This window comes from Pseudomonas sp. GW821-FHT02C04 (genome assembly GCF_059421845.1).
This window is the reverse complement of record NZ_JBWKVT010000003.1, coordinates 450,725-506,018: the sequence shown is the minus strand read 5'-3', so window position 1 is coordinate 506,018 and position 55,294 is coordinate 450,725. Positions and strand designations below refer to the sequence as shown.

The following is a 55,294-nucleotide window of genomic DNA, read 5'->3' as shown; positions in this document are numbered from 1 at the left end:
GCTCTATTGACAGGTTGATTTCGATTGAGAAAATAAATTCAGAGGAAGTTTCCTACCGCTGGAAAAGAAGCTTCATACCACTGGTGCTATATACAGGTGTCGGTGAGATACTGCCGATCCGGCTTGCCACGTTTCCTTTTCTGCCATGACTCAGCGAAAAATCATCCACGTCGACTGTGACTGTTTCTACGCCGCCATCGAGATGCGGGACGATCCGCGTCTGGCCGGCAAACCGTTGGCGGTCGGTGGTTTGGCGGATCGACGCGGGGTGATCGCCACCTGTAACTATGAGGCGAGGGCTTACGGCGTGCGTTCGGCGATGTCTTCCGGGCATGCCTTGAAACTGTGCCCGGACCTGACCATCGTCAAGCCGCGAATGGATGCTTACCGTGAGGCGTCGAAGGAAATTCACACGATCTTTCGCGACTACACCGACTTGATCGAGCCGCTGTCGCTGGACGAGGCCTACCTGGATGTCTCGGACAGCGCGCATTTCGGTGGCAGCGCCACCCGAATCGCCCAGGACATTCGGCGCCGGGTTTCCAATCAATTGCACATCACGGTCTCGGCCGGCGTCGCGCCGAACAAGTTTCTGGCCAAGATCGCCAGCGACTGGAAAAAACCCAACGGCCTGTTTGTCATCACCCCGGACCAGGTCGAAGACTTCGTCAGCGGTCTGCCGGTGAGCAAGTTGCACGGTGTCGGCAAGGTCACCGCCGACAAGCTGGGCAAGCTCGGTATCAACGACTGCCTGCAACTGCGCGAGTGGGACAAGCTGGCGCTGGTGCGCGAATTCGGCAGCTTTGGCGAGCGGATGTGGAGCCTGGCGCGTGGGATAGATGAGCGGCTGGTGCATAACGACAGTCGTCGTCAGTCAATCAGCGTGGAAAACACCTACGACGTGGACCTGCCGGATCTGCGCAGTTGCCTGGACAAGCTCCCTGAACTGCTGGAAACCCTGAAAACCCGTATGGCGCGGATCGACAGCAGCTACCGGCCGGGCAAGCCGTTCGTCAAAGTGAAATTTCACGATTTCACCCAGACCACACTGGAACAGGCCGGGGCAGGGCGGGATCTGGGCAGTTACCAGTTGATGCTGACGCAGGCGTTCAATCGGGGTGGCAAACCGGTGCGGCTGCTGGGGGTGGGCGTGCGGCTGGAGGATTTGCGCGGCGGCTTTGAACAGATGGAGCTGTTTGAGCGGTAGCGCGCATAAAAAAGCCCGAAACAGGTTCGGGCTCCTTTAAAGCGGCTTTCAGTTCGGACCTGGATCCGCCACCAATCGCCCGGCATCCTTGGTCAGAGACTTGAGAAACTCAGCCTGCAACTCGGGATCGTTGCGCGTCAGCTCGATCAGGCTTTGCTCCAGCTCACTGGCTTCTTCTTCCAGACCCAGTTCCGACAGGCGCTTGACCCGGTGAACCCACTGGCTCACTTCGTCGTCTTCCAGATCGTCGTAAATCAGCCCGTGTGCTTCCAGCAATTTGCCGCGCAGGTGACTGCTGATCGTCAGGGACGAGTCGGAATGCACGTCATCCTTGGCATCTTCGACGCTGATCTGCAGTTTGCCCACATGATTCAGATCGTTTTCGGCGAACGGACTGTCCAGCAGGTTCAGGCGCAGCACGCCGTTACGGTCGGTGGTCATGTCGAAGGTCTGCTTGCCGGCCTTGACCTGCACCGGACGCTCGCTCCATGGCAGGCTCGAATACTCCATGCGCTTGTCGCGCTGGACTTCATCGATACCCGCCAGGTTCTGCTGTGCACGACCATGGGACTGCACGTTCATGAACGGATTGAGCCCGGCGAATCCGTAGCTCAACCAGTCCTTGGTCACGCTGTCCGGCAGGGTGCCGAGGGCGAACACATTGACCACATTCGCGCCGACACCGGCCACCACCGCCACTGCACCCAGCGGAATCTCGTAGATTTCTCGCCAGGGTTGGTAAGGCGTGTAGCGGTCATAACGACGGGTGACTTCGAACTCGGTGACTTCGAAGGTTTTCTGCTCATTGATCTTCACGCGTCGCTGCGGCAGCTCAAGCACCTTAGGCTCACCGACATCGATCTGCAGGCTGTGATCGAGCAGCTTTCGCTCGACCCGCTCTTCGTGCTCGCTGCGCTGTGACATGTGATTGGCACAGCCGCTGACCAGCAGGGCGCCACACAAGGTGGCGCCTCCGAGGCCTAAGGTGTTTCGCTTGAACATGAGGTCTCTATCTGGTTTCAGCGGCGGATACGGGCCTGAAGGAAGGACAGCACGTCGGCAACCGGCAGCGCTTGTGCCTGGCCTTCGGTACGGCTCTTGTATTCCAGGTTGCCTTCGGCGAGGCCGCGGTCGCTGACCACGATCCGGTGCGGAATGCCGATCAGCTCCATGTCCGCGAACTTGATGCCCGGGCTGGTTTTCTTGTCGCGATCATCCAGCAGCACTTCGAAGCCGGCCGCGGTCAGTTCCGCGTACAGCTTGTCGGTGGCTTCGCGCACCTGCTCGGTTTCATAGCGCAGCGGTACCAGGGCGATCTGGAACGGCGCCAGGGTGTCGCTCCAGATGATGCCGTTTTCGTCGTTGTTCTGCTCGATGGCCGCTGCCACCACGCGGGACACGCCAATGCCGTAGCAACCCATTTCCAGGGTCACAGGCTTGCCGTTATCGCCCAGCACTTCGCACTTCATCGCCTGGCTGTACTTGTTGCCCAGCTGGAAGATGTGCCCGACTTCGATGCCGCGCGCGATGTCCAGAGTGCCCTTGCCGTCCGGGCTCGGGTCGCCGGCCACGACGTTACGCAGGTCGGCCACGGTCGGAACCGGCAGATCACGCTCCCAGTTCACGCCGAAGTAGTGCTTGTCGTCGATGTTGGCACCGATGCCGAAGTCGCTCATCAGCTCGACCGAACGGTCGATGATGATCGGCAGCGGCAGGTTCAGCGGGCCGAGGGAGCCAGCGCCGGCGCCGATGGCGTCACGCAGCTCTGCATCGGATGCCATGACCAGCGGGCTGGCGACGCCTGGTTGCTGGGCAGCCTTGATTTCGTTGAGTTCGTGGTCGCCACGGATCACCAGAGCGATCAGCTTGCCTTCTTCTTCGGCGTGCACGATCAGGGTCTTGATGGTCTTTTCAATCGGCAGATTGAATTTCTCCACCAGGGCCGCGATGGTCTTGGTGTCCGGGGTATCGACCAGACGCAGTTCTTCGGCCGGCGCAGCGCGGGAAGTTTCGCGCGGTACGGCTTCGGCCTTCTCGATGTTCGCGGCGTAGTCGGAACCGTTACTGAAGACGATATCGTCTTCACCGGATTCGGCCAGCACATGGAACTCGTGGGAACCGGCGCCACCGATGGAGCCGTTGTCGGCTTCAACCGGACGGAATTTCAGGCCAAGACGTGTGAACACGTTGCAGTACGCCTCGTGCATGCGGTCATAGGTGACCTGCAGCGACGCCTGGTCGGCGTGGAACGAGTACGCGTCCTTCATGATGAATTCACGGCCGCGCATCAAACCGAAGCGTGGGCGGATTTCGTCACGGAATTTGGTCTGGATCTGGTACAGGTTGATTGGCAGCTGTTTGTAGCTGCTCAACTCGTTGCGCATCAGATCGGTGATCACTTCTTCGTGGGTCGGGCCCGCGCAGAAATCGCGACCGTGACGGTCTTTGAAACGCAGCAACTCAGGACCGTATTCTTCCCAGCGACCCGATTCCTGCCACAGCTCGGCCGGTTGGGTGCTCGGCATCAACACTTCCAGAGAGCCGGCGGCGTTCATCTCTTCGCGAACGATGGCTTCTACCTTGCGCATAACCCGCAAGCCCATCGGCAGCCAGGTGTACAGGCCCGAGGCGAGTTTGCGGATCATGCCGGCGCGCAGCATCAGCTGATGGCTGATCACGACCGCGTCGGAAGGCGTTTCTTTCTGTGTGGCGAGCAAAAATTGACTGGTGCGCATGGTTGGCCGTTGTCGGTTGCTATGACTGGAAATGACGGAGCAGTGTACCGGCGAGAGCTGCCGACGTACAGAAGTGCAGGCCCGGCGGGAACCCTCCCGCCGGGTGCGAGATGTCTTACGATTCTTCGGCGACCGGCGTCGGCACGGGTTCCGGTGTCGGCGTCGGGCCTTCGCGGCGGCTCTCCTGGAACCAGTGCAAGGCGATCAGCACCAGGGTCGGTACACCGAGCAGCGCGGTGATCATGAAGAAGTTGTGATAGCCGAACTTCTCCACCATCACCCCGGAGTAGCCGCCGATGAGGCGAGGCAGCAGCAGCATGATCGAGCTGAGCAGGGCGTACTGGGTGGCGGAGAATTTCAGGTTGGTCAGGCTGGACAGGTAAGCGACGAACGCCGAAGTGGCCATGCCCGAGCTGAAGTTGTCGAGGGAGATGGTCACGATCAACATCTTCAGGTTCGGGCCCATGTCTGCCAGCATCACGAACAACAGGTTGGTGCCTGCCGACGCCGCGCCGCCAATGAACAGAATCGGCAGGATGCCGAAGCGCACGATCAACAGGCCGCCCATGCCGGCGCCAACCAGGGTCATGATCAGGCCGAAGATCTTGCTGACGCTGGCGATCTGGTCCTTGGTGAAACCCTGATCGATGTAGAACACGTTGGCCATGACGCCCATGACCGTATCCGACATCCGATAGGTGGCGATCAAGCCCAGCAACAGCAGGGCCTGCCAGCGGTAGCGCAGGATGAAGTCGTTGACCGGCGTCAGCACAGGCGCCAGGCCACGGCGACCCATGGTCGACAGGCACAGGCCGGTCAGCAGGGTATAGAGGATGGCGCGCAGGAAGGCCCGGTCTTCCAGCAGCAGGTCCAGCGGGCTCATGGTGCCGAACAGCACGCTGGCGAAATCGGTGTTGTAGAGCTGAGTGAACATGGCCGGTACGGAGACCAGCAGGACGATCAGCACGAACACCGACATCAGTTGATGCATGAAGGTATAGCGCCCGGCCTGCAACTGGGTGCGCAACGGCACGGGCGGCTCGCGCATCAGCAGTGTGGTGAGCAGGGCAGGCACCATCAACGCGCCGAACAGCACGTAGGTGCCGGTCCAGGCGGAGTGCTGATAGTTGAACCCGGTGGAGCCGAAGCCTTCGGCGAAGAACAGGGCGCCTGCGGTCGCGAGCAGGGCGGCGACCCGATAGCCAGACATATAACTGGCGGCCAGCGCGGCCTGGCGGTTGTCTTCGGCGATTTCCAGGCGATACGCGTCGACAGCGATGTCCTGGGTGGCGGAGGCGAAGGCAACAATCACGGCAATGGCGATCAGCCAGGACAGGTGTTTCTGCGGGTCGCAGAAGCCCATGCCGATCAAACCGAGGATCACCAGCGATTGTGAAAGCACCAGCCACGAACGGCGTCGACCCAGCTTGCCGAGCAACGGCAGGCGCCATTGATCGAGCAGCGGTGACCAGACCCATTTGAAGGCATAAGCCAGACCGATCAGACTGGCATAGCCGATCGTCTCACGGGCTACACCGGCTTCACGCAGCCAGACCGAAAGTGTCGAGAACACCAGCATGTACGGCAGGCCGGCGGCGAAACCCAGCAACAACAGCACGAGCGTCGAAGGACTGGCATAGGCGGCGAGCGCGGCGCGCCAGGTTTTACGGGGCATGGGCTGAAGTCTGCCTCAAGATTGCGAAAACAAAGCGCGCACTCTAACCGCTGTGCTCTACCGGACGCCAGCCATGACGCCGAATATCCACACGATTGTTCAGGATGGTAACGCCTTCCATACGCAATCGTGCCCGCTGCTCATCTCCGGAAGGGCTGCCCACCGGCAGGCTGATCCGACCGCCGGCACCGAGTACCCGGTGCCAGGGCAGCTTTGTGTCGCCGGGTAATTGGCTCAGGGTACGGCCGACCCAGCGGGCGGCGCGCCCCAACCCGGCGAGTTCAGCCAACTGACCATAGCTGACGACCTTGCCCTCAGGTACTTGGGCAAGGGTGGAGTAGAGTGCCGTGCGTCGGATTTGCGGATCGTTTTCACAGGCTTGTATCGGGTCTGTCACGTGCGCCGTTCCTGAACAGGGTCGATTCATGGGTTAAAGGTTAATCCGTGATCGGGCAATTGAGAAATGAACTCAACAGAAATAGCCGAGTCATTCCTTGTCAGGGGATTATTCCTACGGATAATGCCGACCCTTTTTTCGCAAACTTGAGCTCCCGATTCGCTTATGTTGTCCAGAACCCTGCTGTGCCTTGCTGTCTTCAGTGCGTCCACGCCCTTGCTTGCCGATACCGTCTGGTTGAAGAACGGTGACAAGCTGAGCGGCAAAATCACCCTGTTCGACGGCGGCAAGTTGCTGGTCCAGACCCAATACGCCGGCGCGGTCACCATCGACTGGAAGCAGGTGAAGACTCTGGAAAGTGATCAGGAGCTGCTGGTCAAACAGGACGCCTACAGCGGCGAAAAAGCCAAGTCGCTGACCGCCGCCGAAGACGGCAAGGTCACCCTGGCCAACGGTGAGGCGCCGAAAACCGTCGAGCTGGCGAGCATCCAGCAGATTCTCAAGCCCAAGCCCGTGGTTGAGGATCTGGTCTGGAAGGGCAATGTCGACCTGGCCCTGGATTATCAGCGTGCCGAAAAGGACACCGACGACTACGACATCGGCTTCAAGACCTCTGCGCGTCACGGGCGCTGGCGACACACCGCCGAGGGCGAGTACAACCGCGAAGTTCAGGATGATGCGGTGACCACCAATAACTGGCGCGCCGAGTACGCGCTGGACCGCTTCCTCACCGACAAGTGGTTCTGGCAGGGGCGTTTGAACTACAAGCGTGATTACGTCGAAGAGCTGTCGCGCCAGCGGGTGGTCGGTACCGGTCCGGGCTACCAGTTCTGGGATGACGAGCTGGGGGCGTTCTCGCTCGGCTCGCTGCTCAACCGCACCGACTACGAGTACAGCGATGGCGGCAAGGACAACTTCTATTCCGTCGCGATGAAGTGGGACTACAACCGCTACCTGATCGGCAAGAAGGTGCAGTTCTTCACCACCGGCGAGATTGGCAAGCCACTGTCGGACGTCGCCAACTATGCCCTGGATTCGGAAGTGGGCCTGCGCTACAAGGTGACGGACTGGGCCTCGCTCAATCTCAAGGCTGAACGCGACATCATCAGTGGTACCAAGGACGCGGACCTGAACAAGACCCGCTACACCGCCGGGTTCGGCGTGGCCTGGTAAGGTCATCCAGAAAAAAGAATCGCAACCCTCATCCGGTTGCGATTTTTTTGTCGGTACAAAACAGACGCCCACAAAAAAGCCCCGCTTTTAAGGGCGGGGCTTTTTACTAAAGAAGCTACAAGTTAGATAACTTGTACTTCTTCAGCTTGCATGCCTTTCTGACCGCGGGTAGCGATGAAAGAAACCTGTTGGCCTTCTTTCAGGCTTTTGAAGCCGTCGGATTGGATAGCTTTGAAGTGAACGAACAGGTCGTCACCGGATTGTGGAGTGATGAAGCCGAAGCCTTTTTCATCGTTGAACCACTTAACGGTACCGGTTTGGCGATTAGACATGGTGTAACTCCTTGAACAAAGATAACTGCGACTCAGGAAGAACCCTGGCCGAGACTGAGTGCAAAGAGCAGGAAAAATTCTTGTAGATGGTTGGATCGAAATTCAACATATCGTGTAGAGATTCTCAGTGACACAAGCAGCACAGTGGCGCCACCTTAACCCTTTTTCCGGAACGTGCCAATGCTTCTTGCGAAGGTTTCTCCGTTTTAAGGATCGGCGGTGTGACGGTTCGTCGCCAGGCCGCGTAATTCCTGCATGTTCGGCGAGAATTGCAGCCCGGACTTTGAACCCGGCGGCGCGCCCGGTAAGATGCCGGACAGATTTTTTCCACCTCGCTATTCAGGACACCCCGCCATGAGCATCAAATCGGACAAGTGGATTCGCCGCATGGCGCAGGAACACGGCATGATCGAGCCGTTCGTCGAGCGCCAGGTACGCGGCAGCGACGACAGCCGTGTGATCTCCTACGGTGTGTCGAGCTACGGCTACGATGTGCGTTGCACCAGTCATTTCAAGGTGTTCACCAACATCAATTCGGCCATCGTCGATCCGAAAAACTTCGACGCCGGCAGCTTCGTCGATGTTCACAGTGACGTCTGCATCATTCCGCCGAACTCCTTCGCCCTGGCCACGACCGTTGAATACTTCCGTATTCCACGCAATGTCCTGACCATCTGCCTGGGCAAAAGCACCTACGCCCGTTGCGGCATCATCGTCAACGTCACCCCGCTCGAGCCTGAGTGGGAAGGTCAGGTGACCCTGGAGTTCTCGAACACCACCAACCTGCCGGCGAAGATCTACGCCAACGAAGGTGTGGCGCAGATGCTGTTCCTCGAATCCGACGAGGAATGCGAAGTCTCCTACAAGGACCGTGCCGGCAAGTACCAGGGCCAGCGTGGCGTGACCCTGCCGCGCACCTGAGCCGTCCATCCGGCAGTTACCGGGAATTCTTCGGCGGGTAGACACTCTATGGGGTGTACTACCCGTTTCGCGAACAGCGCAGCGGGCCTTCGCCGAGGAGTGCTCCATGAAGATCGATCCGCAAATCACTGCCGAACTGGCAAGGCTCGAGCCCAATCAGGTTGGCGTATTGGCCTGGTCCTTGTTGGCACACCCGCCTATCACCACGGCCGGCGGAATCCCTCACCAGCCCGATCCCGATACCCCCAACGAAGAACCGACCGAGCCCGGCGAGCCGACATTGCCGGACAAACCGCCGCCTGCGCCTGTGGCTTGATTGAATGTATGGCCCGTCGACTGAATCCTGAACAGGACTTCAGCCGACGGGCCATATTTCGTTGTCGCCAATGACAAAGATCCGACAGCGGTCTTCTTTCTCCACCGGATAACCACCGGTGAACGCACCGAAGGCCGGCAGCAAGCTGATGCCTTCTCCCAGCCTGAAACACGCCAGCCGCAGACGCTGACGTCCCTTGCCATTCAATCGATAAACCGGGTGTACGTGGCCTGCAAGCACGTGCCGTTCAGGGTGTGGATCGGGTTCGTGCTGCAACGCGAACGGCCCGAGCAGTAAAGGCTCCGGCACCACCCGAATGTTCAACGACTGCGGCGGATCACCGGCACGTTTATCGTGATTACCGCGAATCAGCGTAATCGGCAGATCGGCATGACGCGCCCGCCACTGCGCCAGCGCATTCAATGTGTCGGGGGCGTGGGAGCCGGGCCCATGCAAAAAATCCCCAAGGAAGATCAGTTGCCGACACGGCAGTTTCGCCAGCAACTGTTCAATCATGGCGATATTGCTCGCCGTGGTGCCCTGCGGCACCGGCTGCCCCAGACGACGGTAAGCGGCCGCCTTGCCAAAATGCACGTCGGCAATCAGCAGCGCCTGTTGTGCCGGCCAGTACAGCGCTTTCTCCGGTAACAGCCAGAGCTCTTCACCTGCCAGACGCACCGGGTAGGGCGCGCTCATCAGGATTGGCCCTTGTCAGCGGTTTTCTCCAGCTCGCCGACCATGCGCCGGATGCGGTCGGCGAGCTTTTCCGAACTCAGGCTTTCGCGCATGCGCTCCACCAGCAACGGAAAGCCAAGTGGTGTAGGACGTTTGATCAGATGCATGTCCAGTTTCATCCGGTTGATCCGCTCCAGCGTCTGTTCCAGTCGACGAATATCCAGTTCTTCCCGCAGGACTTCTTCCCCGGCCTGGGCCAGTAACAGATTGTCGGCGTCGTATTGTTTGAACACCTCGAAAAACAGCCCACTGGAGGCTTGCACCTGACGGGTGCTTTTCGGTGCGCCGGGGTAGCCGGCGAATACCAGACCGGCAATCCGGGCGATTTCCCTGAACCGCCGCAGCGCCAGTTCGCCCGCGTTGAGGCTGGCCAGCACGTCCCTCAATAAATATTCGGGACTGAGCAGCGCGCCATCCAGTTGCAAAGACCAGTCAACGGGCGTGGCGCTGAGCAACTCCAGTCCGTAATCGTTGACCGCTATCGAGAAGGTCACAGGCAGGCGCTGGCTGACCCGCCATGCCAGCAGGCTGGCCAATCCCAGATGCACCTGCCGTCCGGCAAATGGATAGAGGAAAAGATGCCAGCCTTCGCGGGACTTCAGCACTTCGGCCAGCAGCTTATTGACCGTCGGCAGACCCGACCAGCGCATCTGTGTTTCCAGCAACGGTCGCAAGGCCTGCATTTCCGGGCCGGCGAACTCACCCTGCGCCGCCGCACTGAATCGGGTGACCACCGCTTCAGCCAGTTCGCTGGAAAGCGGCATGCGTCCGCCATTCCATCGCGGTACAGCGGCTTTTTTCGCCGTGCTGCGTTTGACGTAGGCGGTCATGTTTTCCACCCGTACCAATTCCAGCAAGCGCCCGGCGAACAGGAAACCGTCGCCGGGTTTGAGGCGGGCGATGAAGCCTTCTTCTACGCTGCCCAGTTGCTTGCCGCCTCCGCCCTTGCTCCAGAACTTCAAATGGATCGCGGCATCGCTGACGATGGTGCCGATACTCATCCTGTGGCGGCGCGCCAAGCGGGCATCGGGGACGCGCCAGATCCCGTGCTCATCCGGCTCGACCCGGCGGTAATCCGGGTACGCCGTCAGCGACATCCCGCCGTGACGTACGAAAGCCAGCGCCCAGGCCCAGTCCGCGAGCGTCAGGTCGCGATAAGCCCAGGCTCCGCGGACTTCTTCGTACAGCTTCTCGGGAACAAAGCCACCGCCCAGCGCGATACTGACCAGATGCTGGACCAGTACATCCAGCGGTTTATGCGGTGACAGACGCGGTTCGATCCGCCGCTGCGCCACGGCATCGCGAGCGGCAGCGGCTTCGATCAGTTCCAGGCTATGGGTCGGCACCAAGGTGACTCGCGACGTTCTGCCGGGCGCATGGCCCGAACGACCGGCACGCTGCATCAGCCGCGCCACACCTTTGGCTGAACCGATTTGCAGGACGCGCTCCACGGGCAGGAAATCCACCCCAAGATCCAGACTTGAAGTGCAGACCACGGCTTTGAGCTGGCCGTTCTTCAGTGCTTGCTCGACCCAATCGCGCGTTTCCCGGGAAAGTGAACTGTGGTGCAAGGCAATCAATCCGGCCCAGTCCGGCCGTGCTTCCAGCAGTGCCTGATACCAGATCTCCGATTGTGCCCGGGTGTTGGTGAACACCAGGCTGCTGGCGCAGGCCTCAAGTTCGGCGACCACCTGCGGCAACATTTTCAGACCGATGTGCCCGGCCCAGGGAAAACGTTCGATCTGCGGTGGGAGCAGGGTGTCGACCTTGAGCGTTTTTTCGTTGTGACCCTGGACTCTCACGCCGCCCTGTGGGATCAGGACCTGTTCGGCGTGGGATTGATTGCCGAGCGTCGCGGAGATACCCCAGACAATCAGTTCAGGATGCCAGCGCCGCAGGCGGGCGAGGGCCAATTGCAGTTGAACGCCGCGTTTGTTGCCGAGCAGCTCGTGCCATTCATCGACCACAACCATGCGCAAGGTCGACAGCGCGGCGTGTGCGTCGGCGCGGGCAAGCATCAGGGTCAGGCTTTCCGGGGTGGTGATCAGTGTGGTCGGCAGGCGCCGGTTCTGTCGGGCGCGTTCGCTGCTGCCCGTGTCGCCAGTGCGCAGGCCAACACTCCAGGGAATATGCAGATCGTCCAGCGGTGTTTGCAGGGCGCGCGCGGTGTCGGCGGCCAGCGCGCGCATCGGCGTGATCCACAAGACGGTCAGCGGTTCGGCGGGCGGAGGGCGTTTACGGGTGGTTTCAACAACAGGCCCGGAGCGGGCAAAACGATTGAGCGCAGCAAACCACACCGCGTAGGTTTTACCGGCGCCCGTGCTGGCGTGCAGCAGGCCGGATTCGCCGCGTTTGACCGCCGCCCACACCTGCTTCTGAAAGGCGAACGGCTTCCAGCTTCGGGCGCTGAACCAGTGTTTGGCGAAGTCGGTGGAAGTGCCCATGCCGGCGACGTGTGCTCTGAAGGTGTTCCTTCAGTGACCGCGCCGGCAGGGCAATAGTTTTACTTGAGATTGCCGCTGAGGAATTGCTTCAGGCGTTCACTTTTCGGATTGCCCAGCACGTCTTCCGGCGCGCCTTCTTCCTCCACCAGCCCTTGGTGCAGGAACAGAACCTGGCTCGACACCTTGCGCGCAAAACTCATCTCGTGCGTCACCATGATCATGGTCCGACCTTCCTCGGCCAGGCCTTGAATCACCTTGAGCACCTCGCCGACCAGTTCCGGGTCGAGTGCCGAGGTCGGTTCGTCGAACAGCATGACTTCCGGCTCCATCGCCAATGCGCGGGCGATGGCCACTCGTTGTTGTTGGCCGCCGGAGAGGAACGCCGGGTATTGATCGGCCACCCGTGCCGGCAGGCCGACCTTTTCCAGATAACGCCGTGCGCGGTCGTCGGCTTCCTGTTTGCTGCAACCCAACACCCGGCGTGGGGCCATGGTGATGTTTTCCAGCACGGTCATGTGGCTCCACAGGTTGAAGTGCTGGAACACCATCGCCAGACGTGTGCGCAGACGTTGCAGTTCATCGGCGTCGGCCACATGCATGCCGTGGCGGTCGGTGACCATGCGGATCGCCTGGCCGTCGAGGCTCATCGCGCCGTCGTTGGGTTGTTCGAGAAAGTTGATGCAGCGCAAAAAGGTGCTTTTGCCCGAGCCGCTGGCGCCGATCAGACTGATCACGTCACCGGTCTTGGCCTTGAGCGAAACGCCTTTGAGCACCTGATGGTCGCCATAGCTTTTGTGCAGGCCTTCTACGGTCAGTTTGTACATGGGACAGGCATCCTCAAGGCGAAAGTAAGTAGCCGCTGCGATAGGCTTCGGCGCCCGCGACGTGGGCGATCACCATGCCGGCCGTCGCCATGCGCCGCAGTGAGCGGGCATAGAGCAGACCGGAAGCGGTGCAATGGACTGGCGTGACCCGGTCAGTGATCGGATCGATGATTTCGGCAATTTTCTGCCCGGCCTCCAGGTACTGGCCGGGCGTGGCGGTGTACACCAGCAGCCCGCCGAGCGGTGTCACGACCGGCTCCACACCCGCCAGCGGCGTGGCGGGGAACGGCAGGTGCGGCAGCGGTTTCGGCTCGCCGGCGATGGCGCCGAAGTGGATCAGGTAATCGAGCAAGGCTTCACTGTCACGGCTGGCCAGCGGATGCGTGACGTCCCCTTGACCACGCAACTCGACCGTTACCGAGAAACTTCCCAGCGGAATCTCGAAGTGTTCGCCGAAGCGCTCCTTCAATTGCCACCACAGCAAGGTGAAGCACTCATCGAACGATTGGCCACCGGAGTCGGTGGCCAGCAGGCTCGCCCGGGATTCGATGTAACGCGCCAGCGGCTCGACCTGCGGCCAAGCTTCGGGCGTGGTGTAAAGGTGGACGACGGATTCGAAATCGCAGTGCAGGTCCAGCACCATGTCTGCGTCGCAGGCCAGTCGTTGCAGGGTCAGGCGCTGGGATTGCAGCTGAGTCGTGGCGGTGTGGCGGGCGAGGGCGTTGCGCAGGCTTGTGCGGATCAGTTCCAGGTTGCGCTGCGGGTCGTCGCAGAGCTGCAATTCGATTTCGTTGCCGATCTCTTCGCTGAGGTCGACGAACCAGCGGTTGAAGTTCTGCCCGCTCTCCAGTTCGTAGCGGCCCAGTGGCACGTCCATCAGCACCTGTTCGAGGCCGACCGGGTTGGCCACCGGCACCAGCACGATTTCACTGCGCAGGCGGCCGGCGGCTTCCAGCTCCGCCAGACGCTGCTTGAGGTGCCAGGCCACGAGCATGCCGGGCAGTTCGTCGGCGTGCAGCGAGGACTGGATGTAGATCTTGCCTTGGGCCTTGTCCGGGCCGAAGTGGAAGCTGTGAATCTGTCGTGCGGTCCCCGGCAGCGGGGCCAGCAGGTCATGTATCTGGTGGCGCATTGCAGAGAGGTCCTAGTGAGTCGGCCCGAGGAAGGCCAGCCATCGGCGTTCGGCGAGGCGGAACAGGCCGACCAGCGCAAAGGTGATGGTCAGGTAGATCAGCGCGGCGATGCCGAACGACTGGAACGTCAGGAAGGTCGCCGAGTTAGCGTCCCGCGCGACTTTCAGAATGTCCGGGATGGTCGCGGTGAAGGCCACGGTGGTCGAGTGCAGCATCAGGATCACTTCGTTGCTGTAGTACGGCAACGAGCGACGCAGCGCCGACGGCATGATCACGTAGGCATACAGCTTCCAGCCGGTCAGGCCGTAGGCCTTGGCCGCTTCGACTTCGCCGTGGTTCATGCTGCGGATCGCCCCGGCGAAGATCTCCGTGGTGTAGGCGCAAGTGTTGAGGGCAAAGGCGAGGATCGTGCAGTTCATCGCATCGCGAAAGAAACTGTCGAGCAGCGGTTGCGCACGCACGGCGGCCAGGCTGTAGATGCCGGTGTAGCAGATCAGCAGCTGGATATAGAGCGGCGTGCCACGGAACAGGTAGGTGTAGAACTGCACCGGCCAGCGAATGTAGAAATGCGACGAGACACGGGCGATCGACAGCGGAATCGACACGATGAAACCGAAGAAGATCGAAGCGCTGAGCAGCCACATCGTCATCGCCAGCCCGGTGATGTTCTGGCCGTCGGTATAAAGGAAGGCTTTCCAGTAGTCCTGCAGGAGTTCGATCATCGTACGGCCTCCCGGGCACCGGCGGCGTAGCGGCGTTCGAGCCAGCGCAGGATGACGTTGGAAACACTGGTGATCAGCAGGTAGATCAAGGCGGCGAGTACCAGAAAGAAGAACAGTTGATAGCTGCTTTTACCGGCGTCCTGGGCGGCCTTGACCAGATCGGCCAGGCCGATGATCGAGACCAGCGCGGTGGCCTTGAGCATCACCATCCAGTTGTTGCCGATGCCGGGCAGGGCGAAACGCATCATTTGCGGGAACACCACGTAGCGAAAACGCTGTCCGCGCTTGAGCCCGTACGCCGTGGCGGCTTCAACCTGGCCACGCGGTACGGCGAGGATCGCGCCACGGAAGGTTTCGGTGAAATACGCGCCGTAGATGAAGCCCAGGGTCAGGACCCCGGCGCTGAACGGATTGATTTCGATGTATTCCCATTCCATGTAGTCGGTGAGCGTCGTCAGCCAGGTTTGCAGGCTGTAGAAGATCAGCAACATCAGCACCAGGTCCGGCACCCCGCGAATCAGCGTGGTGTAGAGCTGGGCGGGCAGGCGCAGCAGTTTGACTTTTGACAGCTTGGCACTGGCACCGAGCAGGCCGAGCAACACGGCCACCAGCAGCGATAACGCCGATAATTTGATGGTCATCCAGGTGCCTTCCAACAGCAAAGGACCGAAGCCCTTGAGGCTGAAGGCGGAGAGCCCCAGATTTTGTAAGAGGTTTTCGAACATAAATCAGCAACCTGACTGAATGAAAAAGGCGCCCATCGAGGATGGGCGCCGGGGCATTATTTGCCGCTGTACAGATTCAGATCGCCAAAGTGTTTCTTTTGAATCTCGGCGTATTTGCCGTCGTCGTGTAACGCTTTGATACCTTTATCCAAAAGCGCTTTCAGCTCGGTGTTACCTTTCTTAATACCGACAGCGGTTTTGGCTGGCAGCAACGGTGCGTCAACCGGCTCGCTGACTGCGTATTCGGCGCCCTGCGGCGACTTCAGAAAGCCCAGTTCGGCCTGCAGCATGTCCTGAATGCCCGCATCGAGGCGGCCGGAGGTCAGGTCGGAATACACCTGATCCTGGTTGGCGTAGGCCTGGGTTTTCACGCCGGCCTTGTCCAGCACGGCTTTGGCATAGGCTTCCTGAATGGTGCCTTGCTCGTAGCCGACGGTTTTGCCTTTCAGGGAGGCCACGTCGTTGGTGATCCCCGAACCTTTCTTCGACACGTACGCAGTCGGGCCGGAGAACAGCTCGCTGGAGAAGTCGATGACTTTTTCTCGGGCTTCGGTGACGGTCATCGACGAGATCACACCGTCGAATTTATTGGCCTTGAGGCCCGGAATCATGCCGTCGAAGTCGCTTTCGACCCATTTGCACTTGACCTTCAGCTCGGCGCAGATCGCGTTGCCCAGGTCGATGTCAAAGCCCACCAGACTGCCATCGGCCGCTTTCGACTCGAACGGCGCGTAGGAAGGGTCAACGCCAAAACGCAGCTCTTTGTATTCCTTGGCCAGTGCGGAACCGGCGGCCATGCACAACGCCAGTGCAGAAAGGGTCAGCAATGCTTTTTTCATTATTCAATCCCTAAGAACCAATATGAGCGCTTGTGGCGCAGAATTATTGTTACTGGAACGCTTACGACTTATAGAAAGTAGCAATTTCCGAACCAGAGTCCCGAACAAGTGTTTTAAAAGGTGTAGGAAGTGAGCGCGCAGGCGCAACGGTGCCCGAAAACGGGCACCGAAAAATCGTTGCACTGTTTGTGGGCGTAATCGTGCCCACGCTCTGCGTGGGAATGCAGCTCGGGACGCTCCGCGTCCCATCCAGAGCCGAACGCGGAGCGTCCATTGAGACATTCCCACGCAGAGCGTGGGAACGATCAGAGTGAGCATCGGGAGGGGAGGGATCAGACCAGCAGATTCTGCAACGTCGCCAGATTGTCGGCTTCTTCCACGGTCTTGTCCTGGCGCCAGCGCAGCATGCGCGGAAAGCGCACGGCGATGCCGCTCTTGTGCCGGCGCGACAGGGCGATACCTTCGAATCCCAGTTCGAAGACCAGGCTGGGCGTTACGCTGCTGACCGGGCCGAACTTTTCCACGGTGGTCTTGCGCACGATGCTGTCGACTTCGCGCATTTCCGCGTCCGTGAGCCCGGAATAGGCCTTGGCGAAGGGCACCAGTGCGCGCGGGCTGGCGCCGGGCGGGCCGTCCCACACCGCAAAGGTGTAATCGCTGTAGAGACTGGCGCGTCGACCGTGGCCGCGCTGGGCGTAGATCAGCACCGCGTCGACACTGAACGGGTCGACTTTCCATTTCCACCAAACGCCCATGTCCTTGGTGCGACCGACGCCGTACATCGCGTCGCGGGCCTTGAGCATCATGCCTTCGACGCCCAGTCGCCGGGAGGCTTCGCGCTGGCGGGCGAGGTCGAACCAGTCGCTGCCGGTCAGCACCGGGGAGGGTAGCAGCGCCGGGTTGTTGCACTGCGCGATGACGCGCTCCAGTTGTTCGCGGCGCCGGGATTGGGGTTGGTTGCGCCAGTCTTCGCCCTGCCATTCCAGCAAGTCGTAGGCGAGGACGACCACCGGCACGTCTTCGAGGATCTTTTTGTCCAGTGTCTTGCGACCGATCCGTTGCTGAAGCAGGGCAAAGGGTTGTACCGCCGGTGGCGCCGTCGATTGCGGGTCGAACACATCTTCGGTGGTGGGATGCGAGTTTTTCCAGACCACGATTTCGCCGTCGATCACCGTGCCGTCGGGCAGGCCGTGGACGAGGCTGTCGAGTTCGGGGAAGCGCTCGGTCACCAGTTCTTCGCCGCGAGACCAGATCCACAGGCGCCCGTCGCGCTTGACCACTTGCGCGCGGATGCCGTCCCACTTCCATTCAACTTGCCAGTTGCTGGCCGGGCCGAGCAGGGCTTCGAACTGTTCGACCGGTTGTGACAGACCGTGGGCGAGAAAGAACGGATAAGGCTGACCGCCGCGCTGGGCGTGCTCGGTGCTGGATTCGGGGGCGATCAGTTTCAGGTAACTGGCGGCGTTCGGCCGGTTGGACAGATCGGTGTAACCCACCAGCCGTTGCGCCACGCGTTTGCTGTCCAGCCCAGCCATCGACGCCAGGGCACGGGTCACCAGCAGTTTGGACACGCCGACCCGAAAACTGCCGGTGATCAGTTTGATGCACAGCATCAGGCTCGGCCGGTCGAGTTGCGCCCACAGTGCCGGCAACTGTCGGGCCAGGTACTCCGGGGTTTCACCGCGTAGCGGCAGCAGTTTCTGTTCGATCCATTCGGCGAGACCGGCCTCGGAGGTGTGCGGATTTTCCGGCAGCACCAGCGAGATGGTTTCCGCCAGATCGCCGACGGCTTGATAGCTCTCTTCGAACAACCATGGCTCTAGCCCGGACACTTCGACCGCAAGATCACGCAGGATTCGCACCGGGACCAGTTGCCGAGGCCGCCCGCCGGACAGAAAGTAAACCGCCCAGGCAGCATCCTCCGGAGCGGCCTGAGCGAAGTAGCTTTGCATGGCCGCGAGTTTCGCGTTGCTGGAGGTGGTGGCGTCGAGTTCGGCGTACAACCCGGCGAAGTCTTTCATGGTTGCACCTCGGCAACGGCGGGTTCGACAGCCATGTTGTCTTGTTCATCGTCACCGTATTCGGTGTTGAAACCCTGGGCGTCCAGACCTTTTTCGCGCAAGTGGCGGACCAGCACGCCGATCGATCCGTGGGTGACCATCACCCGCTCGGCGCCGGTCTGTTCGATGGCCCACAACAGGCCGGGCCAGTCGGCGTGATCCGAGAGCACGAAACCGCGATCCACGCCGCGCCGCCGACGGGTGCCGCGCAGGCGCATCCAGCCGCTGGCGAAGCTGTCACTGTAGTCGCCGAAACGTCGCATCCAGCTGCTGCCACCGGCCGAGGGCGGGGCGATGACCAGCGCCTGACGCATCAGCGGATCGTTTTTCTTCACGTCGCCGGCGTAGATCGTCGGTGGCAGGTACACGCCGGCCTCGCGATAGACCCGGTTCAGCGGCTCCACCGCACCGTGGCTGAGGATCGGGCCGAGGGTTTCGTCGATGCCGTGCAGGATTCGCTGGGCTTTGCCGAACGAGTAGCAGAACAGCACGCTGGCCTTGCCGGCCTCGATGTTCGCCTGCCACCACTGGTTTATTTCGCCGAACACCTGTGCTTGCGGCTGCCAGCGGTAGATCGGCAGGCCGAAGGTCGATTCGGTAATGAAAGTGTGGCAGCGCACCGGTTCGAACGGCGCGCAGGTGCCGTCGGGCTCGATCTTGTAGTCGCCGGACGCGACCCAGACTTCGCCGCAGTACTCCAGGCGTACCTGAGCCGAACCCAGAACGTGCCCGGCGGGGTGGAAACTCAAAGTGACGCCGTGGTGAGTCAGGCGCTGGCCGTACTCGAGCGTTTGCAGGTTGATGTCCTGACCCAGACGCGCACGCAGAATCCCTTCACCGGCGCTGGCGGCCAGATAGTGTGCGTTGCCGGTGCGGGCGTGATCGCCGTGGGCATGCGTGATCACCGCGCGCTCGACCGGGCGCCACGGATCAATGTAGAAATCCCCGGCGGGGCAATACAGGCCTTCGGGGCGGGCGATAACAAGGTCCATGGCGTTACCGGAATGGAGGGACTTGTTAGCTATGAGGTTTGCGCGAAGTCAGAAGTTCTATTGATTTTGCGGATACCGCACGATCGTTCCCACGCTCTGCGTGGGAACGCCTCAAGGGACGCTCTGCGTCCAGTGACGCGGAGCGTCACGGGCTGCATTCCCACGCGGAGCGTGGGAACGATCATGGGGGGGTTATTTCCCGGGAGTGAGGGTCAACCGCGTCTTGCCATACACCCGATCAAAGTTCTGCGGCTGCATCGGCAGACCAATGTACTGGCCCTTCAGCCAAGGATCGATCCCGTTCAGGTAGTTCGGGCTAACCGGATTTCCGGATTGCCCCGTACCGTTCTGGCCCATCAGCGGTTCGCTCTGACCGAAGTCGACGATAAAGCGCATTGATGGCGCACGGGTGGTGTTGAAGTCCTGACCCCAGGCAAACGCCGCCGTATTCAGCGTCGTGTGATCGCCACCGGCCGCGAGCGGACCGCGAACGGTCTGGGCGTTGGCATTCTTCCACTCGTAGCGGTGCAGTTTGCCCCACTGCCAGGCTTTGTGATCGCCACCCAACTGACTGTCGCCGGCGCTGATCGCCGCCGCCAGACTGCGGGCGAGGATCGCCGGTTTGTCTTCTTTCTGCGGCGTGCGGGCGTCGTCCCAGAACGGACTGTCTTCGCGGCCCAGCAAATGATCGGCCTGGGCGGCGTAGGACAAGTCACCATTGGCGATAAACGCTTTCCACGCCGGGCTGCTTTGCGGGCCGAGTTCGTCGAGGAAGATCTGCTTCATGCTTTCTTGCAGGAACAACTCGTAGATCGCCGCGTCAGCGGAAGTCGGGCTGAGCTTGCCGTCGAACGCCATCAGACGGGTGTAGGCCTCGCGGGCTTTGCTGCGCTCCGCTTCCGGCAGAGCGTCGATCGCCTGTTTCAGCGGTTGCGCCATGCCCGGTGCTTCGAACATTTTCTTCAGCTTGGCGGCGAAGGTGGTGGTCTGGTCGTACTGCATGGCGATCATGCTGCGACCGTCATGTTTGGCGCCGCCGGCCAGTTCCGCCAGGCGCTCGCCACGTTCCGGCGCTGCCCAGGAGTTGGACAGTTGCATGCCGTAGCCGTGAGGAATGACGCGCTGGTTGGCGGTGCCGAGCCAGCCCTGGCTCGGGTCCTGATCGTACGGGTGCAGCATCGGGTCGGCGTAACCGTCCCAGTCGTAGCGACCTTCCCAGCCCGGCGATGGCAGCAGGCCTTCGCCTTCGCGGCGATTCGGGAAACGTCCAGTGACTTGCCAACCGATGTTGCTGGCATCGGCAAATACCAGGTTCAGCGCGATGGCCCGGATTTCCCGGCTGGCGTCGGACGCGCGTTCAACGGTTTGCGCACGGCTCAGATCGAAAAACGCATCGAGAGATTTGTCATCGGTGAAACTCGGCGTCTGCAACGCCAGGCCGAAACCTGCGCCTTGAGCGGCGGCCTGGGCACTGTTGAGCAGCGCCCCGTGGCGGGTTTCGTACACCGCTTCGCGAATCGGCCGCTGGCCTTTGACGAAATAGGTTTCGTTGCGCACGCCCAGTGGCTGCCATTTGCCGTTGACCTCGTAGGTCAGGCTGCTGCCCTGGCGACGGATTTTTTCCAGGAACAGGTCCTGGTTGTCGCCGAAGACGCTGGTCAGGCTCCACGCCACTTTGCCGTTGAAACCGCCCAGCACCATCGGCAGACCGGCGACGGTCACGCCCGCGGCTTGATACTTCGGTGCGTGAATCTGCACGAAGCTCCACAGCGACGGCGCGGCCAGCGGCCCATGGCTGTCGCTGGCCAGCAGGCTCTTGCCGCTGCGGCTGCGTTGCGGGGCAATCGCCCAGTTGTTCGAAGTGCTGGCGCCGAGCAGGTTCATCGCCGCCAGTTGTTCGCTGGCGTTGCTCAGTTCGCTCAGGCCCGGAATCTGTCCGTTGAGCTTGATGCCTTGCAGTTTGTCGGCTTCGGCCACCGGCAGGTTTTCGTCGGGAGCGGACGGGGTCAGCCAGGCGAGTTTGTCGGTGGTGACGGTCTGCGCCAGCACCAGCGAAGCGATTTCTTCCGGCAGGTTGGCCGACTGGCTGAAGTTCAGCAGGCAGAAAATCAGCGCCGAATCTTCCGGTTTCCAGTACTCAGGCTTGTAGCCGCTGGAGGCCAGATCACCCGGCAACTTGTCGGCATAGCGGAACAGGTAGGCGTTGACGCCCCGCGCATAGACTTCGAAGAAGCGCTTGAGCCGTGGCGACGAGGCCTTGTACAGCTCGCCTGCGCTTTTCTTCAGGTTGACGGCGCGCATGTAGCGGTCGGCGTCGAGCATCGACGCGCCGGACATTTCCGCCAGACGACCCTGGGCCAGCAGGCGCAGGGTCACCATCTGATTGATGCGGTCGCTGGCGTGCACATAGCCGAGGGCGAACAGCGCGTCGTGGAAGCTGTTGCTTTCGATCAGCGGCATGCCCATGGCATTGCGGCGTACCGAAACGTTCTGCGCCAGGCCCTTGAGCGGCTGCACGCCGGAGGTTGGCGGGAGGGTGTCCTGTGCGTTCCAGGTCTGGCAACCGGAGAGGCTCAAGACACCGGTCACTGCTGCGGCAACGCCGAACCGGGGAAGAAAATGTGAAAGGGCTGGCGAGGCCATGGCAAAGCTCCTGCGGGGGTGTAGAGGCTGGGGGCGCAATAAAGCCGCTACGTTAGTGAGCAGGAGGGGGCCGCGCAAGCGGGGCGAGCGGTTATTTCTTCCCGTTGATCGTTCCCGCGTACGGGAACGATCAGGCCGGGTGACTCAAGCCTTCGGCGGATTGATCTTCTGCACCAGCGCGTAGGCCTTCACGGTCGCCGGGCGATCCTTGATGTGGTTGAACCAGCGCTGCACATTCGGGAAGTCTTCCAGGTTCTGGCTCTGCCATTTGTGAGAGACGATCCACGGGTAGATCGCCATGTCGGCGATGCTGTATTCGCTGCCGGCGACGAACTCATTGTGGGCCAGTTGCTTGTCCAGCACCCCGTACAGACGGGCGGTTTCATCGATGTAGCGCTTGATCGCGTAGGGGATTTTTTCTGGTGCAAACTGGCTGAAATGATGGTTCTGCCCGGCCATCGGCCCCAGCCCGCCCATCTGCCAGAACAGCCATTGCAGCGCCAGCTGGCGACCACGCAGGTCCTTGGGCAGGAACTTGCCGGTCTTTTCCGCGAGGTACAGCAGGATGGCGCCGGACTCGAACAGCGACAACGGCTCGCCTCCATCGGCCGGTTCATGATCGACGATGGCCGGGATGCGATTGTTCGGGGCGATCTTCAGGAAATGCGGCTGGAACTGCTCGCCCTGGCTGATATTGATCGGGTGCACGTTGTAGCGCAGGCCTGCCTCTTCGAGGAACAGGGAAATCTTGTGGCCGTTGGGCGTGGTCCAGTAATACAGGTCGATCATGGAAAGCTCCAAATCAGGAAAATGGCTTACGTACGGACAGCAAACGCCGGCTTCAGGTTGTCCTGTGTGCGTTCGATAGCTTGCTTAGTGACAGGAAGTGATGCTCAAGTGCGGGAAATTCAATGACCCCGCGTGAGAAAAATCGCCATGGAGCTTAAGGCCAACGCTGCACTGATCATCATCGACCAGCAAAAAGGCATTCTGGAGCCGCGTCTGGGGCGACGGAATAATCCGTTGGCCGAAGAGCGAATCCTCGACTTGCTGAACTTTTGGCGGCGCAGCGGGCGCCCGGTGATTCACGTACAGCACCTGTCGCGCTCACCGGATTCGGTGTTCTGGCCCGAGCAGTCAGGGGTGGAGTTTCAGGAAAGGTTCTTGCCGCAGGAAGGGGAATGGCTGATCCAGAAACAGGTGCCGGACGCGTTTTGTGCAACAAAGCTTGAAGCGAAGTTGCGTGAGGCGGGAATCGAGGAACTGGTGATCGTCGGCGTGGCCACCAACAATTCAGTGGAGTCCACGGCGCGCACAGCGGGCAATCTGGGGTTTGATGCGTGGGTGGCGGAGGATGCGTGCTTTACCTTCGACAAGGCCGATTATTTCGGCACGCCGCGTTCGGCTGAAGAGGTGCACGGGATGTCGCTGGGGAATCTGCACGGGGAGTATGCGACGGTGGTCGGCACTGAACAGATTCTGGCAGCAGGCTGAAAACCGCAGGTGACAGTGCTATCGCGAGCAGGCCCGCGATAGCGATCTAACGGGCGAAGCGAGTGTTCGCCCGAAACATCAAGCGCCGTGGCACTTCTTGAATTTCTTGCCGTTGCCGCATGGGCAAGGGTCGTTGCGGCCGACGTCTTTCAAGGCGTTGCGCACCGGTTCCTGGTGGGCGTGGCCGCAGTTCGGGCCGTGCACATGGCCGTGGTCATGATCGTGATCATGCTGGTGATGGTCATGATCGTGGTTGCAGTCAGGGCCATGGACATGAGGTTGCTGGGTCATCGGGGTCACTCCGTAATCAAATCGGCGGGGATTATCACGCCATTGCGCTCCAGGTGCACGTAGTGGGCGATGAATAAACCGGTTTCCATCTCACCCTGCAGGCGATAGGGAATCTGCTGGTGCGGATTCTTCAGCATTTTCACCACCTCTTTGACCTTCGGCCACAGGTTGGTGCGGATCGGCACTTTATAGAAAGCACTGCTTTTGGGGCCGACCGTGATCCAGTGCTCATGCTCGCCCTCGGCCAACAACATGTCGGACAGATGCACGCGGTATTCCAGGCCGCGCACGGTCAGGTCACTGTCGTTGGGATTGTCGATGCGAAAATGCAGGATGAATTTCTGCTCCAGCAACTTGGCGCGCACCACTTCGACTTTCACCAGATGCACGGCAGGGTCGAGGGTGTCGTCGGCGAACCATGAAGTGCAGCCGCCAAGCCCCGAGAAGCTGATCCCCAGGAACATGAGCAGTGTGAAAGCCTTGAACGTGCGCCATTGACCGAGCATGGTTTAACTCCCTTTGATGCCCAGTCTAGCCTCAGCTGCCGAAATACCCCGCACAGCACTTCTTGAACTTCTGGCCGCTGGTGCACGGGCAGGCATCGTTGCGCCCCAGTTTGAGCTGCACGGTCGGATCGATGAAGTACCAGCGCCCGCTGTTCTGCACAAACGAAGAGCGCTCGCGGTGGCTGTGCTCACCCTGGCTGTCGTGCCATCGCGCAGTGAAGGTGACGAAGGCGTGTTCCGGCTGACCGCCGAAGACTTCCGAGCTTTCAACGTCCAGCCCGAGCCACGTGCTCGAAGCGCTCCAGGCGCTGATCGACTGACGATCGAGCCCTGTCTGCTGGGCGGGCAGGGTGGTCGCCACCAAGTAATCGATCAGGCCCAGCACGTAGGCGCTGTAGCGCGAGCGCATCAGGGCTTCGGCGCACGGGGCCGGATGGCCCGCATGATAATGGCCGCAGCAGGCATCCAGCAGGTTGCCGCTGCCGCAAGGGCAAATGGCTGTACTCATTGCATTACCACCAGTATTTCCCGAAGTTTTCCGGATTGGCCCAGAATCGCGAGTTGAGCCAGTCGGGGACTTGTTTGTAGTCAAGCAGATCATAGGTGAACAGGGTCAGAACCTGCTCGTCGCGGGCAAAACGCTCGCTGGCTTGCAGGGCCAGTGAATAGAAGTCCGTTTCCTGCCAGCCGCTGGCCGACAGGTCCGCCAGCACCGCGATGCGGCTGGCGTTGAGGTTGCGGATTCCGCCGAGCAGATTCAGGCCATCGCGCTTGGGCAAATGTTCAAGGCAATCGACCACCAGCGCCAGGTCGAAACGCTGTGCGGCCAGTTCTGCCGGCAAGGCACCGGGCGCGGCATGGGCGACGCGGGTGTCCGGGTGCGCGTGCTTGAACGCCGCCAGTGCGGGGAATTCGCTGGCGCCGATCAGCAGCAGACGGGCCGGGGCGTAGCGGTCCAGCAGGGCGGCCAGTGCCTGCTGTGGCGTGCGGGAAGACAGGGCGACGTTCATCGAAGTTCCTCAATCAGATCGCCAAGACTAGCCTGCCCAAGCGTCGAGGCCTAGATCTCTGTCCTGCGGGTTTGCGCCAAATGCGTCGAAGTCCTGTGAACACGCTCGCAAACAGCAGTGGCCTATTGCTGGCGGAGATTAAAACTCCGGTCTTTACTCCCTGAATCGGTTCTAAGCCGATCCCTCAGGAGAAAACTAGATGAGCATAGTTCGGACAGCATTACCCTTGGTTCTGCTAACCAGTGTGTTGACTGGTTGCGCAGGTTTGCAGAAAACCGACTGGCCGACCTGTGCGGCAGTCGGCGGTGTCGTCGGAGCGGGTCTCGGTGCGACGGAAAGCTCTGCATGGGCAGGCTATGGCGCATTACTCGTCGGCGGTACGGCAGCAGCCTATTGCTGGGTGCACGGTGATGGCGATGAAGACGGCGATGGTGTGCCGGACAGTCGCGACAAGTGCCCGCATACGCCTAGAGGCGTGCAGGTCGATGCTGACGGCTGCCCTCCACCAGCCCCTGCACCAGTGGTTGAAGAAGCTGTAGTGGTCAAGGAAGAAACCATCGTCATCCGCGATGTTCACTTCCAGTTCGACAAGGCCACCCTGACGCCTTCCGATAAACAGGTACTCGACAAGGTCGCCACGCGCCTGAAACAGGAATCGAGCACCGCGCGACTGACCGTGACCGGTCATACCGACAGCGTGGGCAGTGATGCCTACAACAAGAAACTGTCGGATCGTCGGGCGCACTCGGTGGTGGAATACCTGATCCATGATGGTGTGCCACGTTCCAGCTTCGTTTCGGTGACCGGTGCCGGTGAAAGCCAGCCAGTGGCGGATAACAAAACCGCCGATGGCCGTGCGCTGAACCGTCGCACGGAAATCAAAATCGAACGCTAGCCCCCCCTCGCATCCGCGGCTTGTGCAGTCGCGGATGCGGGTCTTTACTCCTGTGTAACCGGTATGGGCCGGTGACACAGGAGCTTTCACAATGAGTGTATTCTCAAGGTCCGTCTTGCCGGTGCTGCTGCTTGGCAGCCTCTTGACCGGTTGCGCTACTCACAGCGATGGCACTGCCCCCCTCAATCAACGTACCTGGCCGATCTGCAGCCTCATTGGCGGACTGGTCGGCGGCGGTCTGGGCGCGATTGAAAGCGGTGGCTGGGCCGGTGGCGGCGCAGCGCTGGGGATCCTCACCGGCGGATTGATCTGTTACGCCCAGGATGGCGATGAAGACGGCGATGGCGTGTTCGACCGTCGCGACCGTTGCCCTGACACTCCGGCCAACACCCCGGTCGATCACCGTGGTTGTCCGCTGCCGCAATACCCGGTCGCCGAGAAACCGGCCGAACCGGCCCCGCAATCCGAAGTCATCACCCTGAGCGATGCCGGCAACGTGCTGTTCGACTTCGACAAGTCCGACCTCAAACCTGCGGCGAAAAGTCAGCTGGATTCGCTGATGGACAAGTTGCGCAACGCCGATGTGGTGAGCATCAAGGTCATCGGCCACACCGACGGCAAGGGTTCGGACGCTTACAACCAGGCGTTGTCGGAACGTCGCGCGAGCAGCGTGGCGGCCTATCTGCTGAGCCAGGGGCTGGCGCCGGACAAACTCACCAGCGAAGGGCGTGGCAAACGTGAACCGGTGGCTGACAACGAGACTGAAGAGGGACGTGCGCAAAATCGTCGCGTGGAGTTGCATATCAATCGTTAGGACGTGTCTGTAGTCCGCAGGCTAGAGCTGTCGGGCGATGTTCATCGTCGCCCCGGCAGACATCCGACGAGTGCCCGGAACTTTTTTATTTCCCCCTCTGGCTTATCCCGTACGGAAGCCGTTACTGTGCGCCCAAAGAATAATTCGCAACACGGGGGAGCGTATGAAGGTGTTCTGTGGGCTGGGGCGATGGTTGACCCTGCTGTTCTGCTGCGTGGTGCTGGCCAATCAGCTGGTGCCGTTTGTTCATCCGTTGCATCTGCTGGTCAATCTGGCCGCTGTTCTGCTGCTGGCGATCCATCTGCTGGAAGTGCTGCTGTGCAATCGCAGCCTCAAAGGTCGCCCGCACCCGTGGCGTGATCGTGGTCGTGTCCTGCTGTTCGGCGTTTTCCACCTGCAAACCATCCCGGCCCCGGCCGCTCCGGAGGCTTCCCATGCGTAAACTTTGCCTGCTCGCTGCATTCATCAGTCCTCTGGCCTGTGCCCAGGTGGTGAGTGTCGAGCCCAATTCCCTGATGCGTTTGCCCAACACCGCCAGCACCCTGCAACTGGAAAAACTGGTGGTTGCCGATTACGGCACGTTGCTGGTGCCCTCCAACGTGACCGAGTTGAGCGTCGGCGAGTTGCAGCTGGGCCGTGACGCACGTATCGCCATCGTGCCGGGTGAACAGGCGCTGGATCTGAAAGTCACCCGAGCCGCGCTTGCCGAAGGCAGCCGCATCACCGCTCGCGGTGCGCCGGGGACCTATGAAAAAGCCGCCCGTGCCGGGCGTAACCTGAACCTGCAATTCAAGGCGCTGAATGCACCGCAGCTGATCGTCGATGCACGCGGCGGCACCGGTGCGCCGGGCTTTGTCGGCCTCGACGGCGCCAACGGTCAGGAACCGGGCTGCACCTGGGGCCAGGCCGGACACGGTTTCGATGGCAGTGACGGCAGCAATGGCCAGCCGGGTGCGCCGGGTGCGCTGGTGCGCCTGGAAGTGCCTCGTGAGTTTCCGGCCGAGCTGATCAAGGTTGAAGTCGCCGGTGGTGCCGGTGGCCCGGCGGGGCCTGGCGGCAAGCCGGGGGCGGGCGGCAAGTCCAAGGGGTGCCTGGTGTATCGCGCCGATGGCGGCAAGAGCGGCAAACCTGGGGCTGACGGTCAGCCGGGGCCTGCGGGGGCGGCGGGGTCTGTCACCGTACAGCGTCTGTAAGCCGTTCCCTGTCTGATCGTTCCCACTGAGCGGGAACGATCAGCTTCACTTCAGAACGACGGCCGCGCTGCGGCAATCGCCACCAGCACCAGCCCGACCAACAGATTGAACCCCACCACCTTGCGAATCCGCCCCAGCACTGCCGCACCCGCTGGCCAGTCCTTTGCCTGCACCGCCGTGCGCAATTCGGGCAGCATCAATGCCTGAATCCGGATGAACAGCGCGGTCATCACCACATACAACCCCATCATCACCTGCACATAACGCGGCGCGTTGTCGAAGCCGATGTGCTGCAGATGCAACATGCCCACCCCGGTCACTGGCAGCAGAATCACCGCGCCCCACACCCAGCGGAAAAAACCTTGAAACACTTCCACCCACAGGGTCAGTCGGCCGGGGCCGTCCAGAGCCTTCACGGCCGCCGGGCGCAGCACCATCCAGGCGAAAAACATGCCGCCGACCCACACCAGGGCGGCAAGGACATGCAGGGGGTAAACGAGGCTAAAAGGTGTCATTGGGGTACTCCGTTCTGCGCGGGACTGATTAGCGGGGTATGATAGCCGCCGATTCAGGGGGCGTTCTCGATTAGTTTCCGCGCCGCGCCGGGTCTGCTGTTGTGCAGGGCAAGGCGCGAGAAGCGTGGTTTGGCCATTCCAAATAAGCTTCGAGCAACGCAGCCCTGCACAACAGCAGGCCCGGCCCTTCGGGTTGTGCCTTAAAGCGGGCCAGCCTGCGTTGCAGGCCTTGGAAAGGGAACAACCATTTCCAGCGGCCTGCGCCTTGCCTGGCCCGCTTTAAGGCGACAACGCGGCGTGGAAACTAATCGAGAACGCCCCCCAAACCACTGAAAATTTATCCAGCGTTTTTGCGCCCGACAACACATGATCAGCACTGAACTCAAAACCACGATCCAGGGCGCCTATTCGCGTTTTCTAGAGGCCAAGAGCCTCAAACCGCGTTACGGCCAGCGCCTGATGATCGCTGAAATTGCCAAGGTCCTCGGGGATATCGACACCGACGACGAAGGCCGGCGCAGTGGCGACCCCGCGATTGTCGCGGTGGAAGCCGGCACCGGTACCGGCAAGACTGTGGCCTACAGTCTGGCCGCAATTCCTACGGCGAAACTGGCCGGCAAGCGCCTGGTGATCGCCACCGCGACCGTCGCGCTGCAAGAGCAGATCGTCTACAAGGACTTGCCCGACCTGATGCGCAACAGCGGGCTGAACTTCAGCTTCGCCCTGGCCAAGGGCCGGGGCCGCTACATGTGCCTGTCCAAGCTCGACATGCTGTTGCAGGAAGGTCACGCACAGACCGCCACGGCGCAGCTGTTCGAAGAGGAAGGCTTCAAGATCGAGGTCGATGAGGCCAGCCAGAAGCTGTTCACCAGCATGATCGAGAAACTTGCCGGCAATAAATGGGACGGCGACCGCGACAGCTGGCCCAACGCGCTGGAAGACGCCGACTGGGCGCGCCTGACCACCGATCACAGCCAGTGCACCAACCGCCATTGCCCGAACTTCGGCCAGTGCGCCTTCTACAAGGCCCGCGAAGGCATGGGCAAGGTCGACGTGATCGTCACCAACCACGACATGGTGCTCGCCGACCTGGCGCTGGGTGGCGGGGCGGTATTGCCCGATCCGCGCGACACCATTTATGTGTTCGACGAAGGTCATCACCTGCCGGACAAGGCCATCGGCCACTTCGCCCATTACACGCGTTTGCGTTCCACCGCCGACTGGCTGGAAACCACCGCCAAGAACCTCACCAAACTGTTGGCCCAGCATCCGCTGCCGGGCGACCTCGGCAAACTGATCGAGCAGGTGCCGGAGCTGGCGCGGGAGATCAAGACCCAGCAGCAATTCATGTTCACTGCCTGTGAACAGATCGCCGATTTTAAACCCGGCGAAGACGTCGAAGGCCGCGAGCGCCCACGCCATCGCTTCATCGGCGGGGTGATTCCCGAGCACATGCGCGAGATGGGCATCGAGCTGAAGAAAGGCTACTCACGTCTCAACGACCTGTTCACCCGTCTGACCGATCTGCTCAAGGAAGGCATGGACGGCGAGCTCAACATCGGCATCGCCAGCAACCAGGCCGAGGAATGGTATCCACTGTTCGGCAGCCTGTTGTCCCGTGCGTCCGGCAACTGGGAGCTGTGGACCGCGTTCACCGCCGAAGACCCGGAAGACAACCCGCCGATGGCCCGCTGGCTGACCTTGGCGGAAAGCGGTTCGCTGTTCGACATCGAGGTCAACGCCAGCCCGATCCTCGCCGCCGAAACCCTGCGCCGCAGCCTGTGGAACGTGGCTTACGGCTGCCTGGTGACCTCGGCGACGTTGACCGCGCTCGGCACGTTCGATCGTTTCCGCATGCGCGCCGGCCTGCCGAAGAAAGCCGTCACCGCCGTGGTGCCGAGCCCGTTCCATCACGCCGATGCCGGTGTGTTGCGGGTGCCGGACCTGAAAGCCGACCCGCGTGATGCCGCCGCTCACACCGCCGCGATCATCCGTGAGTTGCCGGATCTGGTCGAAGGTTCGCGTGGCACGCTGGTGCTGTTCTCGTCGCGTAAACAGATGCAGGACGTGTTCGATGGCCTCGATCGCGACTGGCGCAAGCAAGTGTTCATTCAAGGCAACCTGTCGAAACAGGAAACCCTGAACAAGCACAAGGCGCGGGTCGATGGCGGCGATTCCAGCGTGCTGTTCGGCCTCGCCAGTTTCGCCGAAGGGGTGGACTTGCCGGGTGCCTATTGCGAACACGTGGTGATCGCCAAGATTCCGTTCTCGGTACCGGACGATCCGGTCGAGGCCGCACTGTCGGAATGGATCGAAGCCCGGGGCGGCAATCCGTTCATGGAAATCTCGGTGCCCGACGCCTCGCTGAAACTGGTTCAGGCCTGCGGCCGTCTGCTGCGTACCGAAGAAGACCGCGGCACCATCACCTTGCTGGATCGGCGGCTGGTCACCCAGCGCTACGGCAAGGCGATCCTCAATGCGTTGCCTCCTTTCCGTCGTGAAATATCCTGAGACATCGGTGGGCAGTTTTGCCCGCCGCGTTGTCTATCTCTGCGCCATCGCTTTTCCATTGGCCATTGTTGGTCGTTAGGGAGAAATCCGTTCTCATGATTCGTCGTTCGTTGCCTGCCGTTTTTGCCCTGGTTTTCGCTGCGCCTTTGCTGGCGGCACCTGCCGGGCAGCAGACCTTGTTCAACTTTGTCCGCCCCGCCGACGTGGTGAAAGTCGCGACCGAAAACGCCGACCTGCCGCAAGCCAACGCCGAGCAGACGCCCGAGGGCGAAGTGCTGCGCCGGGTGACCTTCAATCCGGTGGCGCGCCCGACCTTGCGCCTGAGCCCGCAGACCGGTGCCTGGGACTGGTCGCAGTCCGGCATGATGAGCCTGCGCATCCAGAGCGCGATGAACTGGGCCGTGACCGTTTACGTACAAATCCAGAGCAACGATGGCAAGACCCTGGTCAGCCGCGTTGATCTGCCGGCCGGCCCGGCACAGACCTTGCTCGTACCGTTGACCGCGACCTCGCCGCTGAGCCAGGGCATGAAGGCCGGGCCGCTGATGCCAATGACCATCGACGGGCAGCGCGTGTTGCTGGCCAGCAGCAACGGTGAACTGGATCGCAGCCAGGTGGTGTCTGTCAGCCTGTCGATGGACCAGCCGAAAGCTGCGCAAAGCCTGTTGCTGGAGCGCTTTGGCGTGCAGGACGAGGGCGAGGTGATCAAAGCCGCCTACGGCAATCTGGTGGATGCCTACGGTCAGTCGACCCGCAGCAAATGGCCAGAGAAAGTCGCCAATGACGAACAACTGAAATCCGCCGCCGCCAAGGAACAGCAACAGCTGAAAACCTGGCTGGCCGAGCGCGAAAAGTCGTCGCTGGACAAGTTCGGCGGCTGGAGCAAAGGCCCGGCATTCAAGGCCAGTGGCTTTTTCCGCACCGAAAAACGTGATGGCCGCTGGTATCTGGTGACGCCGGAGGGCCATCCGTTCTATTCCCTGGGTGTGAACACCGTCAGCCCCGAGGTCAATCAGACTTACGTGGCCGGTCGCGAGTACATGTTCGAATCCCTGCCAAAACCTGAAGAGCCACTGGCCAGTCACTTCGGCGAGGGCGACAACCGTGGTGGTAATGGTTCCGATCAGGGCCGTGGCTACGGCAACGGACGCTGGTATGACTTCTATGGCGCCAACCTGCAACGCCTTTACGGCGAACCTTGCGTGACTCCGGCGGCGACTGAGCAAGCGCCTGCCACCCCGTGCAAAGCCACCATCGATGAGCAGAAGTGGGCCAGCCATACCCTCGACCGTCTGCAGGCGTGGGGCTTCAACACCGTCGGCAACTGGAGCGCACCGCAACTGAGCGACGCCGAGCGCGTGCCGTACACCTTGCCGCTGTCGATCGTCGGTGATTACACCAGCATCAGCACCGGCAACGACTGGTGGGGCGGCATGCCTGACCCGTTCGATCCGCGTTTCGCCATGGCCACCGAGCGCGCTGTGGCGATTGCTGCCCGCGATCACCGCGACGATCCGTGGCTGATCGGCTACTTCGCCGACAACGAACTGGCCTGGGCCGGTCCCGGTGATGATCCGAAGTCGCGTTACGCGCTGGCCTACGGCACGTTGAAAATGACCACGGACGTTCCGGCCAAGCGTGCGTTCCTCAAGCAATTGCGCGACAAGTACCGCAATCAGGCGGGGCTGTCGAAGGCCTGGGGCATCGATCTGCCGGCGTGGGAATTGATGGAAGACCCGGGTTTCGAAGCGCCGCTGCCGAACCCTGAGCACCCGGAAATCGAGGCCGACTTCAAATACTTCCAGAAGGTTTTCGCCGACACCTACTTCAAGACCATTTCCGATTCGCTGAAATGGCACGCGCCGAACCAGTTGCTGCTGGGCGGCCGGTTCGCCATCAGCACGCCGGAAGCCGTGGCCTCCTGCGCGCAGTATTGCGACGTGCTGAGCTTCAACATGTACACCCTGCAACCGCAGGACGGGTATGACTTCGCCGCGCTGCGCAGCCTCGACAAACCGGTGCTGATCACCGAGTTCAACTTCGGTTCGACCGATCGCGGTCCGTTCTGGGGCGGCGTGACGCCGTTGAGCAAGGAAGAAGACCGTGGCCCGGCCTACGCCAACTTCCTCAAGCAGGCGCTGAGCGAGCCGTCGATCGTTGGTGTGCACTGGTTCCAGTACCTCGACCAACCGGTGACCGGACGTCTGCTCGATGGTGAGAACGGCCACTTCGGTCTGGTCGGTGTGACCGACTTGCCGTACCAGGGTTTTGTCGAAACCGTGCGCAAGAGCAATCTGGCGACGATCGATCAACTCGGTAAAGAGGCCGCGAAGGCTGCAGCGGCGGCGGACAAGGCCGGTCACGAAACCGAAGGCGGGCGCAAAGGCGAGGCCGGCAAAGGTCCGGCGCAGGGCGCCGGCCATACCGGCGGGCATTCCGGCAACGGCCACTGAGACAGAACCGCCCGGCCCGCCGCTGTTCCCAAAACCCTCAAGGGCTGGAACAATGCGGGCCACTTTGTAGAGCGTTTTCGCGGGGGAGTTGCGGGTGCAGATTCAGGGACATTACGAGCTTCAATTCGAAGCGGTGCGCGAAGCCTTCGCCGCACTGTTCGACGATCCCCAGGAACGTGGCGCCGCGTTGTGCATCCGGGTCGGCGGCGAAACCGTCCTCGACCTCTGGTCCGGCACCGCCGACAAGGATGGCAGCGAAGCCTGGCACAGCGACACCATCGCCAACCTGTTTTCCTGCACCAAGACTTTTACTGCCGTCACCGCGCTGCAACTGGTCGCCGAAGGCAAGTTGCAACTCGATGTTCCGGTCGCCCGCTACTGGCCGGAATTCGCCGCCGCCGGCAAGGAATCCGTGACCCTGCGTCAACTGCTCTGCCATCAGGCCGGTCTGCCGGCCCTGCGCGAACTGTTGGCCCCCGAAGCCCTGTATGACTGGCAAACCATGGTCGACGCCCTCGCGGCCGAAGCACCGTGGTGGACGCCGGGCACCGGTCACGGTTATGCCGCGATCACCTACGGCTGGCTGATCGGTGAGTTGCTGCGGCGTGCCGACGGTCGCGGGCCTGGGGAATCAATTGTCGCGCGGGTCGCCAAACCCTTGGGGCTGGACTTCCATGTCGGCCTGGCCGACGAAGAATTCCATCGCGTGGCGCACATCGCACGGGGCAAGGGTAACGTCGGCGATGCCGCCGCCCAGCGCCTGTTGCAAGTCACCATGCGCGAGCCAACAGCCATGACCACTCGCGCCTTCACCAATCCGCCGTCGGTGCTCACCAGCACCAACAAACCGGAATGGCGGCGCATGCAGCAACCGGCGGCCAATGGCCACGGCAATGCGCGCAGCCTGGCCGGGTTCTATGCCGGTCTGCTCGACGGCAGCCTGCTGGAAAGCGAAATGCTCGACGAGCTGACCCGCGAACACAGCCTCGGCGAGGACAAGACCTTGCTGACCCGCACCCGTTTCGGTCTCGGCTGCATGCTCGATCAACCTGACGTGCCAAACGCCACCTACGGCCTCGGCCCCCGGGCGTTCGGGCATCCGGGGGCGGGCGGTTCCATCGGTTTTGCTGATCCGGAGCACGATGTCGCGTTCGGATTTGTGACAAATACCCTGGGGCCGTACGTCTTGATGGATCCGCGCGCGCAGAAGCTGGCGCGGGTACTTGCCACTTGTCTGTAAAGCGTTGCCAGAGGTTCCAGGGCCGGAACCTCGACCGGTTTTTCGATTCAAAGCGTCTGTTTATCCGGGCGAAAGTCCTCTGATTGTCCATTACTTATTTTTGTGGGTTACCAATGTCGTCCAAACAAACTCTCGCCCTGGCCCTGTGTTTCGCGATTACCGGTTGTGCACAGACTCCGAAGAATGACGCCGATGGCGGCAGCTGGTGGCCGTTCGGTTCTTCCGACAAAGTCGCGGCCAAGGAGCCGGCTCCGGCTCCTGCACCGTTGAAACCGGCCGCCACCGCACCGGTCGCTAAGACCGAGAGCAGCAGCCATTGGTACTGGCCGTTCGGTTCCGATGATTCGGCGGACAAGGCCAAGGCCGACGTGAAGCCCGAAGTGAAACCTGAAGCCAAGCCTGCCGTTGTCGCCAAGGCCGATGCCGACACCGGCACCAAGTGGTGGTGGCCGTTCGGCGGCAAGTCGCAGGACACCGCCAAAGTCGTGCCGATGCCAGATCCAAAGGTCACTCAGGCCTGGCTGGATGACTACGAGCCGCGTCTGCGCACGGCGATCAAGGACAGTAACCTGCAACTCGAACGCCGTGAAAACGTGCTGGTCGTGATCGCACCGGTTGAAGGCTCGTTCAACCCGGATCGCCCGGCCATGCTGCTGCCGGTCACTCTGGGCCCGTTCACCCGCGTGGCAAAAATCCTCGAAGCCGACCCGAAAACCGCCGTGCTGGTGCTCGGTCACAGCGACACCACCGGCGTAGCCCCGGCGAACACCAAACTGAGCCAGGAACGCGCTCAGGCCGTGGCAGCGATCTTCCGTCTCAGCGGCTTGCAGCGTGATCGCCTGATGCTGCGCGGCATGGGCTCCGAAGCGCCGCGTGCGGCCAACGACAGCGTTGAAGGCCGAGCACTGAACCGTCGTGTCGAACTGCTGGTGACCCCGCAAAACACCATGGTTGCGCTGCTGAGCAAGTACAACATGCCGGCTCCGGCGCCAGTGACCATGGTCGCTGCCCAGGACGTCAAGCCTGTCGCCAAACCGGTCACCCCGGCTCCGGCGGCGAAGAAAGCCGCAGTACCGGCGACCAAAAAGGCTCCGGCCAAGAAAGCGGCTGCCAAGGCTCCAGCGAAGAAAGCGCCAGCCAAGACTCCAGCCAAGAAAACCACGCCGGCCAAAGCCGCCGCAACCGACAAGAAAGTCGTTGCGACCGATGCCGCGAAACAGTGATCCGCTAACGAAAAGGAATGCGCCATGACCCAGGCTCTGGCAGATATGCGTCGTGATTACACCCGGGACGGCCTGACCGAGGCGCAAGCCCCGGCCGAGCCTTTCGCGCTGTTCCACCAGTGGTTCGCTGATGCGGTGAAAACCGAGCAGGCCCCGGTGGAAGCCAACGCCATGACCCTGGCCACGGTCGATGCGGACGGTCGTCCGCACTGCCGCATTCTGCTGCTCAAGGGCCTGGACGAGCAGGGCTTCACCTTCTTCACCAACTACGAAAGCGCCAAGGGCCAGCATCTGGCCGCGAATCCATTCGCGGCCATGACGTTCTTCTGGCCGACCCTGGAGCGCCAGGTGCGCATCGAAGGGCGAGTGGTGAAGGTCACGCCCGAGGAGTCCGACGCGTACTATCAAGTGCGCCCGCTGGGCAGCCGACTGGGCGCGTGGGCGTCACCGCAGAGCCGGGTGATCAACGGCCGGGGTGAACTGGAAGATTTGCTCAAGGCGACCGAGCAACGCTTCACCGACACCCAGCCCGACTGCCCGGAACACTGGGGCGGCTATCGCTTGCTCCCCGAGCGCATCGAATTCTGGCAGGGCCGCGCGAGCCGTCTGCACGATCGCCTCAACTACCGTTTGCAGGGCGCCGACTGGATTCTTGAACGTCTGGCACCTTAAGCAGTCTACCGAGCGGGATAGCCAGCCGCAGCGGCCTCAAGCCACTTCGGCAGGTCCCGACGCCTGATTTTCTGCGATCGGGCTTGCGCCAGCCGTTCGAGCATGTAGGCGCGTTTGCCTTCATCCTTGCCGGCCAGCGACAATGCCAGATCGCGGTCCATCCAGCGTTTGATCCGCACGTACAACCACCAGTGGAAGTACAAACCGGCGACGGTTGTGACGACAATGATGAAGTAATCCATGAAAATCCTTGGGGTCGGCGGCGCAAGCTATGTATTTTGGCGCTACTGTTGGGTGAGTTCGTGGAGGCCCTGTACCGGGCCTGAATGAAACCAAATTTATCCGGGCGGCGCCGTGACAGGCGTCAAGCTGCGGAGTTTAATGAATACCTGTCCTTTGGAGTTGATCCTATGCGTAAGTCTGTTCTGCTGGTTGCTTCCTTTTCCACGATAGCGATGTTGCTTACCGGCTGCCAATCGAGCCTGACCGGTGACTCCTACTCCCGTGACGAAGCGCGTCGTGTGCAGACGATTCGCATGGGCACCATCGAATCCCTGCGTCCGGTGAAAATCGAAGGCACCAAGACCCCGATCGGCGGCCTCGCCGGTGCAGCGGTGGGCGGTGTCGGCGGCAGCGCCATCGGCGGCGGCAAAGGCAGCATCGTTGCAGCCGTTATCGGTGCCGTGGCCGGCGGCCTGATCGGCTCGGCCACTGAAGAAGGCCTGACCCGTACCCAGGGCGTTGAAATCACCGTGCGCGAAGACGACGGCAGCATGCGCGCCTACGTGCAGCAAGTGCAGGAGAATGAAGTGTTCCGCGTCGGTGAGCGGGTACGGATTTCGACTGTTGGCGGGACCAGTCGCGTTTCGCACTAAGCGCGAAAGAACGGTAAAGGAAAACCCCGATCAGGTGACTGGTCGGGGTTTTTTGTTTGCCTTTGAATTGACGAATCAATATTCGGCACGGGTGCCCACAAAGTATTCCAAATCCTTTGGGAACCTGACGTTTAAAAGGTTCTCTAGCGCGGTTATCTGATCTTGATTCAACAACAACTCGCCCGGCTCGACCTCGCTAAGAGGTTTGGACTCTGAGAGCTGGGCAACTTTTTCATTCATCTCACTACCCGTGATATCCAGCTCGAATTGCAAAGAGTCGTCTTGAGCTTCATCAGGGAAAAAGCCGGTAATTGAAAGGTAGCGCATTAAGGTCAATCAGCCTGTCTGTCGGTATTAACTGTAGTCAAACGAAATTTGATAGTCGTTGGTGCTCAGAGCGATTTGATGTTGAAAGTACGGCTGAATGGTCGCAACCCACTTTTCGACGACGTTGAAGCTGCCATTATTGATGTTGCCCTCCACAGGAATGCCTAAGGCATTCAGTACTGATTCATCATCCCCCAGATCTTTTGACGACTCCTCGCCTTGGAATTGCTGGGTTGCTGTGTTGTACCACTCCAGTCTTAGTTCCAGTCCCATCTCTTCCTCACAGATATCTTTTTTTGATGCTTCTTTCTTTTATAGTCCCTTCGCGTTGCTCACCTGTGTAGGGATCGAAGGCTCCTAGGTGAGTTCCATCGCTTCTGTACATTTCTAACTCTCCATGTCTTGAGTCCCATTCGTAAATGTTCTTTCCTTTAGCATCAGTCCAGCGCTTACGAAGTCCTCCTCCACCCTGAACCGGATTCATGTCTTTAACTTTTTTCAGGTCTGGAAATGCGGTGATTTGGTCGGTCTTCGGCGGTTTATGGTAGCTATGGCCTGCGGGTGCCAAGCCTATGCGTGATGTGGTCAGTACAACGTATAACGGTTTTACCCCCGAACCTGCTGGAAACACCAATATGAAATCCCGATACTCCGGCGGGTAAACCGGGTTCACCAGAATCCCGTCCGCCGCTTTCGTCGGCGGATACACCCAGATATGCGGTGCCTGCGGAGCGGCTTCCAGCGCGGGTATTCCGAGAATGTCGGAACCGTCCACGGCGGGCGTCCAGATCAGTTCGATGCCTTCGCCGAGGTCTGCGACAAAGCGGTTATCGCGTGCGGTGAACTGCGCGACATCAACCATTTCCCAGTCGCGGTTCTTGCCGGTGTAGAAACCGTAACCCTTGAGGCTGCCGTCGGCCTGTTGTTCGACACGCAAGCGCACGCGGGTTCGAGCCTGTTTGAGGGCTAGCAACTGGTCTTCGGTGTAGAGGGCGCTGTCGCCCAGGTTCGATGGCATGAGCAACGCCACCAGCCCGACCAAAGGGGTCATGACGGCGGCGGAGGCCATGGCCGGGAATGCCTTGAAAGCTTCGCCGGCAAGGGCAAAGCTGCCCAGGCCCAATGGAATGGCAGTGCCGCTGATTTTCTTGAGTGCAACGCCACCGCTGTCATCGGCTTCACGGCCACCGAGCAGGATCAGGTCGCCGTAATCTTTCAGGCTGTCAGTCGGCACCATCCCCGAAGGACTCGAGTAATCGATGATCGCGTCCGGCAACTTGCAGGACTTGGCGAACACGCAGCCGGCACGCACCGGCTCAGGCTTGTTCGCCGCCACCTCACGGCTGCGCTCGAAGGCATCCTGTCTCGCCAGCATGGCGTCGTACTTGTTTTGTCGCTCGTCCTGATCGGCCAGCTCGGTGGCCGTCAGGTAGCGGTAGGTGGCGTGATGCCCGTCGCCTGCCGGTGGGTTGGGAACCCGGGGAATGTCCTTTTGACCAGCCACTGATTGTCCTTTCGTTCATGCATCGGCAGCCCCTCGAAAGGGGCTGCACGACGTTAACGAAGCAGGAAAATCGTGGCTGTAGGACGCGTCTCTAAAGACGTGGGGATTGTTCGCTACGGCATCAGGAAGGCAGTGCGGTGTTCTTTCTGCTCGCGGCCAAGGTCACCGCATAACCGATCAATGCAGCGAACACCGAGCCGGTAAGAATGCCCATCCGGTCCATTCCGGCGTATTCACTGGCACCCGGCACAAAGGCGAGGGAGCCGACAAACAGACTCATGGTGAAGCCGATCCCGCAGAGGATCGCCACGCCAAGCACCTGGCCCCAATTGGCGCCTTGGGGCAGGGCGGCGATGCCGGTCTTGACGGCGAGCCAGGTCAGGCCGAACACACCGATGGTTTTGCCCAGCAGCAGGCCCACCGCAATGCCCATCGGCACGTGGTGGGTGAAGCTTTCGGCGGTCACACCGGTCAGCGACAGGCCGGCGTTGGCGAAGGCGAACAGCGGCAAAATGCCGTAGGCGACCCACGGGTGCAGCGCGTGTTCCAGGGTCAGCAGCGGCGAAGGCTCGGCGTTTTTGGTGCGCAGCGGGATGCAGAACGCGAGGGTCACGCCGGCCAGCGTCGCATGGACACCGCTCTTGAGGACGCAGACCCACAGGATCAGGCCGATGATCATGTACGGCCCGAGCTTGACCACCCCGAGCCGGTTCATCGCCACCAGCGCCGCGATGCACGCCGCCGCCAGGCCCAGCGACAGGGTCGACAGTTCACCGGAATAGAAGATCGCGATGATCACGATGGCCCCGAGGTCATCGATGATCGCCAGGGTCATCAGGAACAGCTTCAGCGACACCGGCACTCGCTTGCCGAGCAAGGCCAGCACGCCGAGGGCGAAGGCGATGTCGGTGGCGGTCGGAATCGCCCAGCCGTCGAGGGCTGCCGGGTTGTCACGGTTGAGGAACCAGTAGATCAGCGCCGGCACCAGCATGCCGCCGATGGCCGCCGCACCGGGCAGGACGATCTGCGACGGTTTCGACAGCTGGCCGTCGAGCACCTCGCGCTTCACTTCCAGGCCGATCAGCAGGAAGAACAGCGCCATCAGGCCGTCGTTGATCCACAGCAGCAAGGGTTTGGCGATCTTCAACGCGCCGATCTGCGCCACCACCGGGGTGTCGAGCAGGCCGTTGTACAACCACGACAGCGGCGAGTTGTTGATGATTAAAGCCAGGATGGCCGCGGCGATCAGTAACAGACCGCTGGCAGCTTCCAACTGAAAGAAACGCGTGAAAGTGCTACGCAGAGGCAAGGTCGCTCTCCATCGATAAAGTCAAAAGGTGGGACACCCTAACCCGTACCGTTAGTTGTTAAAACAAAAGTTATATTCTTTTTTGTTATATGTGGTTACAGAGCGCCAGGTCGACGTGCAGCAGAGCCTAGCAGTTGCCCAAGGGATTGAAGCTCAGCTGTATCTGTTGGTGCAGTAGGATTTTTCCTAAGCTTGGGGACTGAGCCTGTGAAGGCACTTTTGCCCGATTCAACGAGATCAACAGCCATGAGCGACAACCGACAGTGGGCCCGCGAAGCCATCCGGATCATCGAAGCTGACTTCCAGCGCAGTGCCGACACGCACCTGATCCCCTTGCCGCTGCCGGGGTTTCCGGGCATCGAGTTGTACTTCAAGGACGAGTCCAGCCATCCCACCGGCAGCCTCAAGCACCGTCTGGCCCGTTCGCTGTTTCTCTACGCCTTGTGTAACGGCTGGCTCAAGCCCGGCGCCCCGGTGATCGAGGCGTCCAGCGGTTCGACGGCGATTTCCGAAGCGTACTTCGCGCGGATGCTGGGGCTGCCGTTCATTGCGGTGATGCCGGCGACCACGTCCAAGGAGAAAATCGCCCAGATCGCTTTCTATGGTGGCAAGAGTCATCTGGTGGACGATCCGACCCAGATCTACGCCGAATCCGAGCGTCTGGCCCGCGAACACGACGGGCACTTCATCGACCAGTTCACCTACGCCGAACGCGCCACCGACTGGCGGGCGAACAACAACATCGCCGAATCGATCTTCCAGCAGATGCGCTACGAGCAGCACCCGTGCCCGGCCTGGCTGATTTCCAGCCCCGGCACCGGCGGCACCACTGCGACCCTCGGTCGTTACGTGCGCTATCGCCAGCACTGCACCCGCGTGCTGTGCGCCGATGCCGAGCGTTCGGTGTTCTTCGACTTTTACCAGACCGGCGACGCCAGCCTGCGTCTGGACCACGGTTCGCGGATCGAAGGGATTGGCCGGCCACGGGTGGAGGCGTCGTTCCTGCCCAAGGTGATCGATGCGATGGTCAAGGTGCCGGATGCCTTGTCGCTGGCGGCCATGCATTACCTGGCGCAGCGTCTGGGGCGGCATGTGGGTGGGTCGAGCGGGACGAACCTGATCGGCGCGCTGATGGCGGCGCAGCAGATGAAAGCGGCGGGGGAGTCGGGGTCGATCGTGGCGATCCTGTGCGATGGCGGCGAGCGCTATGCGGACACCTATTACGATCAGGCGTGGCTCAAGGCGCAGGGCTATGAGCTGGATGGATTGATGGCGGCCGTGGCAGCGAGTGCCGAGAAAGGTGAGGCGCTGCCGGCCTCGGTTCTGCGCGCCAATATCTGACGCCGAAAACGACTGTGGGAGCGAATTCGCTCCCACAGGTTTTTGCATTGTTTCAGGTATTGCAGATCAGTCTTTCAGACCGAGGATGTCGCGTGCGACAGCTTCCGCGATACGAATCCCGTCAACACCCGCCGACAGAATCCCGCCCGCATAACCCGCGCCTTCACCGGCCGGGAACAGACCTTTGACGTTCATGCTCTGCAGCGTCTCATCACGAGTGATGCGCAGCGGCGACGAGGTGCGCGTCTCGATCCCGGTCAGCACCGCATCGTGCAGCGAATAACCGCGAATCTGCTTCTCGAACGCTGGCAGTGCTTCACGAATCGCTTCGATGGCAAAGTCCGGCAGCGCCAGGGCCAGATCGCCCAGCGCGACCCCCGGTTTGTACGACGGCTCGACTTCGCCCAGTTCGGTCGAAGGAATGTCGTTGATGAAGTCGCCGACCAGTTGCGCTGGCGCCTTGTAGTCGCTGCCGCCGAGGATGAAGGCGTGGGACTCCAGACGTTCCTGCAACTCGATTCCCGCCAGCGGGCCGCCCGGATAATCGACTTCCGGGGTGATGCCGACGACGATGCCGGAGTTGGCGTTGCGCTCGTTACGCGAGTACTGGCTCATGCCGTTGGTGACCACGCGATTCGGCTCGGAGGTCGCGGCGACCACGGTGCCGCCCGGGCACATGCAGAAGCTGTAGACCGAACGGCCGTTCTTGGCGTGGTGCACCAGTTTGTAGTCGGCGGCTCCCAACTTGGGGTGACCGGCGTATTTGCCCAGTCGCGCACGGTCGATCAGCGATTGCGGGTGCTCGATCCGGAAACCCACCGAGAACGGCTTGGCTTCCATGAACACGCCACGGCTGTGGAGCATGCGGAACGTATCGCGGGCGCTGTGGCCGAGGGCCAGGACCACGTGTTTCGAATGCAGGGTTTCGCCGCTGGCCAACTCGACGCCGACCAGTTGGCCGTCTTCGATCAGCACGTCGGTGACGCGCTCCTGGAAGCGTACTTCACCGCCCAGGGCGCGGATCTCTTCACGCATGGTCTCGACCATGCCGGTCAGGCGGAATGTACCGATGTGCGGCTTGCTGACGTAGAGAATTTCTTCCGGCGCGCCGGCCTTGACGAACTCGTGCAAGACTTTGCGGCCGAGGAATTTCGGATCCTTGATCTGGCTGTACAGCTTGCCGTCGGAGAACGTGCCCGCGCCGCCTTCGCCGAACTGCACGTTGGACTCGGGGTTGAGCACGCTTTTGCGCCACAGGCCCCAGGTGTCCTTGGTGCGCTGGCGCACTTCGGTGCCGCGTTCAAGGATGATCGGCTTGAAGCCCATCTGGGCCAGTAGCAGGCCGGCGAAGATCCCGCACGGGCCGAAACCGACCACGATCGGACGCTGGCTCAGGTCGCTCGGCGCCTGGCCGACGAATTTGTAGCTGACATCCGGCGCCACGTTGACGTTGCGGTCATCGGCGAACTTGCCCAGCACTTTCGCCTCGTCGCGCACTTCGAGGTCGATGGTGTAGATGAAGCACAGTTCGGAGGACTTTTTGCGCGCATCGTAGCTGCGCTTGAACAAGGTGAAATCGAGCAGGTCATCGCTGGCGATGCCCAGGCGTTGCACGATTGCAACGCGCAAGTCTTCGTCGGGATGGTCGATCGGCAGCTTGAGTTCAGTGATTCGTAACATGACAGGATCCGGTTCGCGGGGCGCACAACTGCGCCAGGGCGTTTGAAGGCGGCGATTATAAGCCGCAACGGCCGGATCCCGTGAGGGTAAAACGATCAGTCGTTGCGCGAACCGCCGAAATACCCGCAACCGCGCTGCACCTTGCCGTCGATACGCAGCTCGGCACTCATGTGCTGCACGCTGCCGGTGTTGCTGTCGACGCAACGCTGCGGCGCCACCCACAGCTCAAGGCGCTGGTTGTTGGCTTCGCTGCTGAGGTTGAAACGGCCGTCGCCCAGTTGTTCTTCGACATAGGGCACGGCGAGCGGTGGCTGGCCTTCGCGGTCGATGACCATGCCTTTGCCGCTGACTTTTACATTCCACTCTGGGCCATGGCCGGCAGCGCGCAGGATCAGTTGCTTGAAGTTCGGATCATCGCAAGCGGTGCCGGAGCGTTCGACGCGGTACAACTGGCTCAGGTCGAGACGGTCACCGGCGATCTTCCCGCGCACATCGGCGAACAGCTTGCCCTGTTGATCGGCCAGTGTGGCGGCCTCTTGCAGGACGCTGGTGCCGCCGATGTCATTGACCACGTATTGGCGCTGCTCGCCGCAGGCCTGGAACACCAGTTTGCCGTCGGCAGCGGTCAGTTGCCCCTGCATCCGCGTCTGGCCGACGTGGGAGGCGCTTTCCCGCGCACCATCGAACAACTGGCACGCGGCAAACATAGGGAGCAGGGCAACAACGATCAAGGAACGGGCAACACGCATCTTTGGCTCTCCAGACAAGTGCCGCCACGTTACGCAGGCTGACCGTTCATCACAAGGGTTTAGCCCACGTGAAATGTCTGACCTGTCTGCAAGCCTTCGACACTTTTGGCGTAGGCCAATGCCACATCCGCCGCAGGAACCGGCTTGTAGCCGCGGAAGTACGGGGCGTAGCTGCCCATGGCTTCCACCAGCACGGTCGGGCTGATCGAGTTCACGCGCAGGCCACGTGGCAGCTCGATGGCGGCGGCGCGGACGAAGCTGTCCAGCGCACCGTTGACCAGTGCAGCCGAAGCACCGCTGCGGATCGGGTCGTGGCTGAGGACGCCGGTGGTGAAGGTGAACGACGCGCCGTCGTTGGCGAATTCGCGGCCGATCAGCAGCAGATTGACCTGGCCCATCAGTTTGTCTTTCAAGCCGAGGGCGAAGCTGTCTTCGTTCATTTCACCCAGTGGGGCGAAGGTCACGTTGCCGGCGGCGCAGACCAGGGCGTCGAACTTGCCGGTCTGTTCGAACAGCTTGCGGATCGATGCGCTGTCGCTGATATCCACCTGGAAATCGCCACTGTTGCGACCGATGCGAATGACTTCGTGACGCTGCGACAGTTCTTTGTCCACGGCCGAACCGATGGTGCCGCCTGCGCCGATCAACAGAATTTTCATCGTGCTTGCCTCAAGTGATTGAACGAGGTTTCAGTCTAGAGTGGTTTTTTCTGCTGATAAGCGCGCTAATGGGCAACCTTTGGTTTTCAAATGGAAACAATCCATGAGCGAGATGGATGATCTGGCGGCGTTCGCGGTGTTGATCGAGGCGGGCAGCTTTACCTTGGCGGCGCAGCAATTGGGGTGCAGCAAGGGGCAGTTGTCCAAGCGCATCAGTCAGTTGGAAACACGGTTTTCCGTGGTATTGCTGCAGCGTACGACACGTCGGCTGAGCCTGACAGCGGCGGGGGCGGCGCTGTTACCGCAGGCCCAGGCACTTGTAGTCCAGGTCGAAAGGGCGCGTCAGGCATTGGCGCGATTGAAGGACGACATGGCCGGTCCCGTGCGTATGACGGTGCCGGTGTCGCTGGGGGAAACGTTCTTCGATGGACTGCTGCTGGAGTTCTCCCAGAAATATCCGGAAGTGCAGATTGAGCTGGAGTTGAACAACAGCTACCGCGATCTCTCCCGCGACGGCTTCGATCTGGCTATTCGCACGGAAGTCGCCAACGACGAGCGACTGGTAGCCAAGCCCTTGCTTGCCTGGCAGGAAATGACCTGTGCCAGTCCGGCGTATCTTGAGCGTTTCGGCGAGCCGCTGACGCCGCAGGCACTGGTCGAACACCGTTGCCTGCTCAACAGTCACTACAGCGGTCGTGAGGAATGGCTGTATCACCAGCAGCACGAATTGTTGCGGGTACGGGTGTCGGGGCCGTTCGCCAGCAATCACTACAACCTGTTGAAGAAAGCCGCACTGGCGGGCGCCGGCATTGCCCGTTTGCCGTCCTATCTGTTGCAGGCGGAATTGGCTGACGGCCGATTGCGCTGGCTCCTTCGTGATTTTCAGACCCGGCGCATGCCGATGTACCTGGTGCATCCGTATCAGGGCGGGCTGCCGAAACGGACCCAAGTGCTGGCGGACTATCTGATCGGCTGGTTCAAGCGCAGCGGCGAGGCGCTGGACCGGCTTCAGCGGTAACGCCGGGCGATCAGATGATCGATCGACAGTTTGCCCGGCCCGGTGGTCATCAGGTACAGCAGAACGGCGGCCCAGGTGCCGTGAGTCGGGTAGGCGTCGGGGTACACGAACAGCTCGATGACCAGCGTCATGCCCAGCAATGCCAGCGCCGAAAACCGAGTGGCGAAGCCGACGAGGATCAGGATCGGGAAAAAGTGTTCGGCGAACGCTGCCAGGTGAGCGGCAATTTCCGGTGACACCAGCGGCACGTGGTATTCGCTCTGGAACAACGGAATCGTCGAGTCGGCCAGGTGCGGCCAGCCGATCTGAAACGTACCGTCGATCAGGTCGATGGCCAGTCCCTCGACCTTGGTCTGCCCGGATTTCCAGAACACCGCCGCGATGGAAAACCGCGCGATGAAGGCGATCAGGCTGTGTGGGATTTTTTCCAGCAGTGCAATGGCGCGGGTAACGAGGCTGTTCATGGCGAAACCTTTGGGTGGAAATGTGTGAGGGCATGGCGGCTGATCAGCAGGGCCAGGGTCTGGCTGAGGTCGAAGGCTTCAGCGGATTCCAGTGCCTGGGTGAGTGACAGGCCGGCCTTGAGCTGACGAATGAACTGGCTGGCGCCGTGATCCACGGCGAACACCTCGACCTCCAGGCCGTTGCGCAGGATCAACGCCTGTTGGGCCTGATTCAGGTCGATCCCGGCCAGCGTGGCGTCGCGCTGATGTGCGGCCCAGATATCCACCACGGAAGGCTGAATCGAGCACCTGCAGGGACGGATGCAGACCGATTCGCAGACTGCTCAGTCCATCCTGATCAGCGAAGGCAGCGGCGATCTGTTCCTGGCTCAGCGGCGATGCATCGGCAGCGTGATAGGCCAGCGTGCGCAAGCGCTCCAACCGCGCGACATCGGCCAGGTATGGAACGCTCGATGCCGGTTCGAACCCGCTGATGAAGTCCGCCAGATCACTGCCGTAGTCGCTCATCAACGGACTGTGTGGTGGATGGTTTTGAATGAAAATTCCGGCCATGGCGCGGAAGAATTCTTCTCCCACCAACTGCATCACCACGGGATAACTGTCGGCCAGTACATTGCTCAACGAACCCTGCACGTTGTTGCGGTACACCGCGAATCGACTGGCCGGATCGGCCCCATTGGCGCTGCACAAACCGTCGGGGCAGGGCAGGCCAACATCGAGAAGAGCTGCGCTGAAAGTGGCTTGGATACTCATGGCCGACCTCCTGCGACAAGCAGAAGCTCATCGGCCTGTTGCGCCTCGGCCAACAGTACGTTGAAGGCCGGCACCCGATTGTCCCGCTCGATCAACGTCGCAACCGGGCCGACGCGTTCCAGCGCTTGCCGGTACAACGACCAGACGGCCTGATCGATCGGTGCTCCGTGATCGTCGATCAGCAAGCGATCACCGAGGCTGTCGGAATCTTCGGCAAAACCCGCGAGATGAATCTCGCCGACGGCGTGCAATGGCAGTGCGTCGAGGTAGGCCAGGGGATCGCGCTGATGGTTGATGCACGAGACGTAGACGTTGTTCACGTCCAGCAACAAACCGCAGCCGCTGCGCTGGATCACTTCACGGATGAAATCCGCTTCGTCGATCGTCGAGCGCTGGAATGCCAGATACGTCGCCGGGTTTTCCAGCAGCATCGGGCGCTTGAGAGTGTTCTGCACCTGGTCGATGTGATCGCAGACGCGATTCAGCGTCGGCGTGTCGTACGCCAGGGGCAATAGATCATTGAGAAACACCGGGCCGTGGCTCGACCAGGCCAGGTGTTCGGAAAAGGATTGGGGTTGATAACGCTCGATCAGCGTACTCAGGCGTTTGAGGTGTTGAACATCCAGCGGGCCTTCGGCACCGATGGACAGGCCGACGCCATGCAGCGACAGCGGATACGCCTCGCGGATCAAACCCAGAAAGTGATGGAACGGGCCGCCGGCCACCATGTAGTTTTCGGCGTGGACTTCGAAGAAACCGATGTCCGGTAAAGAACCGAGCACTTCACGAAAGTGCCCGGTCTTGAGCCCCAGCCCGGCACGGGGCGGGAGCCCGGGGAGGGCTGCCCGAGTGCGGGTGGAGGCATGGTCGCAGGAAGTGATCATGATCGACACTCGGGCAGCCGCCGGATCAGGACTTGGCCTTGAAGGCTTCCATCTGACCGAAACCGGTCGGCGAGGTTTTGCTTTCGGTGGTGGCGCAGGTGCCTTTCGGAACGAACTTCCAGGAGTTGGCCTGGTAATCCATTTTCGCCGTGCCTGCGCAGGTGGTGCCGGCGCCAGCGGCGCAGTCGTTATGACCTTTCATGGCCACGCCGAAGCATTTTTCCATGTTGGTGTTGTCGGCCGCCTGAACGGTCGAAACGGCGGCCATACTCAGGGCGGAACCGAGGGCCAGAACCAGGGCGGTGGCGGACAGGGTGCGGGTGGTAGCAGTCATGATGTTTCTCCGGTTTCAACTTGGGTTGGAACAAGCGATGTGCGCTTGCTTACCCCACTAGAGAAACGACCTGGCGATGCGTTACAGCGATCGCGAAAATAATTTTCAAAGCGCAAAAAAAAACGGCCCGAAGGCCGTTTTTTGTTTAACGCAATCGATCAACCGCCGAGATACGCCTCGCGCACTTTCGGGTCGGTCAGCAGCGCTTCACCGGTGCCTTGCATCACCACCCGGCCGTTCTCCAGAACGTACGCACGGTCAGCGATTTTCAGCGCCTGGTTGGCGTTCTGCTCAACCAGGAACACCGTCACACCGTCCTTGCGCAGCTGTTCGATGATGTCGAAGATCTGCTGGATGATGATCGGTGCCAGGCCCAGCGACGGTTCGTCGAGCAGCAGCAGTTTCGGCTTGCTCATCAGCGCCCGGCCGATGGCGAGCATTTGCTGTTCACCGCCGGACATGGTGCCGCCGCGCTGGTTGAAGCGTTCTTTCAGGCGTGGGAAAAGTCCGAGAACCTTGTCCATCTGTTCCTGATAGTCGCCCTTGTCGGTGAAGAATCCGCCCATGGACAGGTTCTCTTCGACGGTCAGTCGGGCAAACACCCGACGGCCTTCCGGCACCACGGCAATGCTCTTGCGCATGATCTGCGACGATTCCTGGCCGACCAGTTCCTCACCCATGTAGCGGATGCTGCCGCTGTGCGCCTGCGGCGAACCGCACAGCGTCATCAGCAGGGTGGACTTGCCGGCACCGTTGGCGCCGATCAGGGTCACGATCTCGCCCTGGCGGACTTCGACGTTGACGCTGTGCAGGGCCTGGATCTTGCCGTAGAAGGTGGAAACGTTTTCGAACTGCAGCATTTACGCTTCCCCCAGGTAGGCTTTGATCACTTCAGGATTGTCGCGAATCTGTTCCGGTGTGCCGTTGGCCAGAGGCGTGCCCTGGTTGATCACGACGATGTGGTCGGAAATGCTCATGACCAGTTTCATGTCGTGTTCGATCAGCAGCACGGTCACGTTGTGCTCTTCACGCAGCACGCTGATCAGCGCCTTGAGGTCTTCGGTTTCCTTCGGGTTCAGACCGGCGGCCGGTTCGTCGAGCATGAGAATCCGCGGACGGGTCATCATGCAGCGGGCGATTTCCAGACGACGTTGCTGACCGTAGGCCAGGGTGCCGGCCGGACGGTTGGCGAACTCCTTGAGGTTGACCTTTTCCAGCCAGTATTCGGCGTATTCCATGGCCTCGCGCTCGCTTTTGCGAAACGCCGGGGTCTTGAACAGACCGGCCAGGAAGTTGGTATTCAAGTGACGGTGCTGGGCGATCAACAGGTTCTCGACCGCTGTCATGTCCTTGAACAACCGCACGTTCTGGAAGGTACGCACCACGCCTTTGAGGGCGATCTTGTGGCCCGGCAGGCCTTCGATCGACTCGCCGTCGAGCACGATGCTGCCGCCGCTCGGCTTGTAGAAACCGGTCAGGCAGTTGAACACGGTGGTCTTGCCCGCGCCGTTCGGCCCGATCAGTGCAACCACCTCTTTTTCCTTCACGGTCAGGGCCACGCCGTTGACCGCCAGCAGGCCGCCGAAGCGCATGCTCAGATTTTCGACTTTCAGGATCTCGCGGCTCATTTGCGCAGCTCCATGTGAGGACGTTGCATGGGCAGCAGACCTTGAGGTCGCCAGATCATCATCAGCACCATCAGGGCGCCGAACATCAGCATGCGGTACTCACTGAACTCACGCATCATTTCCGGCAAGAGGATCATCACGACCGCGGCCAGTACGACGCCCAGCTGCGAGCCCATGCCGCCCAGCACCACGATGGCGAGAATGGTCGCCGACTCGATGAAGGTGAACGACTCCGGCGTCACCAGACCCTGACGGGCGGCGAAGAAACTGCCGGCGAAACCTGCGAAGCACGCACCCAGGGTAAACGCCGAGAGCTTGATGATCGTCGGATTCAGACCCAGCGCACGGCAAGCGATCTCGTCTTCGCGCAACGCTTCCCAGGCACGGCCCAGGGGCATGCGCAGCAAGCGGTTGATGACGAACAGCGCGAACAGCGACAGCAACACCGCGATCAGGTAAAGGAAGATCACCTTGTTCACCGGGTTGTAGGTCAGGCCGAAGTACTCGTGAAAGGTCTGCATCCCCTCTGCGGCTGTCTTGTCGAAGGTCAACCCGAAAAGGGATGGCTTGGGAATGTTGCTGATGCCGTTCGGGCCGCCGGTGATGTCGGTGAGGTTACGCAGGAACAGACGGATGATTTCACCGAACCCCAGCGTCACGATCGCCAGATAGTCACCGCGCAGACGCAGTACCGGGAAACCGAGCAGGAAGCCGAAGGTGGCCGCCATCAGTCCGGCGATCGGCAGGCAGATCCAGAAGCTCAGGCCGTAGTAGTGCGACAGCAGTGCATAACTGTAGGCGCCGACGGCATAGAAGCCGACGTAACCGAGGTCGAGCAGGCCTGCCAGGCCGACCACGATGTTCAGGCCGAGGCCGAGCATCACGTAGATCAGCACCAGCGTGGCGATATCCACCGCGCCGCGAGAGCCGAAGAACGGCCAGACCAGTGCACCGATGATCAACGCAATGATGATCCAGCGCTGGGTGGTCGGCAGGGTCAGGAAGCTGCTGGCCTTGGCCGGCATCTTGGGCAGGCTCGGCGAGGATTTCCACGCCGCACCGATCTGCTGGTCGAACAACACTCGCAGGAACATCAGTACCGAGCAGACGGCAATGGTGATCAAGGTCGAGGTACTGGTGCCATGCACTTCGAGGTTGATGCCGACGATGGTCAGCTTCAGACCGAGTACCGGGTAGGCCACCGCCCACACCAGCAGGGCGCTGAACAGCGCCTGTTTAAGATTCCTAGTCATACTTTCTCAACCTCCGGACGACCCAACAGGCCGGTTGGCCGGAACAACAGCACCAGAACCAGCAGGCCGAACGCCACGACGTCCTTGTACTGGTCGCCGAAGATATCGGCACCAAAGGCTTCCGCCACACCGAGCACCAGCCCGCCGAGCATGGCGCCGGGGATGCTGCCGATGCCGCCCAGTACCGCAGCGGTGAAGGCCTTGAGGCCGACGAGGAAACCGGCGTTCGGGTTGATCACGCCGTATTGCATGCTCAGCAGCACGGCCGCGATGGCCGCCAGCGCAGCACCGATGACGAAGGTCAGGGCGATGATGTTGTTGGTGTTGATGCCCAGCAGGTTGGCCATCTTGATGTCTTCGGCACAGGCACGGCAGGCGCGACCCAGGCGAGAGCGGGAGATGAACAGCGTCAGGCCGAGCATGGCGACCAGGGTCACCACGAACACCACGATTTGCATGTAGGAAATCAGCACTTCATGTGCGCCACCTGGCCCGATGGAGAAGTTGCCGGGGATCAGGTTGGGGATGGATTTGTCCTTGGAGTCTTGCGCCAGCAGAACCGTGTTCTGCAGGAAGATCGACATGCCGATGGCGGAAATCAGCGGGATCAGACGGTTGCTGCCGCGCAAGGGGCGGTAGGCGACGCGTTCGATGCTGTAACCGTAGGCACTGGTCACGACGATGGTTGCGAGAAAAGCGGCGGTCATCAACAGTGGAACACTGTCGAGTCCCATCATGGACAGCCCGGCGATGGCGATGAAGGCCACGTAGGAGCCGATCATGTATACCTCGCCGTGGGCGAAGTTGATCATTCCAATGATGCCGTAGACCATCGTATAGCCGATGGCGATCAGGGCATACGTGCTGCCAATGGTCATGCCATTAACCAGCTGTTGGAAGAAGTGATAGATGTCAGGCATTACAGCGCTCCTAAAAACCTGATACGCATTTCACTGGTGGAGTCATTTTCCCGCCCGGCCCCGTGGATCTTTATCCACTTCGAATCCGGGTTTTGCCAGCGAACCGCTGATGACGGTTTTGAGATTTTCAGGTGGGGAGACTGGCGGATCACGCCAGCGCGGCCCAATACATTCGTAAAACAAAGCCCACGGCACGCCGTGGGCTTTATTGGCAGTCAGTCAGGCAGCGCCTTACTGAGGCGAAACTTCGGTTTTAGGTTTGCCGAAGTGCCACTCGTAGACCACGAATTTGAAGTCCTTCAGGTCGCCCTTGGCATCGAAGCTCAGGTCGCCGGTAGGGGTCTTGAAGGTGCCGGCGTGAATGGCAGCCGCCACTTTCGCAGGGTCTTCGGATTTGGCAGCGGCGATACCGCCGGCAATCACTTCAACAGCCGAGTAGGAAGGGAACACGAACGGGCCGCTCGGGTCTTCTTTCTTCGCCTTGAATGCATCAGCCAGAGCAACGTTGGCCGGATCCTGGTCGAAGGACTTCGGCAGGGTCACCAGCAGGCCTTCGGACGCGTCCTTGGCGATCTGCGAGATGGAGTCGTTACCCACGCCTTCCGGACCCATGAACTTGGCTTTCAGGCCTTTTTCCTGGGACTGACGCAGGATCAGGCCCAGCTCTGGGTGGTAGCCGCCGTAGTAGACGAAGTCGACGTTGGCTTGCTTGAGCTTGGAGATCATCGAGGAGAAGTCTTTGTCGCCGGCGTTGACGCCTTCGAACACGGCAACCTTGACGCCCTTGCCTTCCAGGGTTTTCTTCACGGCGGTGGCAATGCCTTCGCCGTATTGCTGTTTGTCGTGCAGAACAGCAACGATTTTCGGTTTCACGTGATCGGCAATGTAGTTACCGGCGGCAGGGCCCTGGGCGCTGTCCAGACCGATGGTGCGGAACACCATTTTGTAACCACGGCTGGTGATGTCCGGGCTGGTGGCAGCCGGGGTGATCATGATCACGCCTTCGTCTTCGTAAACGTCCGAAGCAGGCTGAGTGGAGCTGGAGCACAGGTGACCGACCACGAACTTGACGCCGTCGTTGACGACCTTGTTCGCAACGGCTACCGCTTGTTTCGGGTCGCAAGCGTCATCGTATTCAACGGCTTCGAGCTTCTTGCCGTCGACGCCGCCCTTGGCGTTGATCTGTTCGATGGCCATTTTGGCGCCACTGAACTGCATGTCGCCGTACTGGGCTACCGGGCCGGTTTTAGGGCCGGCGATACCGATCTTGATGGTGTCAGCTGCGAACGAATGGCTGGCAACCCCGGCCAGTACCATAGCGGCAAACAGTTTGGAAATCTGCTTAGTAGCCTTAGTCATAGTGCTCCACTCTTACTGTTGTATTTTTTTAGAGTCCTGACGCCGTAGCAGCAGAACCGGGCCAGATATCATCGCGATATCGTCCGGAAATGCCCCCGGCAACTGTACCGGTACAGTGTAGAGCGCCGGTTGTTGGCCTGGGAAGCTGGCGCCCAGGGGCAAATTCTGGAGATGTCGCTTTAATGAAAGAAAAAGACAGAATTGCGGCGGGACGTTCAAAGGGCTTATACCCCAATCATCAGCATTCCCTGGCCTTCCTGCTCTTTTCGTTCGGTACAGCCTTTTGCTACCGGGTTTTTCTGCCGGACCACCGACGTTATCATTCGCGCCGATTTCTTTTCCGGACAGTCCCATGAATCAAGAACCTAGCACCCTCTATGCCAAGCTGCTTGGTGAAACCGCATCTATTACCTGGAAGGAGCTGGAGCGCTTCTACGCCCAGGGTGCCCTATTGTGGGTCGACGCTGACCTGGATTTGATCGCCGTGGCCGAGGCCGTGGCATCGGATCAAGGCGAGAAAGTCGCTGCCTGGCTGGCCGAAGACAAAGTCGCCAAGCTGTCTGAAACGCGGGCGCTGGATATTTTTGAACGTGATCCGCAGATGTGGGCGGTCGTGGTTCGGCCATGGATTCTGGTCCAGGAAAGGGCGTCCGTCTGAGGTGGCGCACCTTGTTGGTGCGCGTGCTCGCCGAGGAAAAGTGTGTAGCCGAGTAGCGTGATGGCACGTTGCCGTAGAGAAATGCCACAAGCGGGGGTGGCATAACGGTGACGTAAACGTAACGGGCACAGTTTAGTAAGCAGCCTAACGGCTGCTTAATTGTTTCTGGATGTTGGAAAGGCTGAATAAATCGGGGAATTCGAGGGCCTCATCGCAAGCAGGCTCGCTCCCACAGGGAATGTTTTCCAATGTGGGAGCGAGCCTGCTCGCGATGGGAGAACCTCGGTCTGGTGTCAGACCGAGTAAGTCTTGCCAGTATGGTTATTCAGCGAAATAACCTTGGTCTTGCCGATCCGGTGACGGTAGATCTCGCGCAGGTACTTGATCGACTTCTTCACGCAATCGCGTGACAGGCGGATGTCGTTGATCGAGACAAACTTCTCTTTGTCGTTGATCAGCTCGCGGTACTTCTTCTCGTACATCGGTTTGATCGCGTACCAGTTGGTATCGAGGATCTTCGCCGGGTTCTCGAACTCGTTGAGCAGGTCATCGATACGCGCTTCGTCGAATTCTTCATTGATGATGAAGTCGAGGATCGAGTTGTCCAGGGTCTCGTCGAAACGGTACGGGTTCTTTGCGAAGCAACGCTTGATGAACGCCACGATCAGGGTCAGGAAGTCGTCCGACAGGCACGGGCTCTTGGCGATCAGGGTGGTCAGCGACAGGTTCGCCGAGGCGCCGATCACCAGTGCGTAACGCTTGAGCGTGGTGTTGGGGAACAGGCTGTTGAGGTGGGTCTTCAACCGGTTCAGGTCCATGTACGACAGTTTGTAGTCTTTCGGCAGCGAAACGATCGAGACCACCGACGAGCAGTTCTTGAAGAAGTGCA

The 55,294-nt window shown here is 60.9% G+C and carries 56 protein-coding genes and 1 pseudogene (1 of these 57 only partly in view); 18 read left to right on the top strand and 39 right to left on the bottom strand.

The genetic code is table 11. The features are described 5' to 3' along the window. Nucleotides 1-145 precede the first annotated feature (145 nt). Nucleotides 146-1,207, top strand: a complete 1,062-nt coding sequence (gene dinB / locus AC07VV_RS14350; RefSeq protein ID WP_495036581.1) for a DNA polymerase IV — start codon at nt 146-148, stop codon at nt 1,205-1,207. Between the two features lie 48 nt (nt 1,208-1,255). On the opposite strand, the gene AC07VV_RS14345 is transcribed toward dinB, so the two are convergent. From AC07VV_RS14345 to AC07VV_RS14330, 4 genes are all read right to left on the bottom strand, one after another. Further along, nucleotides 1,256-2,209 carry a hypothetical protein gene (locus AC07VV_RS14345; protein ID WP_096819553.1) on the bottom strand — a complete coding sequence of 318 codons (954 nt, stop codon included), beginning with the start codon at nt 2,207-2,209 and terminating at the stop codon, nt 1,256-1,258. Nucleotides 2,210-2,226: 17 nt separating this feature from the next. Continuing rightward, nucleotides 2,227-3,942, bottom strand: a complete 1,716-nt coding sequence (locus AC07VV_RS14340; RefSeq protein WP_495036580.1) for a proline--tRNA ligase — start codon at nt 3,940-3,942, stop codon at nt 2,227-2,229. A gap of 115 nt (nt 3,943-4,057) precedes the next feature. Continuing rightward, entirely contained in the window at nt 4,058-5,617 is a 1,560-nt protein-coding gene (locus AC07VV_RS14335) for an AmpG family muropeptide MFS transporter (protein ID WP_096819551.1), read from the bottom strand. Nucleotides 5,618-5,660: 43 nt separating this feature from the next. Continuing rightward, nucleotides 5,661-6,044 carry an MGMT family protein gene (locus tag AC07VV_RS14330; protein WP_170929612.1) on the bottom strand — a complete coding sequence of 128 codons (384 nt, stop codon included), beginning with the start codon at nt 6,042-6,044 and terminating at the stop codon, nt 5,661-5,663. Nucleotides 6,045-6,179: 135 nt separating this feature from the next. Here AC07VV_RS14330 and AC07VV_RS14325 point away from each other — a divergent pair, with 135 nt between their 5' ends. Beyond that, nucleotides 6,180-7,187 carry a DUF481 domain-containing protein gene (locus AC07VV_RS14325; protein ID WP_495036579.1) on the top strand — a complete coding sequence of 336 codons (1,008 nt, stop codon included), beginning with the start codon at nt 6,180-6,182 and terminating at the stop codon, nt 7,185-7,187. A 122-nt stretch (nt 7,188-7,309) separates the two neighbouring features. On the opposite strand, the gene AC07VV_RS14320 is transcribed toward AC07VV_RS14325, so the two are convergent. Then, nucleotides 7,310-7,519: a cold-shock protein gene (locus AC07VV_RS14320; RefSeq protein WP_002554837.1), complete on the bottom strand. Its 210-nt coding sequence runs from the start codon at nt 7,517-7,519 to the stop codon at nt 7,310-7,312. Nucleotides 7,520-7,873: 354 nt separating this feature from the next. Here AC07VV_RS14320 and dcd point away from each other — a divergent pair, with 354 nt between their 5' ends. Both dcd and AC07VV_RS14310 read left to right on the top strand, forming a co-directional pair. Next, the gene (dcd, locus tag AC07VV_RS14315; RefSeq protein ID WP_096819549.1) at nt 7,874-8,440 is read left to right on the top strand and encodes a dCTP deaminase; all 567 of its coding nucleotides are present in this window, start codon (nt 7,874-7,876) and stop codon (nt 8,438-8,440) included. Between the two features lie 106 nt (nt 8,441-8,546). Continuing rightward, nucleotides 8,547-8,756 carry a hypothetical protein gene (locus AC07VV_RS14310; RefSeq protein WP_096819548.1) on the top strand — a complete coding sequence of 70 codons (210 nt, stop codon included), beginning with the start codon at nt 8,547-8,549 and terminating at the stop codon, nt 8,754-8,756. 39 nt (nt 8,757-8,795) lie between these two features. Here the strand turns inward: AC07VV_RS14310 and pdeM are convergent, their stop codons facing one another. The 11 genes from pdeM to AC07VV_RS14255 form a co-directional block, all read right to left on the bottom strand. Further along, nucleotides 8,796-9,452 (bottom strand): ligase-associated DNA damage response endonuclease PdeM, encoded by a 657-nt coding sequence (pdeM, locus tag AC07VV_RS14305; RefSeq protein WP_495036578.1) that lies wholly within the window; start codon nt 9,450-9,452, stop codon nt 8,796-8,798. Beyond that, complete coding sequence (locus AC07VV_RS14300; RefSeq protein ID WP_495036577.1) at nt 9,452-11,935, bottom strand: ligase-associated DNA damage response DEXH box helicase; 2,484 nt, start codon at nt 11,933-11,935, stop codon at nt 9,452-9,454. Before AC07VV_RS14300 ends, pdeM begins: the two co-directional genes overlap by 1 nt. 59 nt (nt 11,936-11,994) lie before the next feature. Next, complete coding sequence (locus AC07VV_RS14295; protein ID WP_249485125.1) at nt 11,995-12,759, bottom strand: ABC transporter ATP-binding protein; 765 nt, start codon at nt 12,757-12,759, stop codon at nt 11,995-11,997. Between the two features lie 13 nt (nt 12,760-12,772). Next, nucleotides 12,773-13,891: a succinylglutamate desuccinylase/aspartoacylase family protein gene (locus tag AC07VV_RS14290; protein ID WP_495036576.1), complete on the bottom strand. Its 1,119-nt coding sequence runs from the start codon at nt 13,889-13,891 to the stop codon at nt 12,773-12,775. Between the two features lie 12 nt (nt 13,892-13,903). Next, a complete protein-coding gene (locus AC07VV_RS14285; protein WP_096819545.1) occupies nt 13,904-14,614 on the bottom strand; it encodes an ABC transporter permease in 711 nt (236 codons plus the stop codon). Then, nucleotides 14,611-15,339 carry an ABC transporter permease gene (locus AC07VV_RS14280; protein ID WP_096819544.1) on the bottom strand — a complete coding sequence of 243 codons (729 nt, stop codon included), beginning with the start codon at nt 15,337-15,339 and terminating at the stop codon, nt 14,611-14,613. The genes AC07VV_RS14285 and AC07VV_RS14280 overlap by 4 nt, the downstream gene beginning before the upstream one ends. Nucleotides 15,340-15,395: 56 nt before the next feature. Then, complete coding sequence (locus tag AC07VV_RS14275) at nt 15,396-16,178, bottom strand: transporter substrate-binding domain-containing protein (protein ID WP_096819543.1); 783 nt, start codon at nt 16,176-16,178, stop codon at nt 15,396-15,398. 332 nt (nt 16,179-16,510) lie between these two features. Beyond that, a complete protein-coding gene (locus tag AC07VV_RS14270) occupies nt 16,511-18,199 on the bottom strand; it encodes an ATP-dependent DNA ligase (RefSeq protein ID WP_495036575.1) in 1,689 nt (562 codons plus the stop codon). Further along, nucleotides 18,196-19,230, bottom strand: a complete 1,035-nt coding sequence (locus AC07VV_RS14265; protein ID WP_495036574.1) for a ligase-associated DNA damage response exonuclease — start codon at nt 19,228-19,230, stop codon at nt 18,196-18,198. Before AC07VV_RS14265 ends, AC07VV_RS14270 begins: the two co-directional genes overlap by 4 nt. Nucleotides 19,231-19,422: 192 nt before the next feature. After that, nucleotides 19,423-21,873: a penicillin acylase family protein gene (locus AC07VV_RS14260; protein ID WP_495036573.1), complete on the bottom strand. Its 2,451-nt coding sequence runs from the start codon at nt 21,871-21,873 to the stop codon at nt 19,423-19,425. A 144-nt stretch (nt 21,874-22,017) separates the two neighbouring features. Beyond that, nucleotides 22,018-22,662: a glutathione binding-like protein gene (locus tag AC07VV_RS14255; RefSeq protein ID WP_495036572.1), complete on the bottom strand. Its 645-nt coding sequence runs from the start codon at nt 22,660-22,662 to the stop codon at nt 22,018-22,020. Nucleotides 22,663-22,809: 147 nt separating this feature from the next. On the opposite strand from AC07VV_RS14255, the gene AC07VV_RS14250 reads away from it, so the two are divergent. Then, on the top strand, nt 22,810-23,367 hold the full coding sequence (locus AC07VV_RS14250; protein ID WP_495036571.1) for a cysteine hydrolase family protein: 558 nt from the start codon (nt 22,810-22,812) through the stop codon (nt 23,365-23,367). 78 nt (nt 23,368-23,445) lie between these two features. On the opposite strand, the gene AC07VV_RS14245 is transcribed toward AC07VV_RS14250, so the two are convergent. Genes AC07VV_RS14245 through AC07VV_RS14230 form a run of 4 tightly spaced genes read right to left on the bottom strand, consistent with a single transcriptional unit; the run spans nt 23,446 to nt 25,174 of the window. After that, nucleotides 23,446-23,658, bottom strand: coding sequence for an SEC-C metal-binding domain-containing protein (locus tag AC07VV_RS14245; RefSeq protein WP_053155520.1), 213 nt, complete (start codon nt 23,656-23,658; stop codon nt 23,446-23,448). A 5-nt stretch (nt 23,659-23,663) separates the two neighbouring features. Continuing rightward, a complete protein-coding gene (locus AC07VV_RS14240) occupies nt 23,664-24,164 on the bottom strand; it encodes an LEA/WHy family protein (RefSeq protein ID WP_495036570.1) in 501 nt (166 codons plus the stop codon). Nucleotides 24,165-24,195: 31 nt separating this feature from the next. After that, the gene (locus tag AC07VV_RS14235) at nt 24,196-24,672 is read right to left on the bottom strand and encodes a YchJ family protein (RefSeq protein WP_495036569.1); all 477 of its coding nucleotides are present in this window, start codon (nt 24,670-24,672) and stop codon (nt 24,196-24,198) included. A 4-nt stretch (nt 24,673-24,676) separates the two neighbouring features. After that, nucleotides 24,677-25,174 carry a DUF6231 family protein gene (locus AC07VV_RS14230; protein ID WP_495036568.1) on the bottom strand — a complete coding sequence of 166 codons (498 nt, stop codon included), beginning with the start codon at nt 25,172-25,174 and terminating at the stop codon, nt 24,677-24,679. Nucleotides 25,175-25,373: 199 nt separating this feature from the next. On the opposite strand from AC07VV_RS14230, the gene AC07VV_RS14225 reads away from it, so the two are divergent. From AC07VV_RS14225 to AC07VV_RS14210, 4 genes are all read left to right on the top strand, one after another. Next, on the top strand, nt 25,374-26,069 hold the full coding sequence (locus tag AC07VV_RS14225) for a PA1041 family peptidoglycan-binding anchor lipoprotein (RefSeq protein ID WP_495036567.1): 696 nt from the start codon (nt 25,374-25,376) through the stop codon (nt 26,067-26,069). Between the two features lie 91 nt (nt 26,070-26,160). Beyond that, a complete protein-coding gene (locus AC07VV_RS14220) occupies nt 26,161-26,883 on the top strand; it encodes a PA1041 family peptidoglycan-binding anchor lipoprotein (protein WP_096819533.1) in 723 nt (240 codons plus the stop codon). A 163-nt stretch (nt 26,884-27,046) separates the two neighbouring features. Beyond that, entirely contained in the window at nt 27,047-27,325 is a 279-nt protein-coding gene (locus tag AC07VV_RS14215) for a DUF1145 domain-containing protein (protein ID WP_495036566.1), read from the top strand. Further along, nucleotides 27,318-28,076: a collagen-like protein gene (locus tag AC07VV_RS14210; RefSeq protein ID WP_495036565.1), complete on the top strand. Its 759-nt coding sequence runs from the start codon at nt 27,318-27,320 to the stop codon at nt 28,074-28,076. The genes AC07VV_RS14215 and AC07VV_RS14210 overlap by 8 nt, the downstream gene beginning before the upstream one ends. 50 nt (nt 28,077-28,126) lie before the next feature. Here the strand turns inward: AC07VV_RS14210 and AC07VV_RS14205 are convergent, their stop codons facing one another. Next, nucleotides 28,127-28,591: a CopD family protein gene (locus AC07VV_RS14205; RefSeq protein WP_495036564.1), complete on the bottom strand. Its 465-nt coding sequence runs from the start codon at nt 28,589-28,591 to the stop codon at nt 28,127-28,129. 366 nt (nt 28,592-28,957) lie between these two features. Here AC07VV_RS14205 and dinG point away from each other — a divergent pair, with 366 nt between their 5' ends. The 5 genes from dinG to pdxH all read left to right on the top strand — a co-directional run bounded on the left by dinG (nt 28,958) and on the right by pdxH (nt 36,690). Beyond that, nucleotides 28,958-31,102, top strand: a complete 2,145-nt coding sequence (gene dinG / locus AC07VV_RS14200) for an ATP-dependent DNA helicase DinG (RefSeq protein ID WP_495036563.1) — start codon at nt 28,958-28,960, stop codon at nt 31,100-31,102. A 95-nt stretch (nt 31,103-31,197) separates the two neighbouring features. Beyond that, a complete protein-coding gene (locus AC07VV_RS14195; protein ID WP_495036562.1) occupies nt 31,198-33,555 on the top strand; it encodes a beta-agarase in 2,358 nt (785 codons plus the stop codon). A gap of 94 nt (nt 33,556-33,649) precedes the next feature. Beyond that, nucleotides 33,650-34,795: a serine hydrolase domain-containing protein gene (locus AC07VV_RS14190; RefSeq protein ID WP_493065390.1), complete on the top strand. Its 1,146-nt coding sequence runs from the start codon at nt 33,650-33,652 to the stop codon at nt 34,793-34,795. Between the two features lie 113 nt (nt 34,796-34,908). After that, complete coding sequence (locus AC07VV_RS14185; RefSeq protein WP_495036561.1) at nt 34,909-36,018, top strand: OmpA family protein; 1,110 nt, start codon at nt 34,909-34,911, stop codon at nt 36,016-36,018. A 24-nt stretch (nt 36,019-36,042) separates the two neighbouring features. Beyond that, nucleotides 36,043-36,690 carry a pyridoxamine 5'-phosphate oxidase gene (gene pdxH / locus AC07VV_RS14180; protein WP_096819525.1) on the top strand — a complete coding sequence of 216 codons (648 nt, stop codon included), beginning with the start codon at nt 36,043-36,045 and terminating at the stop codon, nt 36,688-36,690. Nucleotides 36,691-36,695: 5 nt separating this feature from the next. On the opposite strand, the gene AC07VV_RS14175 is transcribed toward pdxH, so the two are convergent. Next, nucleotides 36,696-36,932 carry a hypothetical protein gene (locus AC07VV_RS14175; protein ID WP_085712943.1) on the bottom strand — a complete coding sequence of 79 codons (237 nt, stop codon included), beginning with the start codon at nt 36,930-36,932 and terminating at the stop codon, nt 36,696-36,698. Nucleotides 36,933-37,100: 168 nt separating this feature from the next. Here AC07VV_RS14175 and AC07VV_RS14170 point away from each other — a divergent pair, with 168 nt between their 5' ends. Continuing rightward, complete coding sequence (locus AC07VV_RS14170; RefSeq protein WP_495036560.1) at nt 37,101-37,565, top strand: outer membrane lipoprotein; 465 nt, start codon at nt 37,101-37,103, stop codon at nt 37,563-37,565. A gap of 75 nt (nt 37,566-37,640) precedes the next feature. Here the strand turns inward: AC07VV_RS14170 and AC07VV_RS14165 are convergent, their stop codons facing one another. From AC07VV_RS14165 to nhaA, 4 genes are all read right to left on the bottom strand, one after another. Beyond that, on the bottom strand, nt 37,641-37,892 hold the full coding sequence (locus tag AC07VV_RS14165) for a pyocin S6 family toxin immunity protein (protein ID WP_495036559.1): 252 nt from the start codon (nt 37,890-37,892) through the stop codon (nt 37,641-37,643). A 27-nt stretch (nt 37,893-37,919) separates the two neighbouring features. Continuing rightward, complete coding sequence (locus AC07VV_RS14160) at nt 37,920-38,165, bottom strand: colicin E3-like toxin immunity protein (RefSeq protein WP_495036558.1); 246 nt, start codon at nt 38,163-38,165, stop codon at nt 37,920-37,922. Nucleotides 38,166-38,172: 7 nt separating this feature from the next. Continuing rightward, complete coding sequence (locus tag AC07VV_RS14155; protein ID WP_495036557.1) at nt 38,173-39,396, bottom strand: S-type pyocin domain-containing protein; 1,224 nt, start codon at nt 39,394-39,396, stop codon at nt 38,173-38,175. Between the two features lie 121 nt (nt 39,397-39,517). Beyond that, complete coding sequence (nhaA, locus tag AC07VV_RS14150; RefSeq protein WP_495036556.1) at nt 39,518-40,705, bottom strand: Na+/H+ antiporter NhaA; 1,188 nt, start codon at nt 40,703-40,705, stop codon at nt 39,518-39,520. 246 nt (nt 40,706-40,951) lie between these two features. Here nhaA and AC07VV_RS14145 point away from each other — a divergent pair, with 246 nt between their 5' ends. Then, entirely contained in the window at nt 40,952-42,046 is a 1,095-nt protein-coding gene (locus AC07VV_RS14145; RefSeq protein WP_096819518.1) for a PLP-dependent cysteine synthase family protein, read from the top strand. A 66-nt stretch (nt 42,047-42,112) separates the two neighbouring features. On the opposite strand, the gene AC07VV_RS14140 is transcribed toward AC07VV_RS14145, so the two are convergent. The 3 genes from AC07VV_RS14140 to AC07VV_RS14130 all read right to left on the bottom strand — a co-directional run bounded on the left by AC07VV_RS14140 (nt 42,113) and on the right by AC07VV_RS14130 (nt 45,134). Then, nucleotides 42,113-43,726, bottom strand: coding sequence for an NAD(P)/FAD-dependent oxidoreductase (locus AC07VV_RS14140; RefSeq protein WP_493071758.1), 1,614 nt, complete (start codon nt 43,724-43,726; stop codon nt 42,113-42,115). 95 nt (nt 43,727-43,821) lie between these two features. Beyond that, nucleotides 43,822-44,475: a COG3650 family protein gene (locus AC07VV_RS14135; RefSeq protein WP_495036555.1), complete on the bottom strand. Its 654-nt coding sequence runs from the start codon at nt 44,473-44,475 to the stop codon at nt 43,822-43,824. A gap of 59 nt (nt 44,476-44,534) precedes the next feature. Beyond that, nucleotides 44,535-45,134 carry a short chain dehydrogenase gene (locus tag AC07VV_RS14130; protein WP_495036554.1) on the bottom strand — a complete coding sequence of 200 codons (600 nt, stop codon included), beginning with the start codon at nt 45,132-45,134 and terminating at the stop codon, nt 44,535-44,537. Between the two features lie 103 nt (nt 45,135-45,237). Between AC07VV_RS14130 and AC07VV_RS14125 the strand changes: the two genes are divergently transcribed. Then, complete coding sequence (locus tag AC07VV_RS14125; protein WP_495036553.1) at nt 45,238-46,152, top strand: LysR family transcriptional regulator; 915 nt, start codon at nt 45,238-45,240, stop codon at nt 46,150-46,152. Here the strand turns inward: AC07VV_RS14125 and AC07VV_RS14120 are convergent. From AC07VV_RS14120 to AC07VV_RS14080, 9 genes and pseudogenes are all read right to left on the bottom strand, one after another. Further along, nucleotides 46,143-46,616 carry a DoxX family protein gene (locus tag AC07VV_RS14120; protein ID WP_495036552.1) on the bottom strand — a complete coding sequence of 158 codons (474 nt, stop codon included), beginning with the start codon at nt 46,614-46,616 and terminating at the stop codon, nt 46,143-46,145. The two genes, AC07VV_RS14125 and AC07VV_RS14120, sit on opposite strands and share 10 nt — an antisense overlap. Continuing rightward, a pseudogene (locus tag AC07VV_RS14115) lies at nt 46,613-47,369 on the bottom strand (HvfC/BufC N-terminal domain-containing protein). The gene AC07VV_RS14120 and the pseudogene AC07VV_RS14115 overlap by 4 nt, the downstream one beginning before the upstream one ends. Continuing rightward, complete coding sequence (bufB, locus tag AC07VV_RS14110) at nt 47,366-48,253, bottom strand: MNIO family bufferin maturase (RefSeq protein ID WP_495036551.1); 888 nt, start codon at nt 48,251-48,253, stop codon at nt 47,366-47,368. Before bufB ends, AC07VV_RS14115 begins: the two are co-directional and overlap by 4 nt. 25 nt (nt 48,254-48,278) lie before the next feature. After that, complete coding sequence (locus AC07VV_RS14105; protein ID WP_096819509.1) at nt 48,279-48,587, bottom strand: BufA1 family periplasmic bufferin-type metallophore; 309 nt, start codon at nt 48,585-48,587, stop codon at nt 48,279-48,281. Between the two features lie 158 nt (nt 48,588-48,745). Then, nucleotides 48,746-49,447: an ABC transporter ATP-binding protein gene (locus AC07VV_RS14100; RefSeq protein ID WP_096819507.1), complete on the bottom strand. Its 702-nt coding sequence runs from the start codon at nt 49,445-49,447 to the stop codon at nt 48,746-48,748. Beyond that, nucleotides 49,448-50,215, bottom strand: a complete 768-nt coding sequence (gene livG / locus AC07VV_RS14095) for a high-affinity branched-chain amino acid ABC transporter ATP-binding protein LivG (protein ID WP_495036550.1) — start codon at nt 50,213-50,215, stop codon at nt 49,448-49,450. It abuts the gene before it with no gap. Further along, nucleotides 50,212-51,468, bottom strand: a complete 1,257-nt coding sequence (locus AC07VV_RS14090; RefSeq protein WP_114881719.1) for a high-affinity branched-chain amino acid ABC transporter permease LivM — start codon at nt 51,466-51,468, stop codon at nt 50,212-50,214. Before AC07VV_RS14090 ends, livG begins: the two co-directional genes overlap by 4 nt. Further along, nucleotides 51,465-52,388, bottom strand: coding sequence for a high-affinity branched-chain amino acid ABC transporter permease LivH (gene livH / locus AC07VV_RS14085; protein WP_085729918.1), 924 nt, complete (start codon nt 52,386-52,388; stop codon nt 51,465-51,467). Before livH ends, AC07VV_RS14090 begins: the two co-directional genes overlap by 4 nt. A gap of 231 nt (nt 52,389-52,619) precedes the next feature. Further along, a complete protein-coding gene (locus tag AC07VV_RS14080) occupies nt 52,620-53,747 on the bottom strand; it encodes a branched-chain amino acid ABC transporter substrate-binding protein (RefSeq protein ID WP_096819504.1) in 1,128 nt (375 codons plus the stop codon). Between the two features lie 352 nt (nt 53,748-54,099). Here AC07VV_RS14080 and AC07VV_RS14075 point away from each other — a divergent pair, with 352 nt between their 5' ends. Next, nucleotides 54,100-54,405, top strand: a complete 306-nt coding sequence (locus tag AC07VV_RS14075; protein WP_495036549.1) for a DUF2288 domain-containing protein — start codon at nt 54,100-54,102, stop codon at nt 54,403-54,405. A 293-nt stretch (nt 54,406-54,698) separates the two neighbouring features. Here AC07VV_RS14075 and AC07VV_RS14070 read toward each other — a convergent pair whose 3' ends face one another. Beyond that, nucleotides 54,699-55,294, bottom strand: the 3' end of a protein-coding gene (locus tag AC07VV_RS14070; protein WP_096819502.1) for a hypothetical protein. Its footprint extends 1,606 nt past the window's final position; only the last 596 of its 2,202 coding nucleotides appear in the window; its start codon lies off the right edge, out of view — the gene reads right to left on this strand; it ends in the stop codon at nt 54,699-54,701.

Coding starts and splice junctions, on each gene's coding strand:
- dinB (WP_495036581.1), top strand. CDS start 146: ATGACTCAGCGAAAAATCATCCACGTCGACTGTGACTGTTTCTACGCC.
- AC07VV_RS14345 (WP_096819553.1), bottom strand. CDS start 2,209: ATGTTCAAGCGAAACACCTTAGGCCTCGGAGGCGCCACCTTGTGTGGC.
- AC07VV_RS14340 (WP_495036580.1), bottom strand. CDS start 3,942: ATGCGCACCAGTCAATTTTTGCTCGCCACACAGAAAGAAACGCCTTCC.
- AC07VV_RS14335 (WP_096819551.1), bottom strand. CDS start 5,617: ATGCCCCGTAAAACCTGGCGCGCCGCGCTCGCCGCCTATGCCAGTCCT.
- AC07VV_RS14330 (WP_170929612.1), bottom strand. CDS start 6,044: ATGAATCGACCCTGTTCAGGAACGGCGCACGTGACAGACCCGATACAA.
- AC07VV_RS14325 (WP_495036579.1), top strand. CDS start 6,180: ATGTTGTCCAGAACCCTGCTGTGCCTTGCTGTCTTCAGTGCGTCCACG.
- AC07VV_RS14320 (WP_002554837.1), bottom strand. CDS start 7,519: ATGTCTAATCGCCAAACCGGTACCGTTAAGTGGTTCAACGATGAAAAA.
- dcd (WP_096819549.1), top strand. CDS start 7,874: ATGAGCATCAAATCGGACAAGTGGATTCGCCGCATGGCGCAGGAACAC.
- AC07VV_RS14310 (WP_096819548.1), top strand. CDS start 8,547: ATGAAGATCGATCCGCAAATCACTGCCGAACTGGCAAGGCTCGAGCCC.
- pdeM (WP_495036578.1), bottom strand. CDS start 9,452: ATGAGCGCGCCCTACCCGGTGCGTCTGGCAGGTGAAGAGCTCTGGCTG.
- AC07VV_RS14300 (WP_495036577.1), bottom strand. CDS start 11,935: ATGGGCACTTCCACCGACTTCGCCAAACACTGGTTCAGCGCCCGAAGC.
- AC07VV_RS14295 (WP_249485125.1), bottom strand. CDS start 12,759: ATGTACAAACTGACCGTAGAAGGCCTGCACAAAAGCTATGGCGACCAT.
- AC07VV_RS14290 (WP_495036576.1), bottom strand. CDS start 13,891: ATGCGCCACCAGATACATGACCTGCTGGCCCCGCTGCCGGGGACCGCA.
- AC07VV_RS14285 (WP_096819545.1), bottom strand. CDS start 14,614: ATGATCGAACTCCTGCAGGACTACTGGAAAGCCTTCCTTTATACCGAC.
- AC07VV_RS14280 (WP_096819544.1), bottom strand. CDS start 15,339: ATGTTCGAAAACCTCTTACAAAATCTGGGGCTCTCCGCCTTCAGCCTC.
- AC07VV_RS14275 (WP_096819543.1), bottom strand. CDS start 16,178: ATGAAAAAAGCATTGCTGACCCTTTCTGCACTGGCGTTGTGCATGGCC.
- AC07VV_RS14270 (WP_495036575.1), bottom strand. CDS start 18,199: ATGAAAGACTTCGCCGGGTTGTACGCCGAACTCGACGCCACCACCTCC.
- AC07VV_RS14265 (WP_495036574.1), bottom strand. CDS start 19,230: ATGGACCTTGTTATCGCCCGCCCCGAAGGCCTGTATTGCCCCGCCGGG.
- AC07VV_RS14260 (WP_495036573.1), bottom strand. CDS start 21,873: ATGGCCTCGCCAGCCCTTTCACATTTTCTTCCCCGGTTCGGCGTTGCC.
- AC07VV_RS14255 (WP_495036572.1), bottom strand. CDS start 22,662: ATGATCGACCTGTATTACTGGACCACGCCCAACGGCCACAAGATTTCC.
- AC07VV_RS14250 (WP_495036571.1), top strand. CDS start 22,810: ATGGAGCTTAAGGCCAACGCTGCACTGATCATCATCGACCAGCAAAAA.
- AC07VV_RS14245 (WP_053155520.1), bottom strand. CDS start 23,658: ATGACCCAGCAACCTCATGTCCATGGCCCTGACTGCAACCACGATCAT.
- AC07VV_RS14240 (WP_495036570.1), bottom strand. CDS start 24,164: ATGCTCGGTCAATGGCGCACGTTCAAGGCTTTCACACTGCTCATGTTC.
- AC07VV_RS14235 (WP_495036569.1), bottom strand. CDS start 24,672: ATGAGTACAGCCATTTGCCCTTGCGGCAGCGGCAACCTGCTGGATGCC.
- AC07VV_RS14230 (WP_495036568.1), bottom strand. CDS start 25,174: ATGAACGTCGCCCTGTCTTCCCGCACGCCACAGCAGGCACTGGCCGCC.
- AC07VV_RS14225 (WP_495036567.1), top strand. CDS start 25,374: ATGAGCATAGTTCGGACAGCATTACCCTTGGTTCTGCTAACCAGTGTG.
- AC07VV_RS14220 (WP_096819533.1), top strand. CDS start 26,161: ATGAGTGTATTCTCAAGGTCCGTCTTGCCGGTGCTGCTGCTTGGCAGC.
- AC07VV_RS14215 (WP_495036566.1), top strand. CDS start 27,047: ATGAAGGTGTTCTGTGGGCTGGGGCGATGGTTGACCCTGCTGTTCTGC.
- AC07VV_RS14210 (WP_495036565.1), top strand. CDS start 27,318: ATGCGTAAACTTTGCCTGCTCGCTGCATTCATCAGTCCTCTGGCCTGT.
- AC07VV_RS14205 (WP_495036564.1), bottom strand. CDS start 28,591: ATGACACCTTTTAGCCTCGTTTACCCCCTGCATGTCCTTGCCGCCCTG.
- dinG (WP_495036563.1), top strand. CDS start 28,958: ATGATCAGCACTGAACTCAAAACCACGATCCAGGGCGCCTATTCGCGT.
- AC07VV_RS14195 (WP_495036562.1), top strand. CDS start 31,198: ATGATTCGTCGTTCGTTGCCTGCCGTTTTTGCCCTGGTTTTCGCTGCG.
- AC07VV_RS14185 (WP_495036561.1), top strand. CDS start 34,909: ATGTCGTCCAAACAAACTCTCGCCCTGGCCCTGTGTTTCGCGATTACC.
- pdxH (WP_096819525.1), top strand. CDS start 36,043: ATGACCCAGGCTCTGGCAGATATGCGTCGTGATTACACCCGGGACGGC.
- AC07VV_RS14175 (WP_085712943.1), bottom strand. CDS start 36,932: ATGGATTACTTCATCATTGTCGTCACAACCGTCGCCGGTTTGTACTTC.
- AC07VV_RS14170 (WP_495036560.1), top strand. CDS start 37,101: ATGCGTAAGTCTGTTCTGCTGGTTGCTTCCTTTTCCACGATAGCGATG.
- AC07VV_RS14165 (WP_495036559.1), bottom strand. CDS start 37,892: ATGCGCTACCTTTCAATTACCGGCTTTTTCCCTGATGAAGCTCAAGAC.
- AC07VV_RS14160 (WP_495036558.1), bottom strand. CDS start 38,165: ATGGGACTGGAACTAAGACTGGAGTGGTACAACACAGCAACCCAGCAA.
- AC07VV_RS14145 (WP_096819518.1), top strand. CDS start 40,952: ATGAGCGACAACCGACAGTGGGCCCGCGAAGCCATCCGGATCATCGAA.
- AC07VV_RS14140 (WP_493071758.1), bottom strand. CDS start 43,726: ATGTTACGAATCACTGAACTCAAGCTGCCGATCGACCATCCCGACGAA.
- AC07VV_RS14135 (WP_495036555.1), bottom strand. CDS start 44,475: ATGCGTGTTGCCCGTTCCTTGATCGTTGTTGCCCTGCTCCCTATGTTT.
- AC07VV_RS14130 (WP_495036554.1), bottom strand. CDS start 45,134: ATGAAAATTCTGTTGATCGGCGCAGGCGGCACCATCGGTTCGGCCGTG.
- AC07VV_RS14125 (WP_495036553.1), top strand. CDS start 45,238: ATGAGCGAGATGGATGATCTGGCGGCGTTCGCGGTGTTGATCGAGGCG.
- AC07VV_RS14120 (WP_495036552.1), bottom strand. CDS start 46,616: ATGAACAGCCTCGTTACCCGCGCCATTGCACTGCTGGAAAAAATCCCA.
- bufB (WP_495036551.1), bottom strand. CDS start 48,253: ATGATCACTTCCTGCGACCATGCCTCCACCCGCACTCGGGCAGCCCTC.
- AC07VV_RS14105 (WP_096819509.1), bottom strand. CDS start 48,587: ATGACTGCTACCACCCGCACCCTGTCCGCCACCGCCCTGGTTCTGGCC.
- AC07VV_RS14100 (WP_096819507.1), bottom strand. CDS start 49,447: ATGCTGCAGTTCGAAAACGTTTCCACCTTCTACGGCAAGATCCAGGCC.
- livG (WP_495036550.1), bottom strand. CDS start 50,215: ATGAGCCGCGAGATCCTGAAAGTCGAAAATCTGAGCATGCGCTTCGGC.
- AC07VV_RS14090 (WP_114881719.1), bottom strand. CDS start 51,468: ATGACTAGGAATCTTAAACAGGCGCTGTTCAGCGCCCTGCTGGTGTGG.
- livH (WP_085729918.1), bottom strand. CDS start 52,388: ATGCCTGACATCTATCACTTCTTCCAACAGCTGGTTAATGGCATGACC.
- AC07VV_RS14080 (WP_096819504.1), bottom strand. CDS start 53,747: ATGACTAAGGCTACTAAGCAGATTTCCAAACTGTTTGCCGCTATGGTA.
- AC07VV_RS14075 (WP_495036549.1), top strand. CDS start 54,100: ATGAATCAAGAACCTAGCACCCTCTATGCCAAGCTGCTTGGTGAAACC.